Source organism: Pontibacter akesuensis (assembly GCF_001611675.1).
Classification (GTDB): Bacteria; Bacteroidota; Bacteroidia; order Cytophagales; family Hymenobacteraceae; genus Pontibacter; species Pontibacter akesuensis.
Genome location: NZ_CP014766.1, coordinates 4,206,063 through 4,263,733 on the forward strand (window position 1 = coordinate 4,206,063; position 57,671 = coordinate 4,263,733).

Sequence of the window (57,671 nt, forward strand, 5' to 3'; positions counted from 1 at the left end):
GCTTTCAGGCCACTGATAAGTCCGGGAGCACGCTTCGCAGTGAGAAAATAGACAAAAACACGTGGCGCGTGTACAGCAACAGGGCTGATGTGGTGCGCGTGAAGTATGATGTATATGCCTATGAATTAAGTGTGCGCACCAGTTTCCTGGATGCCTCCCATGGCTACGTAAACGGCACCAGCATCTTTATGTATCCAGAAGGATACCAGGATCTGAACGGCACCCTGGTGGTAAAGCCGTATACTGGCTGGACCACCGTTTCCACTGGCTTGAAAAGCACGGGCAAGTTTACGTATACTTTCCCCAATTACGATATACTCGCCGACTCCCCTTTGGAAATTGGTACTCACAAAGTGCTAACCTTTACCGCGGCGGGTGTTCCCCACGAAGTGGCCATGTATGGCGAAGGCAATTACGAGGAGCAGCGCCTGTTAGCCGATATGAAAAAGGTGGTTGAGGAGGCTGTTGAAGTTTTTGGAGAGCTACCCGTAGAGCGTTATGTGTTTATAGTGCATAACCTGGAGCGTGGAGGAGGCGGTCTGGAGCACCTGAACTCCACTACTTTACAGACATCTCGCCTGAATTACGGCACCGAATCAGGCTATACTGGTTTTTTAAGCTTAGTTGCCCATGAGTACTTCCACCTGTGGAATGTTAAGCGCCTGCGCCCTCTGGCGTTAGGCCCGTTCGACTATAACAAAGAAAATTACACGACCCTGCTTTGGGTATCAGAGGGCATTACCAGTTACTACGATGACCTGATTGTGCATCGCGCTGATTTCACCTCCGTAGACCGTTACCTGGCTGTTGTAGCCGGCAGCATCAACTCTGTTGAAAACACACCTGGAAACAAAGTACAATCTGTGGCAGAAGCCAGTTTCGATGCCTGGATCAAATACTACCGCCGCAACGAGAACTCCAACAATGCTGAAGTTTCTTACTATACGAAAGGCGGTGTGCTGGGCCACTTGCTGAACATGGAGGTGATGGAAGCCACAAAAGGGGAAAAGAGCCTGGACGACGTGATGCGTTACATGTACCAGCGCTACTACAAAGACCTAAAGCGCGGCTATACAGAAGAGGAGTTTAAGCAAGGGCTTCAGAAAGTAGCCGGCCGTAATTTCGATGCATTCTTCCGCGACTTTGTGAACGGTACTAAAACACCTGATTACAATGCGTATTTCGATGCCGCTGGGCTGCAGTTGGTAAACACCAACGAGGGCAGCAACGCGATCAACTTGGGCGCATCAACCGCCATGTCGGGAGGCAAGCTGCTGGTGCGTGGGGTTAACCGTGGGAGCAGTGCCTGGGAAGGCGGACTAAATGTAAACGATGAGATCGTCTCTGTGAATGGTGCACGTGCAGGCGATGATTTGGAGCGCCGTCTGGCAAGTATGAACGTGGGAGATACGGTAAAAGTAGTTGTGTCACGCGACGGCATACTGCAGACCCTGGATGTAAAGCTGTTGAAGGACCAGAGCGTTCGCTACCAGTTTATGCGTGTCAACAACCCTACTGAAACACAGCAGAAGATATTTAACAAGTGGCTGGAAATTAGCAACGGTTAATTCAATCTTTACCAAACTAAACAGAGAGAGCCAGCGTAAGTACGCTGGCTCTCTCTGTTTTTATAACATATAGGAATAAATAGATTCTTTTAATAAATCAAAAGCCTGCAAGCTTGAAATTGGGAAATTTAAATAAAAAAGCCGAAGCAAGTTCCGCTTCTAAACGAGAGCGTTTTTGTATTAAATTTACATAGCACTAAGTATAAGTACTTAAATATCAATTTGCTTTGCAGTTATCATCTGGTGGTATGTGGCTATAATATAGATTTTCTATATGTTTGCTGCTTCTGAATAAATTGTGTAATTTTCGATTGTGTTAATTAATAGAGATGGATGAAATGGTGATACGAGAGACACCATGCGTGAAGGTAACTTTCTTCGAGGAGCACAAAACCCTGCTCATCAGCTGGCTCAGGGGCCCTTCAACTAAGGAACTGCATGCCACTTACCTGCACGCACTGCAGTTTATAGAAGCTCATCCTGACGTGGTGCTTTTTTGCACCGATCAAACCCTCATAGGTTCTTTAACCCGGGAGCAGGAGACGTGGCTAATGCAGGAGTATTACCCCAAGGTGTACCACATACTTCAGGATGATGTTTATGCTGCTGTGGTTTTCTCTGAATCCCACTTCAATGCCATCGTTATGAACTATCAGGCAAACGCCATTGCTCCCGGACAGCACTTTATTCAGTTCAATTACTTCACAGTTTTAAGTGAGGCCATGCATTGGCTAAAGGGCATAAACAAAGGCCAGAGCGCTGAGCTGTTGTAGCACCTGCCCCGGCCTTTGCATTATTATAATGGCTGTTGTGTATTATCAAATCAAGGGAAGATTCCCAGCGACTCATAACTCACACCTATCTTTTCTATCGCCGTTAGAAAGGCAGCCGTCCTTAAATCAGGAATGTTTTTCTGCACCATCACGTCTCTTATTTCGTGATAGGCATTGATCATCGTATCTTCCAAACCAGAGCGTACCAAACTTATTTCATCCGATCCTTGTGTCAGCAGGGCTCTTTCCTGCGCCGTTATGCTTTTGCCGGAGCTCGTTTCAATGGCGTTTACCAGGCGGCGGTAGCTTGCTTCCTCTGCGCGCTTGCCCATACGTCCAAAACGAACATTAGAAAGATTCTTTAGCCACTCGAAGTAAGACACTGTCACACCTCCCGCGTTCAGGTATAGGTCAGGGATAATCACGATGCCATTCTTTAGCAACACCTCTTCTGCCTCCCGCGTAACTGGTCCGTTGGCACCTTCGGCTACAATCTTGGCCTTTATGTTTGCGGCATTATCAATGTGAATTACATTTTCCAGTGCTGCAGGTATAAGTATGTCACACTCCAACTCCAGCATTTCATTGGAGTTGTCAAAGTTTTTGCAGTCTTTAAAGTTAAGTATAGAGCCGTTTTCGCTGCGGTGCTTGAAGGCTTCTTTTACATCGATGCCATTTTCGTTGTAGATGCCGCCCTCGCGTTCGGCGATACCGGTGATGATGGCGCCGTCCTGCTGGCAGAAGAAAGCCGCATGGTAGCCCACGTTGCCAAGCCCCTGCACTATAATGCGTTTTCCTTCCATGGTATTCCCCTCCAGGCCTTTGCCTTGCAGTAGCTCAGCATCAGCCAGGGTTTCACGCAAACCGAAGTAGATGCCCAGACCCGTTGCCTCTGCACGTCCTCTGATACCGCCCTGGCCTACCGGCTTCCCGGTCACGCAGCCCAAAGCATTCGTTTCGCCATACTTCAGGGCCTGGTACGTATCTGCTATCCAGGCCATTTCGCGGCTACCCGTGCCGTAATCCGGTGCCGGCACATCCATTCCCGGGCCTATAAGATTTTTCTTGATCAACTCGGCCGCATAGCGTCTGGTCACTTTTTCAAGCGTCTTCACAGAGCTGGTACGGGGGTTGATCTTAACGCCGCCTTTTGCGCCTCCGAAAGGTACATCAACCACAGCGCACTTAAAGGTCATCAACATCGCCAGTGCTTTAACTTCATCTTCATCCACCTGCATGCTAAAGCGGATACCGCCCTTAGACGGAAGTTTGTGATGGCTGTGCTGCACCCGTATGCCCTCGAAAACCTCTACTTTGCCTTCTATCTCTACCGGAAAGGATACTTTGTACACACTGTTCGGCGCTTTTATCTGGGCCAGAATGCCCTGGTCCAATCTGGAATAGCTGGCTGCATGGTCAAAAAACTGGTAGACACTGTCTAAGAATTTTTTGCCTTCATTGGTATTGTTTCCCATACAAGATTACTTTTTTTGAGATGGTGTTCAGTAGCTGTATGAACGGCTCCCACATGCTTTTGTTTAATATTAGCTCTTTTGAATCCTTACTGGGACTTTTTCCCTTCTGATTTTTACATTATGGCCATGTGGTTGTAAATAATATATCTAATATTAAATATTGAATTTCTAATTTTTAATAAAACATTTATATCTTTGTGGAGTTAGATAAGTTACAAATTATACAAGATTCATACTGTGTTTGCGTTTCTTAGCTGATGATAGCTCTAACCATCACAATTCGAACCAGAGCTTTTTAAATTAGTGAACATGATTGATATAAACTATAGCGTTGATTTTCAACAGACTAGAGATAAAGAGAAAGAGAGGGAATCTTTGGCATCAAATCCAAGTATGTTTTATGATGAGCAGGAGGAGACCTTCGTCATCCGATGGGAAGGCAAAGTTGGTAAGTCTGATATCCATGCCGGTTATGCCCAAGTATTGGAGCATGTAAAAAACTTAAAGCCAAAAAAATGGCTGCTGGATCTAAAAAACCGACACACCATCCGGCGGGAGGACCAGCTGTGGGTTTTTCAGCACGTTTTTCCGGAGGTACTGCGCCTGATAGGGGATGATGTGTTTGTAGCTGTTGTGTTGCCGCTGACGCTTTACCACGGGCTGGTGGAGGATCTGAACGGCGATGAAATGATGGACAAAAACAATTTCCTGATCATGCAGCAGTTTCTGTACGAAGAAGAGGCACAGCGATGGCTTAGCCATATGCAGTTGCTCAAGAAGGGGGAGCGAAGCTTGCAACTGATCCACACCAGGATGTAAGCCTTTAAATTTATAAAAAAAGCCAGCGCTGCAAATTTGGCGCTGGCTTTTTTTATAAATTAAATAAGCAGATTACTTTACTTGAAGCAGCTCCACATCAAAGATCAAGGTGGAATTTGGCCCGATCACATCGCCAGCGCCCTGTGCCCCATATGCCAGGTTAGCCGGAATATAAAGCCTCCATTTAGACCCTTCCTTCATCATTTGCAATGCTTCTGTCCAGCCAGCGATCACGCCGTTTACCGGGAAAGTCGCTGGTTGGCCCCGCTCGTAGGAGGAGTCGAAGGTAGTGCCGTCGATCAGGGTGCCGTGGTAGTGCGTAGTCACTGTGTCGCTGGCAGATGGAGATTTGCCGTTTCCTTCCTGCAGCACTTCGTACTGTAGCCCGCTTGCCAGCGTTTTCACACCTTCTTTATTTTTATTCTGGGCAAGGAACGCTTCTCCGGCCGCTTTGTTTTCGCCTCCCGATGCATCCTGCTTCTGTGCCATTTCCTGCTGCAGTGCCATCATGGCCTCCTGCACTTCCTGCTGCGAAAGAGAGGAGGCAGTGCCTGCTTCTATTTCCTTAAAACCTTTCATGAATGACTCAGGCTCCACTTCCAGGCCTTGCTTTTTTAAGTTGGCAGCCATGTCGCGGCCAATGATGTAACTGATTTTCTCTTTTAAATCCATAGTATGTGTAGGTGCACCCGCAAGTGCGTTTTAGATGAATATTCTTTACTGATGTGAAACAAAGCTACCAATTATTTAAGCGTTAGCCAAAGTGCACTACCGCTGCCTGCGACTAGTGGTGCCCTGCCTATACTTTGTACGGTAAAACCAAAAGCCTTGGATACGTATGCAGGAAAAAGCACCAACTAGTGATTTGACTTTAGGCAAGTAGCTGTATCTAGAGGAGAGCGTTTAGCAAGCCATAAACTTTCCTTATTTTCGTTAAGCTAAAGTTGAAGCAAGGGTTGGTTTTCAACCGCTCATCGCAATAGCTGCAATTCTGTTTTAGGATCGCTGGCTTTTCTCAGAAAGATTCAACTACCTTTGCAGCAGCAACCAGAAATGCTTCCATTGCACGCAAATACAGCCCCTATGGTAACTCCTGCTTCCTGTTTTGGCTTTGTGGACTCTTCCCAGCCTGTACTGCTGTGCAACAAGCTGAACGGGTACTGCCTTCATTTCTATTCCGCCCCTAAGGACTTTAGCTGATTCGCCAGAATTGATCTTGCCGCAGGGCAGGTGTTGATTCTGGAAGAACTCCTCGACACAGTTAAATTTCTAGTACACTTTCTTTGAAGATCATGGCAACAAGTATCAATGTCAGGCGCACACTGTCGTACGTCTTTTTTGCAGGCTATTTACTTATACTTGCAGCATCCATTTTAAATCGCCAGATGCTTTGGCTACTGCTTTTGCTGGCTCCGCTGCACCTCGTGTATTTCTACAACGTGCGGCAGTCGCGGCACTCGCTGTTGCGTAATTATCCGCTGCTGGGCTACCTGCGCTACTTTTTCGAGAGCATCCGCCCTGAGTTCCGGCAGTATTTCTTTGAATCGGATCTGGATGGAAAGCCATTCAGCCGCCGGCAGCGCTCCATTGTATACCAGCGTGCCAAGAACCAGCGACAGACGGTTCCGTTTGGGATGCAGAGCAATAGCCAGGAGGTTGGCTATGAATGGATCGCGCATACGATGTTCCCCTCTCACGTAAAAGCCGAAAGCCTGCGCGTGACCATTGGGAGCAGCCGTTGCAAGCAGCCGTACAGCGCCAGCATTTATAATATTTCGGCCATGAGCTACGGCTCACTTAGCAAGACCGCTATTTCGGCGTTAAGCGCCGGTGCCAAATTGGGCGGCTTTGCCCACAACACAGGTGAGGGCGGCGTGAGCCCGTTCCATCTAGAGGGCGGCGGAGACCTGATCTGGCAGATAGGAACCGGCTATTTTGGGTGTCGCGATAAAAACGGTAATTTCTCAGAAGAACTGTTTAGGCTACAGGTGGTGCACCCGAGCATTAAAATGGTGGAGATAAAACTGTCGCAGGGGGCAAAGCCCGGACACGGCGGTATACTTCCGGCAGCCAAGAACACACCGGAAATTGCCGCTATCCGCAAAGTGGAGCCTTATACCACCGTTGCTTCCCCACCAGCGCATAATGCCTTTCAGGATCAGTTTACGCTGCTGCTTTACATTGAAAAACTGCGCGTACTATCAGATGGCAAACCGATAGGTATAAAGGTATGCATTGGCAATAAGCAGGAGTTTGAGCGCCTGTGCCAGGAAATGATGCACAACCGCATTTTCCCGGATTTCATCACCATAGACGGGGCAGAGGGAGGAACGGGCGCCGCACCACTCGAATTTACCGACAGCTTAGGTATGCCGCTGTACGATGCGCTGGCTTTTGTGCAGAACACGCTGCGCAAGTATGGCTTAAGGGAGGAGATCAAGCTGATTGCCGCCGGCAAAATCATCACGGCCGTAGATATTATAAAAGCCATTTCGTTGGGTGCCGACAGCTGTTACAGTGCCCGGGGCATGATGTTCGCGCTGGGCTGTATTCAGGCGCTGCAGTGCGACTCTGGCCGTTGCCCGGTGGGTATCGCTACGCAAGACAGCAACCTGTATAAAGGACTGGATGTGGCCGACAAGCGGGTGCGCGTGGCGAACTTCCATGGCAATACGCTGAAATCTACTATTGAGGTGATGGAAGCCTGCGGGTTTGCCTCGCTGCAGGATATCAAACCTGATAAGATTTTCAGAAGGGTGGAGCAGGGCAGAACATTAAATTTTGAAGACATCTACTTTTCCCGGAATCTTGCACCGGGCAAATTAGCACAAAACTATGTGCTGAATTAGCGTTTACTGTCCCATTAAAACAGATCGCGCCACAGCTTTTGATAAGTTGTGGCGCGATCTGTTTATACTAGTCTATAAATAAACGCTTTCATCTTCCTCTGACATATCGAAATCAATGTCATCCTCATCCAGTACACTATCGAGGTATACGAAAGCGGCGGCGGCAAGCACAACAAAGGTGGCTGCTGCAAGCCAGTAGGGAAGTTGGTTATTTTCTTTCATGAGATTGCTTCTGAATTGCTCTTGCATACGTCGGCAGCAGGTTTAGGTTGAACGCAAAAAGAGCCGACAATAAGCCGGCTCTTTCTGATTTATACTTGCAGACAAGTATGGGTTACATGTTTCTGCGGTACTGTCCGCCAACCTCAAACAAAGCATTCGTGATTTGGCCGAGAGAGCAGAATTTCACCGTCTCCATTAGCTCGGCAAAAATGTTGTCGTTGTTGATGGCCACCTGCTGCAGGCGCTTCAGCAGCTCCTCGCTCTTGGCAGCGTTGCGCTCCTGCAGGCTGTGCACCATACTGATCTGGTACTTCTTTTCCTCCTCCGTTGCACGGATTACCTCGGTTGGCAGCACCGTAGGTGAACCAGTAGAAGAAAGGAAAGTATTTACCCCGATGATCGGATACTCGCCCGTGTGCTTCAGCGTTTCGTAGTAAAGGCTTTCCTCCTGAATTTTACCGCGCTGATACATGGTTTCCATGGCACCCAGCACGCCGCCACGCTCCGTAATGCGGTCGAACTCTGTTAGTACGGCTTCCTCCACCAGGTCTGTCAGCTCTTCGATGATGAACGAGCCTTGGATTGGGTTTTCATTTTTAGCCAGACCAAGCTCACGGTTGATGATCAGCTGTATCGCCATGGCACGACGAACAGAAGCCTCTGTCGGTGTGGTGATAGCCTCATCATAGGCATTCGTGTGCAGCGAATTACAGTTGTCGTAGATCGCGTACAGCGCCTGCAACGTAGTGCGGATGTCGTTGAAGTCAATCTCCTGCGCGTGCAGCGAACGGCCCGAGGTCTGGATGTGGTACTTCAACATTTGCGAACGGGCATCCGCGCCATACTTGTGCTTCATAGCCTTCGCCCAGATTCGGCGGGCCACACGGCCAATTACCGCATACTCAGGGTCGATGCCGTTAGAGAAGAAGAAACTAAGGTTAGGCGCAAACTTATTAATATCCATGCCGCGGCTCACGTAGTACTCCACAAACGTGAAGCCGTTGGCCAGTGTAAAGGCCAATTGCGAGATTGGATTGGCACCCGCTTCGGCTATGTGATAGCCAGAGATAGACACCGAGTAGAAGTTGCGGACGTTGTTGTTGATGAAATACTGCTGCACATCACCCATCAAACGCAGTGAGAATTCGGTTGAGAAAATACAGGTGTTCTGTGCCTGGTCTTCCTTCAGAATGTCCGCCTGCACCGTGCCGCGTACTGTTGCCAGCGTGCGTGTCTTGATCGGCTCGTATACTTCGGCTGGCAGTACCTGGTCACCTGTTACGCCCAGCAGCATCAGCCCCAGCCCGTCGTTCCCGTTCGGAAGTTCTCCCTGGTAACGCGGGCGCTCGATGCCTTTCTCTTTGTAGATAGCCTCAATTTTCTGATTGATTTCTTCTTCTAGGCCATTCTCCTTTATATAGAGTTCGCACTGCTGGTCAATGGCGGCATTCATGAAGAATCCTGTAAGTATGGCAGCCGGCCCATTGATCGTCATGGAAACTGAAGTCATCGCATCAGCCAGGTTAAAGCCGGAATACAGCTTTTTAGCATCATCCAAACAGCAGATGCTCACGCCGGAGTTACCAATTTTGCCATAGATATCCGGACGGTAATCCGGGTCCTCACCGTACAGCGTTACCGAGTCAAAAGCTGTGGAAAGGCGCTTGGCAGGCAGGCCGAGGCTCACGTAGTGGAAACGACGGTTCGTACGCTCTGGTCCGCCCTCACCAGCAAACATGCGGGTAGGGTCTTCGCCTTCGCGCTTGAACGGAAATACGCCTGCGGTATAAGGGAACTCTCCGGGCACGTTCTCCTGGAGATTCCACTTAAGCAAATCACCCCATGCCTCATACTTTGGTGTGGCTACCTTCGGTATCTGCAAATGCGACAGCGACTCGGTGTGTGTCTTAATCTTGATCTCCTTGTCGCGTACCTTAAAGATGTAGAACTCGTTTTTGTAGGCCTGAACCTTCTCTTTCCAGTTCTCCAGGATTTTCTTGTTCTGGCCGTCCAGGTTCAGCTCCACCTCGGCGTACGCCTGCTCCAGCTGCTTCACCAAACGGTCTTTGTCTTCAATCTCGATGCCCTGCACCGCTTCGACAGACTTTTTGATGCCGTAAAGCTTCTGGGCAACCTCAGCCTGATCTTTTGTCCACTTGTCGTAGCTGCGGATGGTTTCAGATATCTCAGAAAGGTAGCGTGTACGGGCAGGGGGGATGATGAACACCTTCTCCGACATCTCCTTCGAGGTCTTCAGGTTGGAATCAAATTCAACGCCGGTCTTTTCAGACACTTTCGCCATAATGGCACGGTAGAGTTGGTTCATGCCCGGGTCGTTAAACTGCGAGGCGATGGTGCCGAACACCGGAATATCCTCATCGCTTACATCCCAGAGTTGGTGGTTGCGCTTGTACTGCTTCTTCACGTCGCGCAGGGCATCGAGTGCGCCGCGCTTGTCAAACTTGTTCAGGGCAATGACATCGGCAAAATCGAGCATATCTATTTTCTCCAGCTGCGTGGCCGCGCCATACTCCGGCGTCATCACATACAGGCTGGTATCAGAGTGCTCAATAATTTCAGTATCGGACTGCCCGATACCGGAAGTCTCCAGTATGATCAGGTCGAAGTTTGCCGCTTTAATAATGTCCACGGCGTCCTGCACATACTTGCTAAGGGCCAGGTTGCTCTGGCGTGTGGCCAGCGAGCGCATGTACACCCGATCGTTGGAGATGGAGTTCATACGGATTCTATCACCCAGCAAGGCGCCGCCGGTTTTACGCTTCGACGGATCAACAGAGATAATGGCAATCTTCTTCTCCGGGAAGTCCATCAGGAAACGGCGCACCAGTTCATCCACCAAAGAGGATTTACCGGCACCACCTGTACCTGTTATACCAAGTACCGGGGTCTGTATGTCCTTTGCCTGCTCCTTTACTTCCAGAAGTATGGCTTTCGCTTCTTCCGGGAAATTTTCGGCAGCAGAAATAAGGCGCGCGATGTCTTTTGGGTTCTTTTCCTGCAAGTGCTTGAACTCCCCGTTCAGGTTTTTGCCAGTAGGGAAATCGCACTGCTGCAGCATGTCGTTGATCATGCCCTGTAGGCCCATCGCGCGGCCATCGTCGGGCGAGTAGATGCGGGTGATGCCGTAGGCTTGCAGTTCCTCTATCTCGCTGGGCAGGATAACGCCGCCGCCGCCGCCAAAAAGTTTGATATGGCCGCTGCCGCGTTCTTCCAGCAGGTCGTGCATGTATTTGAAGTACTCGATATGTCCGCCTTGGTAAGATGTAATGGCGATGGCCTGGGCATCCTCCTGAATGGCACAATCCACTATTTCCTGCACGGAGCGGTTGTGGCCAAGGTGAATTACCTCGGCACCCGAAGACTGAATGATGCGGCGCATGATGTTGATCGCTGCATCGTGTCCGTCGAACAAAGAGGCTGCTGTAACGATACGAATATGGTTGACAGGCTTATAAGGTTCTACAGTAGTTGCTTGCATGTCTACTTAACAGTTTTTTTCCAGATTAGATGCGAATATAGTCATTTTTGATGAGGTTTTCCTGGATCAGCAGCAGTGCCACGCTTTAGATATGCGGCTCATAGGCCACAGAACCCAATTGCTGTGGCTTACTTTTATACTTCCCCAAAGGGTGCTAAGCAGATTCTACGGATAAATCTTGAAAATTTCTTCGTATCTCCTTAAGTTAAGTTCTTGATCCTGAATTTTCCGAGCCTGTCTATACCTGATTCCTATGCCTGATCCAAAAATACTGCTTCCTGCCGATGAGCAGGTGCGCGAACTAGAGCGGAAACTTGCTGAGTTGGAGGAAAAGTGTGCTTTCCTGGAACGTGTCGTGCATGAACTGCCTGCCAACATTTACATCTCTGACCTGGAGAAAGGCGTGGTTTGGTGCAACCGAACAAATGAGGAGTCGCTGGGCTACACGTTGGAAGAAATCAAGGAAATGGGCGGCCTGGAGTACATGTACAAGATTGTTCATCCCGACGACCACACCATACCGGACAACAGCATCGACCATTACAAGAACTTCAACGGCACCGAATATGGCGGCGTCTTCCGAGCAAAGCACAGAGACGAGCAGGAGTATAAGTGGTTTATCGGTTGGGCGCGCGCCTTCGGCAAGAACAAAGAAGGCGAGGTGAAGGAGCTGCTGTGCGTGGATGTGGACATGAGTCCGCAGATGAATACTGAGGAGCAGTTGGTGCAGGCGTTGCGGGAGAACCTGAAAAACAAAAACAGGCTCCTGCTCCAGAGCCTCAGGAAGCGTGAGGTGGAGGTGCTGCAGCTGATTTGCAAGGGAATGCGCACAAAAGCCATTGCGGAAAAGCTATTCATCAGCGTCAACACCGTCAGCACTCACCGAAAAAACATACAGCACAAGCTGGGAACCGCCAATGTGGCCGAGTTGGTGTCGCTGGCGAACGAGGCGGGGCTGATTTAGTTTTCACGAGGTCGTTGGCAGGGCAGTACCTTATTCTTGTGAGGTGGCATGAATGCTTTTTAGGGCAGGCATGATGTAAATATTGGGCAGAAAGCTGCAAAGAAGGCAATTCTTCTTAACTTTGTTATTCGTATAGATATTTATGAAGAACATCCGTAATTTTTGCATCATCGCCCACATCGACCATGGTAAAAGCACCCTGGCCGACCGCCTGTTGGAGTTTACCCAAACAGTGGCAGAGCGTGAAATGCAACACCAGTTGCTAGACAACATGGACCTGGAGCGTGAGCGCGGCATCACCATCAAGAGCCACGCCATCCAGATGAATTTTCCCTACAAGGGCGAAGACTATGTCCTGAACCTTATCGACACCCCGGGCCACGTGGACTTTTCTTACGAGGTATCCCGTTCCATTGCCGCCTGCGAGGGTGCGCTGCTGATCGTTGACGCCTCACAAGGTATTGAAGCCCAGACGATCTCCAACTTGTACCTGGCTATCGGCAACGACCTCGAAATCATCCCGGTGCTGAACAAAATAGACCTGCCGCACGCGATGCCTGAGGAGGTATCAGACCAGATTATTGAGCTGATCGGCTGCGACAGGGAAGATATCATACTTGCTTCTGGCAAGGCGGGCATTGGCATTGAAGATATCCTGACTGCCATCTGCGATCGTATTCCGGCACCGAAAGGAGATCCTGAGGCACCGCTGCAGGCGCTTATATTTGACTCTGTTTTCAATTCTTACCGCGGCATCGAAGTATACTTCCGCATTTTCAACGGCACCCTGAAAAAAGGGGAGAAGGTGAAGTTCATCAACACCGGTAAAACGTATGAAGCCGACGAAATTGGGGTGCTGAAACTGAACCAGGAGGCCCGCCAGGTGATGGGCGCCGGTAACGTGGGCTACCTGATCTCGGGTATAAAAAATGCTAAAGAAGTAAAAGTAGGCGATACCATCACGCACGTAGACAAGCCTGGTATTGGTATACAGGGTTTTGAGGATGTGAAGCCAATGGTTTTTGCCGGTATTTACCCGGTGGAGACAAGCGAGTACGAAGAACTGCGCAGCTCTATGGAGAAACTGCAGCTGAACGATGCTTCTCTTGTGTGGGAGCCGGAAACTTCTGCTGCCCTTGGTTTCGGTTTCCGTTGCGGCTTCCTGGGTATGCTGCACATGGAGATTGTGCAGGAGCGCCTGGAGCGCGAATTCGACATGACGGTAATCACGACGGTGCCATCTGTTCAGTTCCATGCCTATACTACAAAGGAGAACATGGTGAAAGTGAACGCGCCATCAGAGATGCCGGAGCCGAACTACATCGACCATATCGAAGAACCATTCATCAAGGCGCAGATCATTACAAAATCAGAGTTTGTGGGTCCGATTATCACGCTGTGTATGGACAAGCGCGGTATCCTGAAGAACCAGACTTACCTGACCAGCGACCGTGTGGAGATGACGTTCGAGATGCCCCTGGCCGAGATCGTTTTTGACTTCTTTGATAAACTGAAAACCATTTCCCGTGGCTATGCCTCACTTGACTATGAACTGATCGGTTTCCGCCCGTCTAACATGGTGAAGCTCGATATCATGCTGAACGGTGAGAAAGTGGATGCACTAAGCGCTATTGTGCACCGCGACAAGGCCTATGACTGGGGCAAGCGCCTTTGCGAAAAGCTACGTGAATTGCTGCCACGCCAGATGTTTGAAATCGCTATTCAGGCAGCCATTGGCCAAAAGATCATCTCCCGCGAAACAGTGAAGGCCATGCGCAAAAACGTACTGGCCAAGTGCTACGGCGGTGACATCTCACGTAAGCGAAAGCTCCTGGAGAAACAGAAGAAAGGAAAGAAACGCATGCGCCAGGTGGGTAACGTGGAAATACCGCAGGAAGCCTTCTTAGCTGTGCTAAAACTCGACTAACGAATAAACAAGCCCCGACGTGCCCCAGCGCGTCGGGGCTTGCTGCTTTATACTAGGTAGCATCGACTTGTTTTAGCTTCTAAGCATGTACTAAAATAAAATTTGTCTTTACAATCAATTCATAATTCGTCATTCCTAATACATCATTCAAAAATGACCCTGCTCGACGGTAAAAAAACATCTGAAGCCATTCAGGACGAAATAGCTGCTGAAGTAGCTGCCATAAAAGCCAAAGGAGGCAAGGTGCCGCACTTAGCTGCCATACTTGTTGGCAACGACGGCGGCTCTGTTACCTATGTAAATAACAAAGTACTGGCCTGCGAGCGCATTGGCTTCGGCTCTTCGCTGATCCGTTACGAAGACGATGTAACAGAAGAGGAACTGCTGGACAAGATAACGGAGTTAAATGAAAATCCGGAAGTGGATGGCTTCATCGTGCAGTTGCCGTTGCCAAAGCACATCGACTCAAATAAAGTGCTCGAGGCGATAGATCCCAAAAAGGATGTTGATGGTTTCCACCCGACAAATGTGGGGCGTATGGTGGCCGGTTTGGCTGCCTATCTGCCTGCTACACCGGCTGGCATCCTGCAGTTACTCAAGCGCTACAACATCGAAACCAAAGGAAAACATTGCGTGGTGATCGGCCGCAGTAACATTGTCGGCACCCCAATGAGCATCTTGATGTCCAAATGCACCTACCCGGGTGAGGCAACTGTTACTATCTGCCACCGCAACACAGTGGACCTGCCGCATCATACACGGCAGGCCGATATTCTGATTGTGGCGGTTGGCAAGCCGGGCCTTGTGACGGTTGACATGGTGAAAGAAGGAGCTGTGGTAATTGACGTAGGCACAACCCGTGTGCCGGATGCGAGCCGCAAGTCAGGCTTCCGTTTAAGAGGCGACGTGGATTTTGAGAATGTGGCCGAAAAGTGCAGCTACATCACGCCGGTTCCCGGTGGCGTCGGTCCGTTAACAATTGCCATGCTGATGACTAACACCTTGCGTGCCGCCAAGCAGGAAGTTTACGGCTAAACCCTATAAGCCATACTTATAATAAAACTTCTTGATGCGATTTTAGTTACTAAGCTTTAATCGTAAAGCTTTCCGTTTGCTGCTTCCAGGTGTCTTTTTGTGTGTATCAATCCAAAGGCGGGAGGTATCACAAGCGGGTTAGCTGCATTAATCAATAATAAGAAACAACTATGATTCCAGTAAAAGGATATGCCGTACAGAATGCCACTGCCCCCCTGGATGCGTTCAGCTTTGAGCGCCGTGAGGTAAAGGAGCATGATGTGCTGATTGATATTTTATTCTGTGGCGTGTGCCATTCTGATATTCACCAGGTTCGCGACGAGTGGGGTGGTTCCAAGTATCCGATGGTTCCCGGCCATGAGATTGTGGGGCGTGTGAGCCAGGTGGGCAGCAGTGTCACCAAGTTTAAAGAGGGAGATTTAGCAGGCGTTGGCTGCTTCGTAGATTCCTGCCGCACCTGCCCTAGTTGCCAGGAAGGGCTGGAGCAGTATTGCGAAGTGCACAATGTAGCCACTTATAATGGCTTCGAGCTTGACAAGAAAACCCCCACCTTTGGCGGCTACTCCAACAAAATAGTGGTTGACGAGAAGTATACCCTTAAAGTATCGGAGAAGCTTGACCTGGCGCGTGTGGCACCATTGCTGTGCGCCGGTATCACGACATACTCACCGCTGATGCAGTGGAAAGTAGGCAAGGGACATCGTTTGGCAGTAGTTGGCTTAGGTGGTTTGGGCCATATGGCCGTCAAGATCGGCGCATCCCTCGGCGCTGATGTGACGGTGCTAAGCACCTCTCCGTCCAAAGAGCAGGATGCTATTGACCTGGGCGCGCACAGCTTTGCCGTTACGAAAGATGCTAACCTGATGCGCGAACTGCGTGGCTCGTTTGATTTTATACTTGACACGGTTTCTGCCCCGCACGACCTGAACATGTACCTAAGCCTGTTGAAGCGCGACGGCACGATGATACTGGTGGGCGCGCCGCCCGAGCCTGCAGGTGTAGCCGGCTTCAGCTTGATTGCCGGGCGCAAGCGTCTGGTTGGGTCCATGATCGGCGGTATTCAGGAAACACAGGAAATGCTTGACTACTGTGCCGAGCATAACATTATGTCGGATGTAGAGATTATCCCGATTCAGGAGATCAACGAAGCCTATGAGCGGGTGCTGAAGAGTGACGTGAAGTATCGCTTTGTAATTGACATGGCTTCCTTGTAAGTATAATTCTACTTCAATAATAACGCCTCTGCCTCCAAGCAGGGGCGTTTTTGTTTGCCTAAGCTTCTAAGCCAAATCCTTACATACTTTTTTCGGCCTAATAGCAGCTGAAAAATTGAATCAAAAGCATTCGCTAACAAGGGCTGTAAACCAAACCCTAAGGCAGGAACAGAACACACTGCAATCCTTGTTTCAAATTTAGCTAACTTGCATGCCTGTTGTGTTTATGCAGAACACAGCAACCTATAAATCAGAATTTACCTGTCCTTACCCGCTAACGCGCCGGTATGGGCGAAGATGAAAGTACGTTGGAAGAAGTAAAAACTACAAATACAGCCTCCATACACCAGGTGCCGAAAGACGGATCACGACTGCCGCTGATGGAGGCTTTTTACACCATACAGGGAGAAGGCGGCAACACGGGCGTGGCCTCTTTTTTTATCCGCCTGGGCGGGTGCGATGTGGGCTGCCACTGGTGTGATGTGAAGGAAAGCTGGGATGCTGAGCAGCACCCGCTAACGGAGATTAATGCTATTGTTGCTGCCGCAGAGGCTTACCCGGGTAAAAACATTGTGATTACGGGCGGCGAACCCTTGCTCTACAACCTCGGGCCGCTTACGGCACACTTACAGCAACAGGGCTTCAAAAACTGCATCGAAACATCAGGCGCCTACCCGCTCAGCGGCACGTGGGATTGGATCTGTTTGTCTCCAAAAAAGTTTAAAGCTCCCCATTCTTCCGTGTATCCCTTTGCACATGAACTAAAAGTAGTTATATTTAACAAGAGCGACTTTAAGTGGGCCGAGGAGCACGCCGCGCAGGTGGGGGCACATTGCCAGCTATACCTGCAACCCGAATGGAGCAGAGCCACTGAAATGACGCCGTTGATTGTGGAGTACGTAAAAAATAACCCAAAATGGCGTGTGTCGCTGCAGACGCACAAGTACATGGACATTCCGTAAGGTACCAACCTATATGCTCAAACACTTCCTTTTTGCCTGTCTGCTTACTTTTGGCGCTGCCTCGGGAGCCCAGGCGCAGACACAGAACCTGAACACATCCTCTGCTAAGGCAGCAAAGCTATACGATAAAGCAGATGATTATGTGCGGGCGAGGGATTTTGAGCGTGCCCTGCAAACCTTGGAAGAAGCCAAAGCCAAAGATCCGAATTTTTCCCAGGCGTATATCAGAGCGGCGAACCTGCATAAAATGATGGGCAACAAGGCTGCCTTCTTTGAGAACCTGGAACAGGGGCTGAAGCTGACGCCTTTTTCGAAAGGCTATGCCAACTACTATTATGAGCTGGCCGAGCTATACTTTGAGAGAGGCAACTATGCTAACGCCAAAGAGTGGTACGAAACGTTTCTGAAGACAGGTGCACGCAATGCCAAGCAAGTAGACTGGGCCAGACACCAACTGAAGACAATAGCATTTGCGCAGCAGGCAATGGAAAAGCCTGTGCCGTTCGATCCGGTGCCGATGCCTCAGCACCTGAACAAGTTCGGACTGCAGTACTTTCCGTATACCACCGCCGACCAGCGTTATTTTATTTATACTGCCCGTGCCAGTGCCCGCCCTGACCATGACGAGAACATTTACATCAGTCAGCTGAAAGGCGAGGAGTGGCAGGCACCAGTCTCTATTTCTGAAGGAATAAACACTCCTGCCAACGAAGGAGCAGCCACCATATCAGGTGATGGCAAAACGTTGGTATTTACCTCCTGTAACCGCCCTGATAGCCAGGGAGACTGTGATTTATATATTGCTTTCAGAACCGGCGGGGAATGGAGCAAGCCGCAGAACATGGGCAAGAGTGTGAACTCCAAAGCATGGGATTCGCAACCAAGTTTATCTGCTGATGGACGAACGCTCTACTTTAGCTCCACACGTGGCGGGGGAGTGGGCCGGGAGGATATCTGGGTGGCCTACCGCAACGACGACGGCTCCTGGAAAACACCGGTTAACCTGGGCAAACCCCTTAACTCCGCTGGCCGCGACATGGCCCCCTCTATTCACGTGAGTGGTTCCACATTATACTTCGTGAGCGACGGACACATTGGTTTGGGCGGGCTGGACATTTTTAAAGCCAACCTGAACACAAACAAAAAATGGACTGAGCCGGCAAACCTGGGCTACCCACTGAACACCTTCGCAGATGAAGGGTCCCTTTTCATTACACCGGATAACGAGATTGGCTACTACTCGCGCCAGGTTAACTCCGATTCCGGTGCTCCCAGTATTCAGCTTTTCCAGTTTAAGGTACCGGCCGAATGGCGTAGCCGCGAGACGAGCACTTATGCCCAGGGCCGTGTGTTTGATGCGGTCACAAAGAAGCCGCTGGCCGCTGAGGTGCAGCTGTACAATGTGCAGACAGATTCCCTTGTGCAGCAGGTGCAGTCCGACAAAGTATCAGGCGAATATACGGTGGTATTGACGGACGGAAAACAGTACGCGCTGTATGTTTCTGCCCCGAAGTACCTGCTTAACAGCCGCAGCTTTGATTATACTTCGGCCAAGGCCCTGTCGCCGGTGGCGCTGGATGTTTACCTGGATCCGGTAAAGTCCGGTGCGGCGATGGTGCTGAACAACCTCTTTTTTGATACGGGGAAGTATGAGTTGGAGAAAAAGTCAAAAACAGAGCTGAACAAGATCGTGATGTTCTTGCAGCAAAACCCATCTGTCAAAATCGAAATTTCAGGACACACGGACGATGTGGGGTCAGACAAAGCAAACCAACTGCTTTCTGAGCGCCGCGCCAAAGCCGTAGTAGATTACCTGGCCAGCCATGGCATCAGCAAAGAACGTTTCCGGTTTAAGGGATACGGTGAGGCAAAGCCTGTGAAGCCAAATACATCCGAAGAGAACCGCCAACTGAACCGCCGCATCGAAATGCGGGTCCTTTAGGGAGTTCTGAGTCTCGGGTTCTGAGTCCTGAGTTATAGGATTCTTTTTCAACAAACTCTTACCGTGATCAACTTTAGTTTAAAACAAGAGAGCCTCCACTACCACAAGTATAAATTCCCTCCCTGGAGGGGCTAGGGATGGATTAATCTTATCATAGACAACATCAATTCATATAAAACAGAAAGGGCTGATCCGAAGATCAGCCCTTTCTGTTTTATATATTGCTATACTTAGCGCTTGTCGATTGAAACATAATCACGCTCTGTCTCGCCGGTGTACACCTGACGTGGACGGCCGATAGGCTCTTTGTTTTCGCGCATTTCTTTCCACTGGGCAATCCAACCTGGCAGGCGCCCAAGTGCAAACATCACTGTGAACATGTCTGTTGGAATACCCAAAGCACGGTAGATGATACCTGAGTAGAAGTCTACGTTCGGGTACAGCTTGCGCTCCACAAAGTATGGATCGTTCAGGGCAGCCTCTTCCAGTTCTTTGGCGATGTTCAGGATCGGGTCTTTCACACCCATGGCGTTCAATACATCATCAGCTGTTTTCTTAATGATCTTGGCGCGTGGGTCAAAGTTTTTATACACTCGGTGTCCGAAGCCCATCAAACGGAAAGGATCATCTTTGTCCTTTGCCTTGTTGATGAATTTCTTGGAGTCGCCACCGTCTGCTTTGATCTGCTCCAGCATCTCAATAACCGCCTGGTTGGCACCACCGTGCAGCGGGCCCCACAGGGCGCTGATACCGGCAGATACAGAAGAGTAAAGGCTGGCGTTGGCAGAACCTACCAAGCGCACCGTAGAAGTAGAACAGTTCTGCTCATGGTCGGCGTGCAGGATCAGGAGCTTATTCAGGGCATCCACTACCACTGGGTTCACTTCGTAATCCTCTGTTGGATAAGCGAACATCATGTGCAGGAAGTTCGAGCAGTAATCCAGTTGGTTTTTAGGATAGTTAACCGGATGGCCAATGGAGTTCTTATAAGACCAGGCAGCGATGGTAGATATCTTGGCCATCAGGCGAATAATGGAAAGGTCCATTTCCTCTGTCGTCTGGTTCGGGTTAAGCGACTCAGGGTAAAAAGCTGTAAGTGAGCTAACCAGGGCAGAAAGAATACCCATAGGGTGCGAGGTGGACGGGAATCCATCCAGTATCTTGCGCATGTCTTCGTTCACCAACGTATGGCGACGAATCTTATCGCTGAAATCGGCCAGTTCCTCTGTTGTTGGCAGTGTGCCGTAAATCAGGAGGTAAGCCACCTCCACAAAGTTAGAGCGCTCAGCCAGCTGCTCAATTGGATAGCCTCTGTAGCGCAAAATGCCCAGTTCACCATCCAGGAATGTGATGGCACTTTTGGTGGCACCTGTATTTTTATAACCTGAGTCCAGGGTAATGTAACCTGTTTTACCGCGCAGCGAGGAGATGTCGATGGCTTTTTCGTTCTCCGTGCCTTCCACGATAGGCATCTGGTAAGATTTACCGTCTAATATTATTTCAGCAGATTCTGACATGTTGAATTATCTTTAATGTCCGTTGTTGTGTCTCAATTGGAAGCGAAATTATGGAAAATTGTTCTAAAATGAAACGCTGCAGTGCATAATATCTGCTGTTAACTATGTATAAAAGTTTCACTTTTGATCAACTTATGTATAAACGGTAAATCTGAGAAAAGTTTTAATTAAATCTGTACCCTGGTTTTTAATTTGTTGATTTGATGCGACACCTGGCTCAGAGGTTGGGTGAAGCAGGGTAATAGCAGGTTCCGGCAGCTGGCTTCACCAGCCGAACCTGTGGCTGCACCTTGAAGTATAAAAGTGGCAAAAGCCGATCATTATAGCTATTTTTGCAGCATGTATACCCGCGAACAAGCATCTCAGTTACGGCAGCAATTCTGGACTACCTTTGGCCAGTATCTTACTCCTTTGCTTTCGGCCGAAGGGATGCGGGTGAACTGGATAAATTATAAAACCGGCGCAAAGCACGTGTACTTCCGCATGAATGCCGACAAGAAGCAGGGATCCATAGCCATTGAACTGACGCACCCGGATGTTGAAATGCAGCAGCTGGTTTTCGAGCAGCTTCTGGAGCACAAAACGATGCTGCACGAGGCGCTGGGGGAGGAGTGGGAGTGGGCACTCCACACCACCGACGAAAACGACCGCACCGTCAGTCGCATCTATAAAGAGATTGCGCCAGCCAACGTCTTCAACAAAGACGACTGGCCGAAGCTGATCTCTTTTTTCAAGCCCCGCATTATCGCCCTGGATGCCTTCTGGAGCGATGCCAGGTATTCGTTTGAGGAGTAAAAGCTTACCAGGTGGTATCGTCTTCGGGGTTGGTGAAGCCAAGGCCGGGCTGGTAGCGGGTGCCGTTGCCGTTGAGGTGGTTCCACATGTCTACCTGCATCTTCTGCTTGTCAAGCCGAATAAACTCTTCCCATCGTTCCTGGTCATCCTCTGAGAACTGGTTCACCAGGTCGCTTAACTGCATGTTAGCCTGCTCTTGCAGCCTTGCCTGCAGCTCCGGGTCGGTGCGCAGCATGTGGTCTATCTTTATTCGGAAATAGGTATTCAGCTCCTTGTACCTATCCGCATCCCAGTTCTCCAGATTTTGATTTTCCATCCGTTCGTTATTCTAGTGCTTCCTTATACTTCTAGATATCCATACATCCTACCGCCCTTGTAAGATTGCTACAAACAGCCATACTGGTGCAAAAAAATAGTGGCCCACCAACTAAAACGGACGCAAGCTATTTATTTGTTCAGCCTGCGTGTCATTAATAGCTAATAAAGCGGCGGCTAATTTCACTTACTCGTTGAAATGGTACAGGAAAGTGATGATGCCGGTGTAGGCGGGTTTTTTACTGTCTTTAATTTCAAGCGTTACCTCCAGGCGTGCTTTGGCGATGCCCCGCAGGTTTTTCACCGATAGTAATTTAGCGCGTAGTCTAACTTCACTGTCTACTGTTACGGCCTGGTTAAAGCGCAGGCTTTCGATCTCATAGTTTACCTGCATTTTCAGGTTCTCTATGGTCGTGATCTGCTGCCAGAGGTAGGGCAGGAGCGAGACCGTAAGGTAGCCGTGCGCGATGGTTGCCTTAAAAGGTGTCTCAGTGGCGGCACGTTCAGCATCGGTGTGAATCCACTGGTGGTCCAGGGTAGCGTCGGCAAACTGGTTGATTTGCTGTTGGGTGATGGTGTGGTAATCGGAAATACCCATTTCGGCTCCCTCGTATTGCTCAAGTTCTTCCAGGCTTCTGATGGTTAGTTTACTCATGGAGTTGTGTGGTTAGTGGCTTAAATGTTCTGTGATGTGCTTTTAGTGTTCAGCGGTAGCTTGAAATGGAAAGGTAAAGATAAAAGCAATACGATAGTATAGGTAACATGATTGAAATACCCAATCTGAGCGCTGCTAGCTACCCGTTAACCATTCATACTTTATACTTTTCCTGTTCAATGACTACGCCTGTACTGTACGCGCCGCTACGGGTATGGTAACTTAATTCTCATATGAAGCTATCCTCAACAAACCCGAATGCAAGGTGAATTTATTGTGCTTCTCAGCAACTCAGGTGAGGCTGTAGCTATTTTATTTGAAGGTTTTTACTTGTGATACACGAGCAGAAGTATATAAAGTAATCTGAATGCAGAAGAGGCAACTGCAGCCGCGTAACTCTTGGCAGTTTTACCGGTATGCTTAGAAAGTAATTTAAAACTAGCGCTATGAAGTATAACCTGCTCGGAAAATCAGATCTGTCGGTAAGTGAAGTGAGTTTTGGCTGCATGTCGTTGGGAGACGACGATGCGGAAAATAAACAACTGCTGCACCAGGCGCTCGACAAGGGGATAAACTTTTTCGACACAGCGGATCTTTATGCAAAGGGTGAAAACGAGCGAACAGTGGGCAAAGCCTTCCAAGGCATGCGCGACCAGGTGTACATCGCCACCAAAGTAGGAAACCAGTGGCGCCCCGACGGCAGCGGCTGGGACTGGAACCCACGTAAAGAGTATATTTTGCAGGCAGTGGATAAAAGCCTGCAGCGCCTCCAGACAGCGTACATCGATCTCTACCAGCTGCACGGCGGCACCATTGACGACCCCATGGACGAAACGATTGAAGCCTTTGAACTGCTGCAGCAACAGGGTAAGATCCGGTACTTCGGTATTTCCTCTATCCGCCCCAACGTTGTCCGAGAATTCGTCATCCGGTCCAGTATCGTGAGTGTGATGATGCAATATAGCCTGCTGGATCGACGCCCGGAAGAGGCGGTGCTGCCTTTGCTGCAGCAGCATAACATTGGCGTGCTGGCACGCGGCAGCCTCGCGCAGGGGCTGCTGGCCGGTAAACCTGCTAAACCATACTTAAACTATGTAACCGATGAGGTCCGGAAAGCAGCTGAAGCAGTTAGTGCGTTGGCAGGTGAATCGGGTAATGCCGCTGCAACGGCTGTGCGCTATGTGCTGCAACAGCCAGCCATTACCACCGCCGTGCTCGGCATCCGGACAAACGAGCACTTGAAGGACGCACTCGCCGCTTCGACTACTACTGCACCTCTTGCAGATCAAGCTATACAAAAGTTGCAGGCGGCACTGCCCCTCAACAAATATGAGCAGCACCGGTAGCGTTACAGGCTCCTGATACACACATACCACTGGCGTATGCATCCGCTTTTGCCGATCGACAAGCATTGCTACATACTTTAGTTATAAATAGATGCTGTTGGGGAGCTGCTTTATACTTGCAGAGAATGTTATCCGGCACAAGGCACAAGCATACGTTTGCGCCGGATACCGGATTAACGTATGCCTTTCTCCGCTAAATACTCCTGCAGGCCTTTCTCAAACAGCGCCACTTCCTCCAGTGTGTTATAGGGAGCCAAGCCTATTCTGATCCAGCCGCCCATGGGATTGACGCCAAGTTTCTCTGCCATGGTGGAGGCATAGAAATGGCCGTCGGCGATGTTCATGTTGTATTTCTCGGCAAACCAGGAGGTGGCTTCGCGGGCGTTTACATTTTTGATGGTGAAGGCGAAAGTTGGCGTTTTAGGCGTACCTGCCGGTGCGCGGTAAAGGCGTACCCCCGGTTGCTCCTGTAAAAAACGCTCAATCCGTTCGGCCAGCGTCAGCTCGTGCGCCTCAATGCGCTGCATGCCCGACTGCAGCCGTTCCCGGCGGGTGGTACCTTCGCCCTGTGCTTCTATAAACGAGATAGCCCCGATCAGGCCGGCTATAGCTTCGTGGTTCTGCGTGCCCGTTTCCAGTTTATCCGGAATTTCCTGCGGCGCCGGCTGCAGTTTGTACACGGGCAGCTTCTCAAACAGCGAGGCCGCAATCACGGCCATGCCAATGTGCGGGCCAAAAAACTTGTAAGCCGAGCACAGCAACACATCGCAGCCAAGCGCTTTGAAGTCGATGGATAGGTGCGGCACCGCATGCACGGCATCTACTATCACCAGCGCGTTCACCTCTTTTGCCCGGGCCACAATACGAGCGACATCCGTTACCGTGCCCGTTACATTCGAGGACATTCCCACAGCCACCAGTTTCGTCTTTTCCGTAATTACCTCGTTCAGTCTGTCCAGCTCCAGGGTATAGGTGTTGGGGTTTACCTGCAGGAATTTCACTGCCGCGCCGGTGTCTTTCGCCAGTGTCACCCACGGGTCCACGTTGGCCCGGTGGTCCAGCTCAGTCACCACAATTTCATCTTCCCCAGAGATAGAAGAAGCAAGGCTACGGGCGATGGAAAAAGCCAGTGAGGTCATGTTCTGGCCGAAAGCCACTTCATGCGGGTCGCAGTGCAGCAAATCAGCCACGGTCTTGCGGCCTTCCTCCAGCAGGATATCGGTCTTCACGCTTGTCTGGAAGGGGCCGTGCAAATTGGCCATGCCACTGGTGATATATCCTACCAAGGCATCTATACTTTGCCGCGCCATCTGGGTGCCGCCGGGTCCATCAAAATAAATAAAGGGCTTTTGTTGACCGCCTTCTCGCAAGGCCGGGAAATCAGCACGCAGCTGCTCTATTGAAATCTGACTCATTGTTCTACGTTTTGTTCTCGCTCAATTTAGCTAAAAGAACGAGATGGAAACAGTTTAGTTAATAAGGAGGGCGCATCATAGTCTATGCGCACCCTGCAACACAGGGAAGGAGTTATGGCGCTACTGCAGACTTGCCGCTACAGCCAACTGAAAATATAAAAAATATATTTCAAGCAACAGTTATATGCCTTTGCCCAGCCTGTAGCCAATGCCGAGGCTGAAGAAAAGGCTGCTAAAACGGGTATCAGAAAAATTGATTCTCTTGGATAGACTGTTACCCGCCTGGTCAGTTCCCTCCAACGTGTAGGTGCCGAGATCGCCTTTCCCTACATAAAAGTACTGCAGCTGTAAATCAGCAGAAAAGCGTTTGCCTATGGCACTATTATAGCCTCCCTCTACCACGACTCCGGGTTTAAGGTAGGCCTTGTCTGCTAACTTTGTCTCTCCGTAAGAAGGAGCAGCCTGAAGGCGGTGGAAAGCAGGGCCCAGCCCCAGGCGGAGTGCAGGATAAGTGAGGGGGGCATACCCGATCGCTGCCAGGGTTAGGCAGGAGGTCTCGGTGGACAATGGGGCATAATCGCTGGAGAAACCATGCACATCCGTCTCCCTAAAGTTCACCAGCCCTTTTGCCTTGTACTTCTGCCTGAAGGTAAACGCTACGCCTACTTGTACCGCGGCTTCCTGCCGGTAATCCATGTTATCGAAAATTGCTTTCAAACCGCCACGATTATTCTTGACAGCAAAGCCGGCATCTTTTAACAGTTCCAGCATGCTGTGTCCCGATCCGGCAAAAATTACCCCGGAATGAAACGTGATAACAGGCCCGGCCGGAGAGGCAGACTGGCCCGCAGCAGACTGCCAAAGCACCAGTAAAAAGAGCAGAAGGAGAATATTTTTCATCAGCCCGGTTTATTAAGGCAATCGATCTTTATACTATTAGCGGAAAAAGTAGAGAGCCAACAGAGGCAGAAACAAGCCCGTAACAGCAAGCGCAGCAAACAATACCGTTTGCTGCGCTTGCTTTGCTGTAGTTTGGCTACTGGCCATACTTCCAACAGAGAGTCGGAAGTATGGCTTAGTCGTATTTGTTCTTTTTCTTTTCAAGTTTAGCAGCCGCCTTTTCCTTTGGTGTTTTGGCTGGCTTTTTCTTAACGTCCTTTTTTGCGTCTTGTGACTTTGCCATGGGAGTAGGTTTATAGTTTACCTAAAGATACGGGTTTTTTAATTCGGAGGTAAAGCTTTTGGGCAGGATAATGTTTTCTGGCTATATGCAGCAGGCAGTAATGTATACTTCCATCAAAGAAGGTCGCGGTAGCCGCCTTTAAACACCTCGTTTACATGCCAGATGGTGAATTATGGATCAGGGTAGAAGGCTTTCTTCTGTGGCGGTTTAATGGATTCGCCGTGGTGTTGCAGGAGCCATTCGTTTGCCCATATCCATTAACCTCATCCGAAACCAGCATACGCAGGTCTTCATGCAGGTACTAATGTTGTGAACATATTAATTTCATTGGACACTGTAAATGTCGTAACATATGTAAGGTTGGTTAAAGCTCGACTCACCTAAAGGTCAGCATATAAAAAGCCGCCCATGCACAAACACAGGCGGCTTTATACTTGAAGTTATCCCCCAACAACGGGCGCTAATCCTTTTTAAGATATATTCAGTCTTTGTTCTCCTCCTCTTCGTCCACCGTCACGGTTCTGGTCTGCTCGGTGGTGTCGTACTGCACCACGGTTTCCGTTACCTCGTATTCTGTCGCAACAGAATCCCGGTCCACTACTACGCCTTCCTCGGCGGTACTTCCTTTATCGGTTCGCTCACAGGCCATCATGCTTAGAGATCCCAGCACAAGTGCACCTGCAAAAAATATCTTTTTCATAATTGTATGTTTAAGTTATGTATGATCATAATACAATATCATGACATCTATGTGTCAGATGCTATATTTGGTGTATTTACGAGTATAACTATATAAAAGGTTTTTTTCGTCGACTTGTAGCTAGGTGAAACATGTAAAATGTACAAAAGTATCTGATGTACTGGTTTTACATAAACATAAACTTCTTCAACGCCTCCTCATGCCTTCTTTGGCCGAAGCAGGAGCAAAGCAAACGAATCTTCTAAAGTCAGCAAATTTAGAAGTATAGCTGCCACAGCTATACTTGAAGAAAAGCAAAAGCCCCAGCAGTGTATTTGGATGCTGCTGGGGCTTTTGCTCCCGAACGAGCTGTACCACATTTATTCTGCGGCAGCGCTTTTTCGGTGTTGGATGATTCTAAAGTCCTCCACCAGCTTTACCGCTTCGGGAATGTCTTCCGAGAAAAGGGCGATAAAGGCTCCCGTTGGGGCATATTCCAGGGCATGCGCCAAGGCACGTGTCTCCTGGTTTATCTCAAGGGGCTCCAGCTCAGGTTTCACTTTAAAGATGCCCTTCTTCAGCAGGTTGTTAATTTCCTTCCCGTCCCGCCCGCGCAAATCCTTGTCCTGCCGGATGATGATCTCGTCGAATACTTCGGCGGCGATGCGGCCCACTTCAATCATGTCCTCGTCGCGGCGATCACCTACACCGGCTATGATACCTATTTTTCTGGTGGCCGGCGTCTGCTCCACAAAATCACCGATGGCCTGCATGGCCGCAATGTTGTGGGCATAGTCGATGAGTACCTCCGCCTTGGGCAGGTTAAACAGGTTCATGCGGCCTGGCGTGGTTTCGGCAGAGGGGATAAAAGTGCGCAACGCCGTTTTGATCTCATTAATCTCCATGTGGGAGATATAGGCTGCCAGTGTAGCCGCCAGCACATTGTAAATATTAAACCGCGCTTTGCCACCAAAGGTAAGTGGTACATCTGCCACACGATCTATCCTGATCTTGTAGGAGTTCTTGAAAATGGAGATGTAGTTGTCTTCCAGCACAGCCGCCAGTCCCCCTTTCGAAATATGTTCTATGATGCGCGGGTTCTGCTCGTCCAGGCTGAAGAAAGCAACTTTGCAGCGGAGGCCATTGGCCATGTCGTACACCAGGTCATCATCCGCATTCAGGACTGCATAGCCGTTGGAGCAGACTGTTTTGGGAATTACGCCTTTCACGCGGGCCATGTCTTCCACGGTATTGATATCGCCAAGGCCCAGGTGGTCCTCCGACACGTTCATCACAATGCCAATGTCGCACTGCCGGAAGGCCAGGCCAGAACGCAGTAACCCGCCCCGGGCGCATTCCAGCACAGCATAGTTCACCGTCGGGTCTTTCAGCACAAACTCACTGCTGTAGGAGCCAGTGGTATCGCCTTTAATAATCTTACGGCCCTGAATATAGATGCCGTCGGTGGTGGTATAGCCGGTTTTATACCCTTTAAAGTTTAGAATATGCGAGATAAGGCGGGTAGTGGTGGTTTTGCCATTGGTACCGGTTACAGCCACAATCGGGATGCGCGAGGGGCTGCCATGCGGAAACAGCATGTTGATGATCGGCTCGGCCACGTTGCGGGGCAGGCCTTCGGTAGGGGAGATGTGCATTCGGAGGCCCGGTGCGGCATTCACCTCTATCACAGCACCCCTAGTTTCAGGCAGCGGTATGGCGATGTCGCTTGTCATCACGTCAACGCCGCAAATGTCAAGTCCAATAATGCCCGCAATGCGCTCGGCCATCAGCACGTTGTACGGGTGCACAATGTCGGTCACATCCTTGGCAGTACCGCCGGTGCTTAGGTTGGCGGTCTTCTTTAGGTACAGTTCTTCGCCTACTGGTAATACCGACTGCAGCGTGAGCCCTTTCTCCCGTAGGATGCTCCGGCTTATTTTGTCTATCTTGATGTGAGTGAGCGCCTTTTCGTGTCCCACGCCCCGGCGGGGGTCCTTGTTTACCTGGTTCACCAGTTGCCGCAACGTCGATTTGCCATCACCCACCACCATGGCAGGGGTGCGTTTGGCAGCGGCAATAAACTTGCCGTTGATGACCAGCAGGCGGTAGTCGTAGCCCTGAATAAACTGCTCTACCATCACCGCATTGGAATAGCGCTGAGCCTCTGCAAAACCCTTCAGGGCATCTTTCCAGTTTTCGATGTTGATGCTGGCCCCCTTGCCTTGGTTGCCATCCAGCGGCTTCGTTACGAGAGGATACCCCAGTTCCTCCACTGCCTCCTCCAGTTCGCGCGTGCAGTATACCGTCAGGCCCTGTGGTACAGGTACGCCCGCTTCCTCCAGTATGGCCTTAGTGATATTTTTGTTACCCGCGTTTTCGACAGCAAAGCAGGAAGTGTTGCTGCTCATAGCCGCCTGTATGCGTTTTTGGTACATGCCGTACCCGAGCTGGATGTGCCCGCTTTGCTTGTTCTGGATGTACGGGATGTTGCGGTTCACGGCCTCCTGCACAATGGCTTCGGTTGTCGGCCCAAAATACTCGTCTTCCCGGATCTGGTGCAGTTTGGCCACATCCTGAATCACGTTCACCCGTTCGCCTTGTGCCAGGGCCTCCGTAATGCGCACGGCCGCTTCAGCCGCATACTCGCCTGCCCGTTCCTGCTGGTACGAGAACACAACAAAGTCTACACCGGGCTGGCTCGATGCATAGCACCTGCCGTAGCCGCTGCTCATGCCCGCCATGGTTTGCAGCTCCAGGGCAATGTGCTGCACAAGTTTACTGAAGGTGGTGCCCTCGTTCACCAAACGTATAAAGCCGCCCTCTGTGCCAGCCGAGGAGCGGTGCTTGATGATGTCGGGGAAAAGTTTCTGTAGCTTCTGAGCCAGGTTTGGCACATCGCTGGTGAGGGTGTCCTGCTTCTCCTGTAGGTCCAGTTTGAGCACAATAATTTTAGGATGCTTGATGGACCAGTAATTAGGTCCACGCATTATTTTTATTTCCAGGATTTTCATGTGTTTAAGAAAACAGTGCTTATAGGCAATCTTCGTATGGCATGTAATTGTAATGGTACTGAAAGTGTTCTATCACGCTGGATGGTAAACTCCCTATACGTATCCCTCGCGCTGTCGACAGCGGTGCGAATAGGAAATATGTTGTATAAATAAAAATTAAGTGGTTTACGCTCTTATTTATGATACTTATACGTAGCTGCATGCTGGCTATAAAGGGAAAAGATGGTAAATTCAACCGGAAATGCTGTTTCTTGTGCCACACTGTTCCCGTGCGGCTTAGCCAAGCCCCCGGAGAAGGCCGGCTTTTTCCGCCTGTACAGAAGCTGGCAAGCAGTGCTAAACCATGCGCAGGAATAGAAATACAGTGATTCTGACACTTTTAGCCGGGCTTAAATGCGCGCTATATTGCCATGAGGGCACGTGAAAAATGAAAGCACTAAGTAGAATATCTTTCAGATTTTTAAAACGCTTCTTCCTTTTAGTGATGATGGGTATGGGCGTGCCTTCTGCCATGGCCGAAACTTATTACATTAGCCCGCAGGGCAACGATGGCGCCAACTCAGGTACTAGTCTGGAGCAGCCCTGGCAAACAATAACTAAGGTAAACGCCACCCGCTTTGCCCCCGGTGATACTATACTTTTTAAGGGCGGCGCCACCTTCCAGGGAAGTATTCAGTTTCTACCCGGTGCGGGGGGCACCGCCGACAAACCCATTGTTTTGAGCTCCTACGGCACGGGTAAAGCAATTATCAGTAGCGGCACGCTTCCCGGACTCAAAGTATACAATGCCGCTGGCTTTAAGGTGGTGAACCTGATTTTCGAGGGCTCCGGGCAGTGGAAAGATGCGCAAAGCCATGGCATTGATTTTTACATGGACCTGCCCAACAACACGCGCCTTGATTTTATAGCAATAGACAGTGTGGAGGTATCCGGCTACCGCTTAACGGGCATCTCCGTGGGCAGCTGGAAAGGAGCGAGTGGGTACGACAACATCTCTATCACCAACAGCAGCGTGCACGATAACGGCGATGCAGGAATCGCCACCTATGCCGAAGCCACCCTTGGCCACCGCAATCTGTATGTGGGCTACAACAAAGTATACAACAACTCCGGGCTGCCGGAGAAAACCGACTTGCACAGTGGCAACGGCATCCTGGTGGGCGGTGTTGATGGTGCCGTGGTGGAATTCTGCGAAGCCTACAACAACGGCTGGCTTAACGCCTGGACCACCGGTGGCCCTGTCGGCATCTGGGGCTACCACTGCAACAACCTGGTCATCCAGTACAATGAGTCGCACCACAACAAGACGGGCACCACCAAAGACGGGGGCGGCTTTGATATTGACGGCGGCTGCACCGACTGCACCATGCAGTACAACTACTCCCACGATAACGAAGGAGCGGGCTACCTGGTGGCGCAGTATGTAAACGCTCCTCCCATGAAAGGCGTTACCATCCGCTACAACATCAGCGAAAACGACGGTCGCAGCAACGGCTATGGCGCCATTCACCTCTGGTCGTCAGGGGCGAACGGGGGCATCCAGGACCTGCACATCTACAACAACACCGTATACCTTAGCCCGGCAGAAAGTGGCGATCCCAAAGCCCTTTATGTGCAGGAGGGTGGCAAAACAGTCGCGTATATCCGCAACAACATATTCCAGACAACTGGAGGGCTGGAGGTGGTGCAGGCACAGCAAACATCAGACTTGCGGCTGGAGGGAAATAACTACTGGGCAGGCGAGGGCAACCTGAAAATTAACTGGAACGGCTCCACCTACACGTCCCTTACGGATTGGCGGGCGGCGACAGGGCAGGAAATGCTGCCCGACTCAGCGGTAGGCCTGACGGTTGCGCCCCTTCTGAAAAAGCCGGGGCAGGGAATTATACTTGCCGATCCCCGCAAACTGCACACCCTGACTGGATATGAGCTTCAGGATACCTCGTGGTTGATCGGCAAAGGACTGGACCTGCAGAAGCTTTACAGCATAGCGGTTGGTCCTGTTGATTTCTTTGGAAATGACCTCACCAGCCGGAAAGCCTTCAGCATAGGCGCACACCAGCCTGAGGTAGTTCCGCTGCCGGTTACCTTTGTCTCTTTCCGGGTGTACAGGAAGGGCAATCGGGTGGAGCTGGCATGGGAAACGGCGACGGAGCAAAACAATAAGGGCTTTGAAGTTGAGGTGTCGGAGGATGGACAGCAGTTCCGCCCGATTGGCTTTGTTCCGAGTAAAAGTCCCGATTCGCAGGTCAGGCAGGCGTATAACTTCACACATGCCAACCCAGGTAAAAAAGGCACCCGCTATTACCGCCTGAAACAGCTTGACTTAGACGACACCACTGCCTATTCCACCGTCTGCGTCGTGGAAGTAAGAGCCGAAGGCAATGGTATGATCATCTATCCTAATCCTTTCGAGCAAGATTTTTTACTCCAAATATATTCCGACGAAAATCAAAAGCTGCACCTGGCGCTATCTGGCATGAAGGGCAGGAAATTGCTTGAGCAAACCCTGCAGCTGCAGGAGGGTAACAATTTTATCCGCATCGCCCCCGCAAATCTGAAGGAGGGAACCCTATTCCTGCTGTCAGCCACCTTTGGCGGCGAAACACACCAGGTAAAAATGTTTAAGCGCTGAGGGTGAAAGTAATTTACAAGAGGCAAGGCCTTTTATACTTGACACTCCATACTTCCCATAGTCGGACTAAGTATCTCGACTTCACAAATTTGTTCTTCCGCCAGTATACCGCACTTTAAGGCCACACCATCCTGATGCAGGTAAGCCTTAGCAAAGCTCTTAGGAATAATCGCGTGTGCGAAAAGAGCCGATGAAGTGAAAGCAAATTTATACTTCTGAAGCGAGCGTATTTCCCAGCCCGCTGGCATTGCTTACGAAGCTACCATATCCGAAGTATGCGGTAGCTCCTGCTTCACCGGATTTAAAGTTTTAATCACACGTGCCGGATTGCCAACGGCAATGGAGTTGTCGGGAATGTCTTTTACCACTACTGATCCGGCGCCTATGCGCACGTTGTTACCGATATGAATACCACCGATGATGCATACATTGGAGCCCACTTCCACGTTGTTGCCGATGATGGGAGAATCAGAGTAGGAACCATCTTCCTTGCGAATGTTACCCACAGTGGTGGAGTGCCTGAAAAAACAGTTATCGCCAATCACCGCACAACCGTTTACCACCAGCGCATGGCCGTGGCCGAGGTAGAAATTTTTCCCGACCGTAGTCCAGTGAGGCAGCTCAATGCACATAAACCACTCCACCACGATCTTGTAGAACACGAGGTAAGGAAGCCACAGAATACGAAAGAACTTATTTTTGGAGGCGGGATGGCCCAAGCGGAAAAGCAGCAGCACGAGCTGGCCTTTGATATTTCCTTTGTTGGCGTTCCAATCCTGAAAAAGGTATGACAGCATGTAAATTCTAAAATTAAGGGTGTTAGTCGTAAGAATATGCTTTACGATATATAATTGATATAGATCAGCTGTTTTTTCTAAAATATTTGTTCCGTTTATCTGCTTTTTCAAGAATCGCACGAAGTTAACAAGCAGCGCCCTTACGACTTTACCTCCCCACCTGTTTTTATACCTTGTAGCAACCGGTAAGTAAAACGCGCAGCCGTAGGAGCGTAAAAATTGGCTGTCACCGTAGTTGCCACCTCAAGCTTATCCTTTTACCCGCTTCTTCCCGTACATGGGTTTATGAAAGAAAAAATAGGCGAACTCAGCATCCTATCCATCGACATCGGGGGCTCCAGCATCAAGGGAACCGTACTCAGCCAGACCGGCGATTTATTAACTGGCTATATCAAAACTCCCACACCCACACCGGCCTCACCAGAGAAAGTGCAGGCTGCCATTGTGCACCTGGTAAAGGATTTCCCCCCTTTTGATCGGGTTTCCGTGGGCTTTCCGGGCTATGTGCGGGAGGGCACCGTGACGACAGCGCCAAACCTGGGAACAGCATCGTGGCACGGTGTTAACCTTAGCCAGGAACTTGGGGAAAAGCTGCAAAGTCCGGTTAGGGTAGTAAACGACGCGGACCTGCAGGGCCTGGGTGTGGTGCAGGGAAAGGGCTTTGAAATAGTCATTACACTGGGTACAGGTTTCGGCACGGCCTTGCTGCACAACGGGTTTCTGCTGCCGCACCTCGAACTGGCGCACCACCCGGTTACCAAGAACAAAGACTACGACCAGTATATCGGCGACAAGGCACTGGATAAGATAGGCGTGGAGAGGTGGAACGAACGAATGAAGCGGGTGCTGCACATTCTGCTAACCGTCTTCAACTACGACCATCTCTACATCAGCGGGGGCAATGCGCGACTGCTCAATTTCCCGCTGGACGACAACATCACGATTGTTTCGAACAAAGAAGGAATTGAGGGAGGCGCCATGCTTTGGAAAGATGAGTTTATAGTTGCCAGCACCTGATCTATACCAATTCTCCTTACAACACATCATTCTCACCCTCCTCGCGTACCACTTAGAAGGGCTCCGCTAAGGCGCTGCATGTATAAAGCTAAGCAGGAAAGAATTATGCGTACAGAAAATCAGACGCTGGAACAGGAAGGAATTAACACGGTACGGGTTTTAACGGCAGATGCGGTGCAAAAAGCCAACTCGGGTCATCCCGGTATGCCTATGGGGGCAGCCCCGATGGCGCATGTGCTCTGGACGGAGGCCATGCACTACAACCCGCAAAATCCCGATTGGGCGAACCGCGACCGGTTCATTCTTTCTGCCGGCCATGGCAGTTTGCTGCAGTATTGTTTTCTATACTTAACCGGTTACAACCTGTCGCTGGACGATTTAAAAGATTTCCGGCAGTTGCACAGCAAAACCCCCGGGCACCCGGAGTCGGGCATCACGCCTGGCATCGAAATTACCACAGGCCCGCTCGGGCAGGGCTTTGCCAACGGCGTGGGCTTTGCCATTGCGCAACGGCACCTGGCTGCCCGCTACAACAAGCCTGATTTTACGCTGTTCGATTATAAAATCTATGCCATCTGCAGCGACGGCGACCTGATGGAAGGCGTTACGGCGGAAGCAGCCTCGCTGGCCGGACACCTGCAGCTCGGCAACCTCATTTACCTCTACGACGACAACAACATCTCCATTGAGGGAAGCACGGGGCTTGCCTTCAGCGAAGACGTTGGCAAACGCTTTGAAGCTTACCAATGGCATGTGCAGGTGGTGGAGGACGGTAACAACCTGGAGGCACTAGCGCAGGCAATACAGCAGGCACAGGAAGAAACACAGCGCCCGTCGCTCATTAAAGTGCGGACGCAGATTGGGTTTGGCAGCCCCAACAAAGTAGACAAAGCCAGCGCACACGGCTCTCCCTTGGGTGAGGACGAAGTGAAACTGGTGAAAGAGAACCTGGGGTTTGATCCAAGTAAATCCTTTGAGGTGTCGGAGGAGGTACTGCAGTACTATCGGGAGATTGGGGCAAAAGGCACCGCTAAAGAGCAGGAGTGGAATGAGCTGTACCAGGCATACAAACAACAGTACCCGGAGCTTGCCGCAGAATATGAGTTGCTGCGCAGCGGGAAACTGCCGACAGGCTGGAAAGACAACCTGCCGGTTTTTAAACCCAGCGACGGTGAGATGGCCACGCGCAAAGCCTCCGGCAAACTGCTGAACGCCATCGCCGCGAAACTGCCTAACCTGCTGGGTGGCTCGGCTGATCTCTCGCCTTCCACCGGCACCGAACTAAAGGGCTACGATTCCTTTTCGGCGGAAAACCCAGGCGGCAGAAATTTCCACTTCGGCATTCGTGAGCACGCCATGGGTGCCGTGCTGAACGGCATGGCCATCACCAAAGGCCTGTTTGCCTACGGTGCCACCTTTCTCATTTTCTCAGAGTACATGCGGCCCCCGATACGGATGGCCGCCATCATGAAAATTAAGCCGATCTTCATTTACACCCACGACAGCATTGGCCTGGGAGAAGACGGTACCACGCACCAGCCCGTGGAGCAGCTGATATCGTTGCGCTCCATCCCGAACCTGATCGTGCTGCGGCCGGCCGATGCGAACGAGACGGTGCAGGCATGGCGCGTGGCGCTGGAGCATGCCGACGGTCCGGTAGCCCTGGTGCTCACCCGGCAGGAGTTGCCCGTGCTGGACCAGGAGAAGTACACGCCAGCCACCGAACTGGAGCGCGGAGCCTACATTCTCTCAGATGCCGCTGAACCGCAATTGCTCCTGATCGCCACCGGTTCGGAAGTGAGCCTGGTGCTGCAGGCACAGGAAAAGCTGCAGCAGGAAGGCATTGCCGCCCGCGTTATCAGCATGCCCTCGTGGGAGCTGTTTGAGAAGCAGGACGCTGCCTACAAAGAAAAAGTATTTCCTGAAAACCTGCGCAAGCGGCTGGCCGTGGAAGCGGGATCCACCTTGGGCTGGCACAAGTATGTCACAGACGAAGGCAGCATTATCGGCATGACCACCTTCGGCGAATCGGCACCGGCTGAGGAACTTTTTGAGCTCTACGGCTTCACAGTAGACAATGTGGTGAAACAGGCGAAGGCACTGCTTTCCTAACTTCAGGGCAGAAATTGTTCAGGTGAAACGGGAACAGGCAAGTATAAGAGCACAAAGAATTAAAAATGAAAATAGGCATTGCAGCAGATCACGGCGGGTACGCATTAAAGGAAGCAGTACGTCCCTTACTTGAGGAAGCAGGGCACGAGGTGACAGACTATGGCGCCAGAAGTCTTGACGATAAAGATGACTATCCAGATTATGTGATACCGCTGGCAGAAGCAGTTGCCGGAAAGCGGGTTGATCGGGGAATAGCCATCTGCGGAAGCGGCGTGGGGGCATCCATCGCCGCGAATAAAGTGCCCGGTTTGCGGGCTGCGCTGGTGCACGATCATTTCTCGGCACACCAGGGGGTAGAGGATGACGACATGAACATGCTGTGCCTCGGTGGCCGCGTGGTCGGAAACAGCGTGGCTGAAGAACTGATCTTTACCTATTTAGAAGCGAAGTTTACCGGCGAAGAGCGCCATGAGCGAAGGCTAAACAAAGTAAAACACCTAGAAGACAAGTATAAAGGATAAACTATGGAAAAGAACAATGTAAAGCGCATCCACGATTTTGACCAGAGCATCTGGCTCGATTTTATCGACCGCAAGATTATGGATACCGGTGAACTGCAAAAGCTGATAGATGAGGACGGCGTGCGGGGCGTAACTTCCAACCCGGCCATTTTCGAAAAAGCCATCAGCAGCAGCTCTGATTACGATGCCGACATAAAGGAACTAAGCCAGCAGGATCTGAGCAACGAGGATCTGTTCTATAAACTGGCGGTGCGGGACATTAAACGTGCGGCAGATCTTTTTAAGCCGGTGTATGAAGAGGAGGTAAAGGGAGCGGACGGCTACATCAGTCTCGAAGTATCGCCCTACCTTGCCCGTGATACCGAAGGAACCATCCGGCAGGCGCGCGAACTGTGGGAGGCGGTGGACCGCGAAAATGTTATGATTAAGATACCCGGCACGGCAGAAGGCCTGCCCGCCATCCGGACCTGCATCAGCGAAGGCATCAACATCAATGTTACCTTACTTTTCAGCCTCGACCGCTACGAAACAGTGGCCAACGCTTATATTTCGGGCCTGGAGGATCGCCTCGAGAAAAATCAACCCATAGACCACATTGCCTCTGTTGCCAGCTTTTTCCTGAGTCGCATTGATGTGATGGTGGATCCGGTGCTGAAGGAGAATGGCTTGAACGAGCTTTACGGCGAAGTGGCGATTGCCTCGGCAAAAAAAGCCTACGAGATCTACAAGCGTGTATTCAGCAGCGAGCGCTTTAAAAAGCTGGAAGCCAAGGGAGCCAGGCCACAGCGCCTGCTGTGGGCCAGTACCAGCAGCAAGAACCCTGATTTCTCCGACACCAAGTATGTGGAGGCGCTGATCGGGCCAAACACGGTAAACACTATTCCGATGGACACGCTGGAGGCGTTCCGGGATCATGGCCAGGCATCGAACACCCTTGAAAATGATCTGGACAAAGCCACGCGTACCCTGGAGCAGTTAAAGGAAGCTGGCATCGATCTGGAGGATATAACGCAGCGATTGGAAGAAGAAGGAATTGAGAAGTTTAACCAGCCGTATGGGAAACTGCTGGATGCCATCGCGGAGCAAAAGAAGAAAGCGCTCGCCTCCAACAATTCGTGATGGCGTTAAGTACCGCGCCCCTTTATATTCCCGAAGTATGGAGACAGCTTCTGCTGTAGCCATACTTGTATCTTTCCATCGTACCAAAAAAGTATAAGATGAACCCCGAACAAAGCAGCAACACAGGTAACGTTTTCGGCATGATTGGCCTTGGCACCATGGGCCGCAGTTTATTGCTCAACATAGCAGACAGCGGCTTTCCCGTGGCGGGCTACGACAGAAATGCAGAGCAGGTAGATTTTCTGGCGCGGGAAGGTGAGGCTTTCCCCGTTCAGGCCTTTGCCTCGCTTCCTGAATTCGTTTCCAGCCTCAAAACGCCCCGCGCCATTATGATGCTGGTGCCGGCAGGCCCGATTGTGGACAATGTGATCGCCGAAATTCTGCCCTTGCTCGAGAAGGGAGATATTCTGATAGACGGAGGTAATTCACACTTCTCGGATACCACACGTCGAGATGCCGCCCTGAAAGAAGAGGGGTTGCACTTCTTCGGGATGGGTATTTCCGGTGGGGAGGAAGGTGCGCGAAGAGGCCCGAGCATGATGCCTGGCGGTGACACGGAGGCATACCAGGTTATGAAACCTATACTGGAAGCGGTGGCGGCTAAAGTGAATGGAGAGCCCTGTGTAACCTACATCGGACCGGGAGCGGCCGGCCATTTTGTGAAGATGGTGCACAACGGCATTGAGTATGGCATGATGCAGTTGATTGCCGAATCCTACGAAATCATGCGCAAAGGCCTGCAGCTCAAAAATGAAGAGATACACCAGGTGTTTGCGCGCTGGAACAATGGGCGACTGCAATCCTACTTGCTGGAGATAACGCGGGATATATTCACTTACAAAGCCCCCGGCACAGAGCATTTCCACATCGATGATCTGCTTGATATTGCCCGCTCGAAAGGCACCGGCAAATGGACCGCACAGGTGGCCATGGAACTGGAAATACCCGTGCCGACCATAGACATAGCCGTGGCCATGCGCGACCTCTCCAAGTATAAAAAAGTGCGGGTGGAGGCGGATGAACGGTATGCAGCCGATCACCCTAACGCAATTAAAACGGGCAACCGCGAGGAACTGCTGACGCAGCTGGAGCAGGCCTTTTACTTCAGCATGATTGCCACCTACGCCCAAGGCATGCACCTGCTGGCCAAAGCCTCTGTCGATTATGGCTATGAGCTGCAACTGGACCAGATTGCGAAGATTTGGCGGGGCGGGTGTATTATTCGCGCTGCCTTTCTGGAGGATATTTACACGGCGTACCAGCAAAACCCCAAGTTGGCGCACTTGCTGCTCGACCCTCAGGTATTAGCGCTGATGAATGAGACTGCTCCCGGCATGCGGGCGGTGGTGGCGACGGCTGCTTTGTCTGGTGTTGCCACGCCTGCTTTCGCCACCACGCTGGGCTATTTCGACAACTTCCGCAACGGCACCATGCCTTCAAACCTCATTCAGGCGCAGCGCGATTTCTTTGGGGCCCACACCTACGAGGTAATCGGCAAGGAGGGGATCTTTGTGCACACCGACTGGCTGCCAGACGCCCTGGATTAAAGTATACATAGCGCACCGGCAGTACCTGTGCGCTATATATACTTGTTCACTCATACTTCTACTCAAGGCTGAGCTACTTTATCTGCTCCTTCAGCCGTATTCCCATAAAGAAAGATGCATTCAACTAAAACAAAGCAAAAGGCGCAACCAACCATATTTGTCATCTTCGGCGGCACCGGCGATTTGAACAGCCGTAAGCTTGCTCCGGCTATTTATAACCTGTTCCTGGAGAAGTCACTGCCGGCGGATTTTGCCGTTATTGGCACGGGCCGCACCAAACTGTCTGACGAGGAATTCAGAAAAAGTCTGTACGAAGGAATAAACGAGTTTTCGCGCAGGGGAAAGACAGACAAAAAGGATTGGGAGCAGTTTTGCGGGCACATCCATTACCAGATTGCCGACCTGCTGAAGGAAAGCAGCTATGCGGAGCTGAAGAAAAACATTGAGCAGCTTCAAGCGGAGTGGGCCCAGGAAGCGCAGGTGATTTACTACCTGGCGGTTGCGCCGAACTTTTTCCCCGTTATTGCCAGGAACATTGCGCAGCACCAACTGGCCGAAAACTCTGACAATTCCCGCATCGTCATCGAAAAACCTTTCGGGCATGATCTGGAGTCGGCGAGGGAGCTGAATGCCTTGCTTGGGGAGCTGTTCGAGGAGAAGCAGATTTACCGCATCGACCACTACCTCGGCAAAGAGACGGTGCAGAACATCATGGCTTTCCGCTTTGCCAACTCTATGTTTGAGCCGCTCTGGAACCGCAATTACATTGAGCACGTGCAGATATCCGTGACTGAGCGCCTGGGGGTAGGCGACCGCGGCGGGTATTACGAAGGCTCTGGTGCCTTGCGCGATATGGTACAGAACCACCTGCTGCAGTTGCTTTGCCTGGTGGCCATGGAAACCCCAACCAACTTTGGGGCCGAAGAAATCCGCAACCGGAAAGTGGATGTACTGCATGCCATGCGCCGTTTTTCGGCAGAGGAAGTACGCATGAACACTGTGCGCGGGCAGTACGGGCAGGGCTGGATAGAGGGAAAGGAAGTGCCCGGCTACCGGGATGAAACCGGGGTGGACCCGGAGTCAAATACCGAAACCTTTGCCGCGGTAAAATTCTTTATAGACAACTGGCGCTGGCAGGGTATTCCGTTTTACGTGCGCACCGGCAAGCGCCTGCACCAGACGGCTTCCACCATCACCATCCAGTTTAAGGATGTGCCTCACTTTATTTTTCCGCCCGAAACTACGGAGACCTGGCAGCAGAACCGACTCATCATCAGCATTCAACCAGAGATGAGCATCCGGATGCAGTTGCAGGCAAAACGGCCGGGGCTGGAGATGGTGCTGAACACGGTAGATATGGTGTTTGATTACAAAGGCACTTACACGGTGGAAGCACCGGAGGCCTACGAAACGCTGCTGCTCGATACAATGGACGGTGACCAAACACTCTTTATGCGGGCCGACCAGGTGGAGGCTGCGTGGGATTTACTTATGCCCATCCTGCACGCCTGGGAGTCGAAACGCAGCCTAAGCTTTCCGAATTATTCCGCAGATTCCTGGGGGCCTGAAGTAGCCGAGGCGCTGATTGCCCGCGACGGTTTCCATTGGTTTACGCTTCCGGTTAACAACAAGAAATAGAGTCACAAGTATGGTACATGTAGTTGAGGAACCCACAGCATTACTACGGGAGTTGGCTTCTTTCTTTGTTACAAAAGCTAACGAAGCCATCGCAGCGCATGGTGATTTTAATGTAGCCTTATCGGGGGGCAACTCGCCGAAAAAGCTCTATGAATTGCTGGCCTCTGCTGAGCTCAGCAGTCAGGTAGCGTGGGACAAGGTAAACTTTTTCTTCGGCGATGAGCGGCTTTTGCCAGCCGATAGTCCGGATAGCAATGCACTGATGGTACGCAAAGCCTTGTTCGAGCCGCTGCAGATTCCAGAAAATCAAATATTCCAGGTGAACACCACCTTGCCACCGGCGCAGGCCGCCCAAGACTACGCGGAACGTATACAGGCGCAGTTCAGCAGTGCCGATGCAGTTTTTGACCTGGTGCTGTTAGGCTTGGGAGATGATGCGCACACCGCCTCGCTTTTTCCCGGTACTTCTGTGCTGGAGGAGCAGGCGGCAGGTGTAAAGGAAGTATACCTGGAGCAAAAACAAGTGTACCGCATCACCCTCACGGCCCCGCTGATAAACAAAGCAAAAGCCATTGCCTTTCTGGTGTACGGTGCTTCCAAAGCCACTGCTGTGCAGCAGGTGCTGGAAGGGGAGAAGGACACCCATACTTACCCGGCACAACTGATAAAGGGAAACGTACATTGGTTTCTGGACAAGGAGGCTGCCTCATTGTTAAAGAAGTAGTACAAGCAGAAAGATCGGTTTTATACTTGTACAAGTTAACTGGCGCGGATCTTTAGATGCATGACCTGAAATGAACGGGAAGTCTCTGCCTTCACTAGCTTTAAGGAACCAGATGACTAAACAGGCAAAGTATCTTAAGGTATACATTTGCCTAAGCAGCCTTGCTACATACACCAATAGACGCCACCGCTAGGTAAGTATAAATAAATGATTCAACCCAATATTTATATGATTGAACGCCAGGTGTTCCGCATGCCCAAAGCCGGCTCCATTAATGATCTGACACAAGAACGAGAGGATCTTGAGGCGCCCGGACCTGATGAAGTATGCGTGCAGGTGCAGGCTATCGGACTGAACTTTGCAGATATCTTTGCTATGCAGGGGTTGTACAGCGCCACTCCAAAAGGCGCCTTTATACCAGGCCTTGAATTTTCAGGAGTTATAATCGCCGTAGGAGATGCGGTGGCAGAAGTGAAGGTGGGCGACAGGGTGATGGGCGTCACGAAGTTCGGAGGCTATGTATCGCACCTCAACATCAACCACCGCTACGTTATTCCGCTGCCGGACCGCTGGAGCTTTGAGGAAGGGGCCGGGTTCCTGGTACAGGGGCTCACCGCCTATTATGCCCTCACCACCTTAGGCAATTTGCAGCAAGGCATGACGGTGCTGATCCACAGTGCGGCAGGAGGCGTCGGGCTGCTGGCCAACCGTATCTGCAAAAAGTATAATGCCTATACCATCGGCACCGTTGGCAGACCGGAAAAAGTAGCGTTTCTGCACCAGGAAGAGGCGTACGACGCGGTAATTCTCCGCGACAGCGGATTTGCTGATAAGCTGCAAGCGGCACTGGCAGATCGGCCGCTTCACCTGATCATGGAATGCATTGGTGGCAGGGTGCTGGCGCAAGGGTGGAAAGCCCTGGCACCGATGGGCCGGATGGTGGTATATGGCAATGCCAGTTTTGCCAGCCACGGGGCAAGGCCAAACTACCCGCGGCTCCTCTGGCAGTTCCTCCGGCGTCCTAAAATTGATCCGCTGCGCCTGCCCACCGAGAACAAGTCTTTGATGGGCTTTAACCTGATCTACCTATACGAACAGACGGATATGATGCACCAGTTGCTCGGCGAGCTACAGGCACTGCAGCTTAGGCCGCAGCATGTGGGGCAGGTTTTCCCTTTCGAGGCCATGCCTGAAGCCATACGGCTTTTCCAACGTGGCAAAACAGTAGGCAAGGTGGTGGTGCAGACACGTACTTCTGAATAAGAAGGGAATACAAGGTGGAACGAGCTAGCATATCAATAGTATGCCCTATTTCAAAAAGCGCTATTCATCTACTGGAAATTTTGTGTAATATCGCATTGCTGAAGCAGCAGAAAGTATAAAGTCAGCTGTTACCTGGCTTCCTACAACAGGTACAACTTACTCTTTCTACTACCTGTATCTATAGAAGCCACAAGTATAAATTTGCGAAAGCGTTAAGCATCACGTTGCAGGAAATTGATTTGCTGCACTGATAAGTATAAACCTATTAATTCTAAAACTTCAACTATATAATGGCTACCGGACTTCTTGCTCTTTTAGATGATATTTCTGCCCTTGTAAAAGTTAGTGCAGCAACCCTAGATGATGTGCCTACTCAGGTTGCAAAAACAACGGGCAAAGTTTCCGGGATCGTGATAGATGATACGGCGGTGACACCAAAGTACGTGGTGGGCCTGGACCCTTCGCGGGAGCTTTCCATTATTTTTCAGATAGCAAAGAAGTCGCTCATCAACAAAATTTTACTTTTAAGCCCGGCGGCACTTATACTTGGTTTTTTTGCGCCATGGGCGATCGTACCTATTCTGATGCTGGGAGGTGCGTATCTGTGTTACGAAGGGTATGAGAAAGTGCACTCCATGTTCAGTTCACATGTTTCAGAAACTGTCCAGAACGTAGCCGCTGGTTTGGAAGTCATCACACCCGAAGAACTGGAAAAGGAACGGGTGAAAGGAGCTGTGCGTACCGATTTAATTCTTTCCGCTGAAATTGTGGCCATTACGTACGCCACAGTGGCTGACAGCCCTCTGGTTACTCAAATTGCAGTGTTGCTGGCTGTGGCCATACTTATAACCGTGGCTGTTTACGGCTTTGTTGGTTTAATCGTGAAAGCGGATGATTTAGGTGTGCACATGGCCAAAGAGAACAACAGCGCGCAGGTTCGCAGTGTCGGCCGTGGCATTGTCACCTTTATGCCCCATTTCCTGAAGATCCTGGGCTTTGTCGGAACGGCAGCTATGCTGTGGGTAGGCGCAGAGATCATAGCGCACGGTATTCCGTTTACCAGCCACGCCCTGGATAACCTGGAACATGCCCTTGCCAACATCCCTGCTCTTGCCTGGTTTACGAAAGCAGTGGCCTGCGGGATTGGCGGCCTGATCTTAGGTTTTATCATAGATAGGATTTTGGTGCTGGGGCGCAAGATCTTTAAAAAGTAGAAGTGATTGGGAAGTACAGACCCTACTAAAGCCTGGTCGCTTTTAAGTGGTGAACGCCTACTGCTTCTTCAAACGTGATGCTTGTTGTACCACAAAGTATAACCATCAAAATCAAGAGGCATCAAAAAGCCATCTGTCACGACATGGTAGCAGGTGGCTTTTTTGTTGCTGCTAAGTTTCCTCCAAAATTATCTTCTCGCTACTAAGATGCCTTCACTTGATTTATTCAGCTGAAACTACACCCATCCAGCAGCAGAGCTTTCTCTGGGAGTCTTATCAAGTTTCAAAATCTATCAAAGCAGGTGTTTTAACAACATCCCCCTCCGTCGTAAAACCAGGTAGATCCGGTGATGAAGATGTCCTGGCGGCCCAGGTTTTCCAGTGCCTTTGCTGTTTTGTCGCACACAGCCAGTGGCTGGTTGTGCAGCAGGGTATGTCCTTTTCCGTCGTCAAAGAAGCTCTCCCCGCCAAAGTAAATGGCATGCTTGCCTGTAAAAACACAAGGGCCATCAGCCGGCATAGGGTCTTTGATGGCGCAGATCTCCACGCTTTCGATAAAGATGGTCTGTTCGGTGTCGTACTGGCCGGGAGCCAATACGCGGTAGGGGCGTCTTGCCCGTACCTCCACGGTACCAAAGCCAATGCCCGTCAGCACGTCGAGGTACTCCTGCAGCGGCATGGCGCCGCTAAGGCAGAGCGCGCGGAGGCGGTCGTCGTTGCGCAGGCTTTCAGGCATGGCATCCTCACTCGTTGGGTCAGAAAGCACGAGCCTGCCGTGCGGCTTCAGCACCCGGTACATTTCCCTAAGAGCCACTTCCAGTTCTTCTTTCTTGAAAATATTGAACAGGCAGTTCTGGGCGGCCACATCCACCGATTCGTCTTCCACGGGCAGTTGCAGGGCATCGCCATAGCGCAATTCCACAAAGTCCCGGTCAAACCAACTGTTCTTCCCGGCGGCAAGCTGCAGGTTCTCGTCACAGACTTCGAGCATTCGGTCCACCGGGTCTACGCCGATCACGGCACCTGGCCGGCGGGTAAAGTAGGAGAACTGCAGCAGCTCCATTCCGCCGCCAACGCCCACATAAAGCACGGTGGGAGCATGGCTCAGGTCGCGCGGGTTTACAGTTGAGCCGCAGCCGTAGTTCATCTCCAGCATTTTGGAGGGAACAGTCAGGTCTGGCAGTTGCCATACCGGTGTTGTGGTGCAGCATAGTCCCTTTTGTGGCGTATTGGCCGCATCTTCGTACACAAGTTTTGCCGCCTCTAAATAGTCGCTCATCTATAGTTGGGTTAGTTGAAATAATGGGTACAGTAAATTATTGCAGAAAATAAGTTGTCAAAAGCCAGTAGCTAAGGCCGGCGCAGACCACAGCCACGTGCAGCGTCAGTAGCCAGGAAAGCAGTATGCCCGAGAATGTTTTGTAGTTGGCTTTTCCTGTTACGGTGCCGCTCCCAAAAAGCATGGCCTCTCCTTTGAAGTTGTCGTTGGTGCCATTGCTGAACGCCAGAAAGCAAGCTGCCAGGAATAAAAGTATAACCATATCAGAACCTTTATTAAATCCGTAACGCGCGTTCCGGTTACTTCACCGTTTCGCCCCCGCAGCTCGACCCGGCTCCGGCAGTGCAACCGTAACAATGCTGGTTCAGCACAATAGAGCGTGCATCCAAAGCGGCGGCGTCAAAATCGCGGATGTGCCGTGGCGACCCCAGGGCGACTTCCAGTTCCAGCATCTGGTTGAAATCGCAGTCGTAGAGGGAACCATCCCACCCCACGGAGACCGTGTTGCGGCACATCACGCCCGCTGCAGCCACCGGGTTAAAGGCATTCACCAGTTTCTCCATGTAGGCGTCGTAGTTGCCGCTTTGCACAAGGTAATCCAGAAAGCGGCTGATGGGCAGGTTAGTAATGCAGAACAGGTTGTGAAATGAAATATTGTAGCCGCTGCGCAGCCTGCGCTTAAACTCGGCCTCCAGCGAAGCCTGAGCGCTTGGCAGGAAAGCACCCGATGGGTTGTACACCAGGTCCAGTTGCAGATGGCTTCCTTCCAGCCCGTAGCCTTCGGCATTGAGCAGCTGCAGCGCCTTGATGGACTTCTCGAACACCCCATCACCCCGTTGGGCATCGGTGCGGGACGCCTGGAAATAAGGAAGCGAGGATACCACGTGTACCCCATGCTGCCTGAAGAAAGCGGGCAGGTCGTGGTATTTTTTGTTGGCAAGTATAATGGTGAGGTTGCAGCGCACGATCACCTGCCGGCCCAGCCTGGAGAGTTCCTCCACAAACCACCGGAAGTCAGGGTTCATTTCGGGAGCGCCACCTGTCAGATCCACGGTTGTGATGTCAGGGGAGTGCTGCAGGGCATCCAGGCACAGTTGCATGGTATCGCGTGTCATGATCTCCTTACGGTCAGGGCCAGCATCCACGTGGCAGTGCTTGCAGGTTTGGTTGCACATCTTGCCCATGTTCACCTGCAGAATGGTGGTTCCGGTGGGTTTTAACGGGAAAAGATCGTGTTCCTGCAGGCGTCTGGCAAAAGCCGGAAACTGTGTTCCGTGCTGCGTTGGCGCCTGTAGTACTGTTAATTGAAATGAGGAATTGGCCAGTTCATGCTGCTGCCCTTTAAGTGATTTTACCGTAGATCCCATAGGCTACATCGTGAGCTCTTTTATCTTATTCATCATCTGCACCCCATGCACCAGCGCAGCCCCCCCTTTAATAGCGGCGGCTACGTGCACGGCTTCCATCATCTGGTTCTCGTCGGCACCTTTCTCCAGGCAGTCGGTGCTGTAGGCATCAATACAATAGGGGCACTGTACCGCATGCGACACAGCCAGCGCGATAAGCGCCTTCTCCCGTGCTGTCAGGGCGCCCTCCTTGAACACCTCTCCGTAATAATCGAAGAATTTGCGGCCCATTTCTGGCTGCAGTTCGGATATATTTCCAAATTTTGAGAGATCAGCTGGGTTATAGTAGGTCTTTTCCATACGTATAGTAGGTTTGATGTTATAAGAGATAAGTTTTTTGGAAGTGAAAGGTTTAATATTTCTGCGACAGCTTCACATTAGAAGCTTTATTTATCAGTCCGAAACTTTGCGTACAGCTGTCCTCATTTCAGTTGAATGCTTGAAGTTAGCCTGTAATAACACACGGTGCAGCATGCAAAAGTAGTTTTAAGTAACCGGCTCCAACAATTAAAACAGCGCTGCCAGCAACTTTAACGTATCCGAACTTCTTCAGTGCTTCCTGACCGACAGCTTCAACAATAAATTCAGGTGCTATCTCTTTTAATAATACTCCAGAAACTCATCGGAAGCAAGCAAAAGAAGGCATAGCTAACACAGCTGCACACCGGTACCGGCCTTTGGGGCTAAATCCTGCACATCCAACTGAAGCCGCCTGCCGTTATACTGTTCGGATGTAGGAATGCATCACAGTGAAACAGTGAAAAACCAGCAAGTGCAGGAGCAAGCACTTCATTAAAACATCACTATATGAAATGGCGAGGCAGAAGAAAAAGCAGCAATGTAGAAGACCGTAGAGGGCAATCAGCAGGCGGTTTTGGAGGTGGCAGAGGCATCAGCCCGATGCTGCTCATCCCTTTGTTCCGGTTCCTCTTCTCGAAAGTGGGGCTCGTAGTACTGGCAGTGCTGGCGCTGCTGTTCATTATAACAGGAACGAGCCCCCTGACGCTCCTGCAGCAGTTTGTGGGAGGGGAACCGCAGTATGCCCAGTCAACTGAGTACCAGCCAGGCCCGGTAGAGCAGGAGTTGGCCGAACAGACGAAAGTGGTGCTTGCTGATACCGAAGACGTCTGGAACAGGATGATAGACGGGTACAGAGAACCGACCCTGGTGCTGTTTTCGGGGCAGGTCAACTCAGCCTGCGGAACAGCTTCTTCTGCCTCAGGTCCTTTTTACTGCCCCGGCGATGAAAAACTGTACATCGATCTTTCCTTTTTTAGCGAGATGGAGCGCAAGCTTGGTGCTGGAGGGGACTTTGCGCAGGCTTATGTGGTGGGCCATGAGGTGGGGCACCACATACAGAAGCTTACGGGTACTCTGGAGCAGGTAAATGCCATGCGGGGCCAACTATCCGAAGTGGAATTTAACAAGCTGATGGTACGGGTAGAGCTGCAGGCTGATTTCTACGCTGGTGTCTGGGCGCACCATACGCAAAAAACGAAAGGGTTTATGGAGACCGGCGACCTGGAAGAAGCTCTGAATGCAGCCAGTGCCATCGGCGATGACCGCCTTCAAAAGCAATCCACGGGAAGGGTGGTGCCCGACTCCTTCACACACGGCACCTCAGCCCAAAGAGTCCGCTGGTTCAGAAAAGGCTTCGAGACCGGCGATGTGTCGCAGGGGGATACTTTTAACGCCGCGGAGCTGTAGTTAAGTTGATTTACACATGTAGTAAATAAATAAAGCCTCTCCATTTTCGGAGGGGCTCTATGTTTTAGTTATACTGCTTGTACTAGCGAAGGAGCCATTATGTAAGAATAGGAATGCACTTGAAAATTACTGGAACAAGCTACTGTTGTTAGCACCAAACGTTCCCGGGACCTTCGGACACCGCGAGGTCTTAAGATCAGGCGGTATCGGTAAGACCTCGCAGCGTACGCAGCTCCTGCGAGCGTCTGGCTTGAAAGCGAAAAAGTGAAACTGCCCTTCCCAATTTTCTTCTTCTTCACATATTGAATAAAAGCCTGAGAATACGAATGGCTGCAAATTCTATCGTGCACAAACGGGCCAAAACAGAACCCTTCAACCAACGCACCTGATTTTAGGTAAACAGCTTATTAGGCTTTTATTTATTTTAGCATTGACTCTATTCAAAGTAATATGAACTACAGAAAACTAGGAAAAACAGGATTCAACATATCAGAAGTTTCATTAGGTACCTGGCAGGTAGGAGGCCGCTGGGGAGAACCTTTCAACGAGGCGAACGCTGCGCGCATCATCAACAAAGCCATAGACCAGGGTGTCAATTTTATTGATACCGCTGATGTTTACAGCGACAGGGAAAGTGAGGCAGCTGTAGCGAAGGCGGTGAAAAGTAGAAGCGAAGAAGTTTACATCGCCACCAAGTGCGGAAGGCAAATTCAGCCGCACACCAATGAGGGCTATACACCCGAAAAGCTCATCAGCTATGTAGAAGCCAGCCTCAAGAATATGAAACTTGAAACGCTGGACCTGATTCAACTGCATTGTCCGCCGACGGAAGTTTACAAAAGACCAGAAATTTTTGGAACCTTCGAGCGGCTGAAGGAGCAGGGGAAAATACGTCATCTAGGTGTAAGTGTGGAGATGGTGGACGAAGCGCTGCTGGCCATGCAGTACCCCAACGTGACGACGGTGCAGATCATTTACAATATGTTCCGCCTGAAGCCAAGTGAGAAGTTTTTTGCCGCTGCGAAAGAAAACAACTGCGGCATTATTGTGCGTGTGCCACTGGCCAGCGGCTTGCTCACAGGCAAAATGAGCAAAGGCACACAGTTTGGCGTAGACGATCACCGCCACTTTAACCGCAACGGCGAAGCCTTTGATAAGGGAGAGACTTTCTCCGGAGTAGATTTTGATTTAGGCCTGGAAGCGGTAGGGAAACTGAAGCAGCTGTTTCCGGGACAGGAGCCTTTGGCGGCATGGGCGCTACGGTGGGTGCTGATGTTCCCGGAAGTAAGTACCGTTATTCCAGGTGCCTCTAAGCCGGAGCAGGTTGATGCTAATATAAAGGCTTCCGGACTACCTGCACTTTCAGAGGAACAGATGCAGGGGGTGCGTCAGGTATATGAAAAGTATATCAAACCCTCGGTGCACCAGCTTTGGTAGAAAAGGTACGTTTATAAATTGTCAAAGCCGCTCCCCTGTGCTTTTATTAAAGGGGAGCGGCTTTTTCTTTGTTTCCTTTGTAAGGGAGTAGCGGGCTTTATTTTGAACAACAACCCTATACTAAGGAAATTATCAGTGAAAAGGGAATTAGAGAAGCCGCACTAATCATGTCCACAGCACCTTCCCCTAGTTTTATTTGCCGATGCAGAACTTTGTGAAAATGTTCTCCAGCAGATCGTCTGTGGTGATCTCACCGGTAATCTCACCTAATGAATAAAGCGCACGGCGGATGTCGGCAGCTACCAGGTCGTTGCTGATGCCGAGGGCAAGGCCCTGGAGCACGTCGTCGAGCGCAGCGTAGGTTTTGTTCAGGCTATCGACGTGGCGCAGGTTGGTGACAATGGTCTGGCTTTGGGTGTTGAGCTTGCCGAGGTTCACTTTCTCTACCAGCGCCTGCTTCAGCTCGTCGAGATTGGCACCTTCGGCCGCAGAGATGGTCACGAGGCCGTCTATACTTGCAAAGGCAGCCAGCTTCTCTTCCGATGCCTGGTCGATCTTGTTTGCAACGGCAACGATAGGCAGCTTCTTCGGGTTCAGCCTGTCCAGTTCGGCCTGCACCTCTTCTGCTGTCACTTCCATCATATCAAACAGGTAAATGATCAGCGACGACTGGCTCAGCTTCTGCATGGTGCGCTCCACGCCCATGGCCTCTACTTTGTCTGTGGTTTCGCGCAGACCAGCGGTATCAATAAAACGGAAGGTGATGCCGCTGATGCTGATCTCATCCTCAATAAAATCGCGCGTGGTACCCGGCACATCCGATACAATAGCTTTCTCCTCATTCAGCAGCTTGTTCAGCAGGGTCGACTTTCCCGCATTCGGGTTGCCTACAATCACAGTCGGCACGCCATTCTTGATCACGTTGCCCAACTCAAATGACTTCAGCAGTTCCCGGATAATTGCCTGAATATTGCTGATCAGCGTACGCAACTGGTCGCGGTCAGCAAACTCCACGTCTTCTTCCCCAAAGTCCAACTCCAGTTCTATCATCGAGGCGAAATGCACTAACTCGGCCCTCAGGCGCTTGATCTCCTGTGAAAACCCGCCGCGCATCTGCTTCATCGCCACCTCATGAGAAAGGGCTGAGTCAGACGAGATAAGATCAGCTACGGCCTCGGCCTGCGCCAGATCGAATTGCCCGTTCAGGAAAGCACGCTTCGTAAACTCCCCAGCATTGGCGAGGCGCGCTCCGCGCTTCAGGAGCAGTTGCACAATCTGCTGCACAATATAATCAGAGCCGTGGCAGGAGATTTCCACCACGTTTTCCTTGGTGTAGGAGTAAGGCGCCACAAACAGCGACACCAGCACTTCGTCCAGCACCTTCTCCCCGTCGCGAATGGTGCCGAAGTGGATGGTATGGCTGGCTTGCTTTGCCAGGTCTTTGCCTTTAAACACAGATTTGCTGATGGATATAGCTTCCTGTCCAGATAGACGGATGACGGCGATGGCACCCATGCCGGAGGCAGTGGCCACAGCTACAATGGTATCGTTGGTGCGCGTGGAGTGAATCAAAACAAGTATAAATGTTGCGTGTGCAAAATTACGAAAAATTTAGTGGCTGCTGGCTTGTCTGTTTGAAGCGGCGCGTTTTACCCCTCCCCAGCCTTCCCCTAAAACAGGGGAGAGAGTTCTGCGGTATCGTATCCAACCACCCCCAGCCCCTCCTTGTCTAAGGAGGGGAGTTTCCTTTTAGCTTTTGGCTGAAGTATGAATCGCGAGCAGTTATATAGCTTAATCGTACTTAAAAACTCCCCTCTTGGGAGGGGCGGGGGGGGGTTACCCTACGAGGGGCGATTAGTAATTCATAATTTGTAATTACTCCGAGTATTCCTTCCAGGATTGGGTTTTGTAGTGGTTTTCGCCGAAGTAGCTTAGCACCTGGGCGAAGTTTTTGGCGTCGAGGTAACCGGGAACCGGGGTGATCATGTTGAACTGCTCGTCGAGGTATACGGTGGTGGGGTAGCTCATTTGTCCCTGCAGCAGGGCCACTGCCAGCTCGTGCGATTTATACTCCGGTTTGAATGTATAGGTATAGCCGTTGAGGGTAATAGGTTCCTTGCCTTCGGCATCGAGTTTTACGGCATAAAAATGCTTGTTGATGAGGGCTGCCACCTTCGGATCGGTGAAGGTGTCCTTATCCATCTTTTTACACCAGCCGCACCAGTCGGTATACACATCAATAAACACTTTGCGTGGTTCAGTTTTGATGCGCTCGGCCGCTTGCTCCATCGTTAACCACTGAATCTTCTCCGCTGCTTTATCGGCTGTGGCTACTTGCGGTTTGGCGGCCGGCGTCGTTTCGGCGGTCAGCACTTCCGTAGCAGGCGCGTTGGCCGAAGTGGAGGGAGGTGTGCTTTTGTTGCAGGCACCCAACACAAATGGTAAGCTCAATATAGTCAAAAGGACAGATGCTTTTATTTTCATTTGAAGTATAATTATCTACTTACGAACAGCCATTTAACGGCTTTAAGTTCAGCCTGTAGCTGCTACACGATCAGCAGCGGAATCTTTACGGCATGGCGTACGGCATCAATGGTGGTTCCGAGGATAAGGTCCTTCACCATTTTATGTCCGTGTGAGCCCATCACCAGTAAGTCGGCATCGAATGCCTTCACCAGTTTCGGGATGCGTTGTTTCGGACTTCCAAAACCAAGCTGCACCCGCACGTCATAGCCTCGGCTACGCAGGTCGTCGGCATAGCGTTTCAGGTTGTCCCCATCGGCGCTGGTTTCCATATCCCGGATTTCCTGCCCCAGTACCAGCGCCCCGGCCGTCTCCACTATGTGAATGAGCAGGTATTCCGCCCCCACGCCGCCAATGGCCATGGCACTGTCGAGCACGTTTTTATCGACTTCCGAAAAATCAAGCGTAATGGCGATGCGCTGGTAGCGCGGTTTTACCTCGGGCTCATACTTAACCGGCTGATGATGGCGGACGGCTTTTGGTTCTTTTATACTTTTAACGAATAGCGGCTGAAAGGTGATGTAGAGGAGCAGGGCAGCGCAGGCCAGCGTAAGCGGCACGACAAAAATCCAGAGCCACACGGGGTTCTCCGCCTCCTGAAACCACCCGATGATCTGGTCCACCACCAGCTTTGCATTCAGCGTGACGATGGTGGCTGCAATGAGCCAGGCCCCCAGCTTCAGCCAGGTGCCAATCACGAACTCGCCCATCCGATTTTTGTTGCTCACAAAGTGGATGAGCGGAATTACGGCAAAGCCCAGCTGCAAACTAAGTATCACCTGGCTTAGCACCAGCAACTCACCTGTCTGGTCTTCGCCAAAGTATAGGATTACGAAAAGGGCCGGGCCAACGGCCAGCAGGCGCGTAAGCATGCGCCGCAGCCAGGGCTGTATGCGCAGGTTCAGGTAGCCCTCCATCACGATCTGACCTGCCAGGGTGCCGGTGAGGGTGGAGCTTTGGCCAGCCGCAATCAGGGCTACCGCAAAAAGGATAGGAGCCCACTTGTTCCCAAGTATAGGAGCCAGAAACTGATGCGCATCCTGAATCTCGGTGACGGTATGAATGCCATTTTTATAGAATGCGGCTGCGGCAAGTATAAGTATGGCCGCGTTCACGAAAAACGCCAGGTTCAGGGCAACTGCCGAATCAATAAAATTATACTTGATGGCCTGCCAAATTCCTTTCGGGGTACGCTCTATCTTGCGTGACTGCACAAGCGAGGAGTGGAGGTAGAGGTTATGCGGCATCACCGTGGCACCAATAATGCCGATGGCAATGTAGAGGGCGTCGTTGTTTGGTATGGAGGGGATCAGGCCTGTCAGCAGCTCGCCGGCATCGGGTTTGGCAAAGAACATTTCCATCACAAAAGCGCCGCCAATTATGATAACGAGTGCCAGCACAAAGGCTTCCATTTTGCGCATGCCTTTGTTGATGAGGAACAGCAGCAGGAACGTGTCCAGCACGGTTATGCTGACGCCCCACACTAAAGGTATACCAAAGAGTAGCTGCAAGCCGATGGCCATGCCCAGTACTTCGGCCAGGTCGCAGGCCGCAATAGCGATTTCAGCCAGAAAATACAGCGGCACATTAATGAACGGCGGATAGGTCTCGCGCGATGCCTGCGCCAGGTCCAGCCCCCGTACCACGCCCAATCGTGCACTAAGGCTTTGCAGCAGGATCGCCATCAGGTTCGACATCAGCAGCACCCATAGCAGCTTATAGCCAAACTGGCTTCCCCCGGCTATGTCGGTTGCCCAGTTGCCCGGGTCCATGTACCCCACACTTACTAAGTAAGCTGGCCCCAGAAAAGCGAAAAGCCTGCGCCAAACGGTGGTTTGTTGGGTGGTATCGACAGAAGCATTTACTTCTTCAAGCGATTTACTTCGCTTGATCTCCTGCTGTAGCATGTGCGGTCATGTATAAGTATGGCTATAGGTTTTTTTCGTTTTGCTTGAACTGTCCTTTAAAATAATCCTCCTTAACACCACTTCGGTTTGTTTTTACTTCTTACTGGCGCAAGCGTCCGCTTGTGCCCAAGCGTACTTACCGCTCGTTGTTGCATGCCCCAACACTAAATGAGGGAAGGGAGCACTGCTTTTTCGTGTCAAACCACCCCTAGCTCCTCTTTATCAAAGGAGGGGAACCTGCTGCTACATAATTGAAGTATAAGTAGGGTAGCAGCGGCTTAACCAGCCATCCTCCAAGATCTTTTCAGGATGACAAGTGGAGGCTCACGCTGAATTCATGTGCAGGTTTTGTTTACTTGCCTGAAGTATAAATTAGCCCTGTATGTGCTAAAGTAGCTTGTGCTAAGTTTGTAGTTTCAGTTAAGCCGATAAGAAAATATTACGTGTTGCTTCGCTGGAGAGAAGCAACTGCTTTTGTCCGTTCAGAAGTATCTCAAGCGAATTATCATAAGGTATTTTGTCCAGGATGGTGATGTGGGAGCCAAGGCCAATGCCCATCTTATCGAGGTACTGCAGGAACAGCGGCTGCGAATCGTTCACGCCCACTACCTTTCCTTCAGTACCGATGCTCAGTTCGGCCAACAACTCCTGTTTTTTCTGATTTATTTCCCCGGTTTCAGAAGGGATCGGGTCTCCGTGCGGGTCAAACTTTGGGTGACCCAGAAACTCGTCGAGCCGCCGGGTTAGCAGGGGGGAGGTTATATGCTCCAGCTCTTCCGCCATCTCGTGCACCTCGTCCCAGTTAAACTTTAGCTTCTCCACCAGAAAAGTCTCCCACAGCCGGTGCTTCCGCACGATCTGCAGCGCCACACGCTCGCCTGCCTCTGTCAGCGTAACGCCTTTATACTTCACGTAGTGCACCACGCCTTTGGCGCTTAGCTTGCGCAGCATATCGGTTACAGAGGCCGCCTTGGTTTCCAGTGCTTCCGCAATAGCGTTGGTGTTTACCTCCTGCGTGCCGTTAGCCGACAGTTTATAGATTGCCTTGATGTAATTCTCCTCGGTGTAGCTATGGTGCATGGCGTTTAATTATGAATTATGAATTATAAATTAGAAATGGTTGTCCATCTTCAATTCATAATTCATAATTCGTCATTCATAATTCCTTCAAACTACCAGCGTATCAGCGCTGATGCCCAGGTGAAGCCTGAGCCAAAAGCAGCTAGGCATACCAGATCACCTTCTTTAATGCGCCCTTCCTGATAGGCTTCGCTTAAGGCAATCGGTACAGAGGCAGCCGTGGTGTTGCCATACTTGTGGATGTTGCTCATCACTTTCTCGGCAGGTAAGCCCATCTTCTGCTGTATGTAAGATGTGATGCGCAGGTTTGCCTGGTGCGGCACAAGCAGATCCACATCCGATGGCTGGTAACCGTTTTTCTCCAGGGCCTCGTTTATCACTTCCGGAAAGCGGGTGACGGCATGCTTAAATACCAGGTTTCCGTTCATGTAAGGGTAAACCGAGCCATCGTCGAGCATCTCATGCGTCAGGCGCTCCTTTTTATTGCTGTTCGGGGCTGTTACCGCCAGTTCCTCGGCAAACTCCCCATCGGCGTGCAGGTGCGTGGAAAGTATTCCTTTGTCATTGCTCTCGGATGGGCTAAGCACTACAGCACCGGCGCCATCCCCGAAAATAACGGACACGCCCCGGCCACGGTCAGAGAACTCCAAACCTGTAGAGTGAATCTCGGCGCCTACCACCAGCACGTTGTTGTACATGCCTGTTTTGATGAACTGGTCGCCTACCGACAAGGCGTATATAAAGCCAGAGCACTGGTTGCGCACATCCAGCGCCGGAATTTCCTTGAGCCCCAGTTCGCGCTGCATGATCACGCCGGAACCCGGGAATACATAGTCGGGGCTAAGCGTGGCGAAAATAATCATGTCCACGTCTTTTGCCTCCAGGTTGGCCATTTGCAGGGCACGGCGCGAAGCCTCAGCGCCCATGTTGGCGGTGGTGTCTACACCTTCTGTAAAATAACGCCGCTCCACAATTCCGGTCCGCTCCCTGATCCACTCATCCGAGGTATCCATCAGTTTCTCCAGGTCTTTGTTCGTTACCACGTTATCAGGCACATAGTGACCAATGCCCGCAATTTTTGAATTCCGCATACGATAGGTTGCTTAAGATGACAAATGTAAAGATTAGTTTTTAATTTAGAGTAATCTAAAATATAAATTCTATATGTATGTAATTAATTTAAGAGTTCTTTAATTAAGCTGTTGAGCATTGCCTCTTCGCTTTTCCAGTAAACTGTGTCCGGAACACCCGAAGTATAAAAAGTTTGCTGTCGTATACGCTGCAGCAGTTCCTGTGGCTGTATCGCTGCAAAGTCTACCGAAAGACCAGCCTTATTTGCTGCCACTATACTTGCCCATAACGGATTTTGCTGCACCAGCACGGGCAGGGCATAGGCTATGTACTCGAACAGCTTGGTGGGAATGCAACGGGAAGTGCTGGGGTGCGGCCAGTAGGGGAGCAGCCCCACACTGCTTTCGCCTATCGCCTCCAGAATTTTTTGGTGCGGCACCAATCCATCACCGCCCACCAGCGTGATATAAGGTTTCTCCTTTATCCGCTGCTTTAGCCGCTGCAGCGTG

General features: G+C 50.9%; 46 protein-coding genes and 1 pseudogene (2 of these 47 cut by a window edge). 24 read left to right on the forward strand and 23 right to left on the reverse strand.

Translation table 11 applies throughout. The annotated features are described in order from the left end of the window. Positions 1-1,568: the 3' portion of a M61 family metallopeptidase gene (locus tag A0W33_RS17795; RefSeq protein WP_068839449.1), read on the forward strand. It extends 241 nt beyond the left edge of the window; 1,568 of the gene's 1,809 nt are visible here — the last part of the coding sequence; its start codon lies off the left edge, out of view; it ends in the stop codon at positions 1,566-1,568. 329 nt (positions 1,569-1,897) lie between these two features. Next, positions 1,898-2,341 carry a hypothetical protein gene (locus A0W33_RS17800; protein ID WP_068839450.1) on the forward strand — a complete coding sequence of 148 codons (444 nt, stop codon included), beginning with the start codon at positions 1,898-1,900 and terminating at the stop codon, positions 2,339-2,341. A gap of 50 nt (positions 2,342-2,391) precedes the next feature. Here A0W33_RS17800 and A0W33_RS17805 read toward each other — a convergent pair whose 3' ends face one another. Beyond that, positions 2,392-3,816, reverse strand: a complete 1,425-nt coding sequence (locus A0W33_RS17805) for a Glu/Leu/Phe/Val family dehydrogenase (RefSeq protein ID WP_068839451.1) — start codon at positions 3,814-3,816, stop codon at positions 2,392-2,394. A gap of 309 nt (positions 3,817-4,125) precedes the next feature. On the opposite strand from A0W33_RS17805, the gene A0W33_RS17810 reads away from it, so the two are divergent. Further along, positions 4,126-4,635 carry a hypothetical protein gene (locus tag A0W33_RS17810; RefSeq protein WP_139237077.1) on the forward strand — a complete coding sequence of 170 codons (510 nt, stop codon included), beginning with the start codon at positions 4,126-4,128 and terminating at the stop codon, positions 4,633-4,635. Positions 4,636-4,707: 72 nt separating this feature from the next. Here A0W33_RS17810 and A0W33_RS17815 read toward each other — a convergent pair whose 3' ends face one another. Further along, positions 4,708-5,307, reverse strand: coding sequence for an FKBP-type peptidyl-prolyl cis-trans isomerase (locus A0W33_RS17815; protein ID WP_068839453.1), 600 nt, complete (start codon positions 5,305-5,307; stop codon positions 4,708-4,710). A 620-nt stretch (positions 5,308-5,927) separates the two neighbouring features. On the opposite strand from A0W33_RS17815, the gene A0W33_RS17820 reads away from it, so the two are divergent. Continuing rightward, positions 5,928-7,484 carry an FMN-binding glutamate synthase family protein gene (locus tag A0W33_RS17820; RefSeq protein WP_068839454.1) on the forward strand — a complete coding sequence of 519 codons (1,557 nt, stop codon included), beginning with the start codon at positions 5,928-5,930 and terminating at the stop codon, positions 7,482-7,484. A gap of 72 nt (positions 7,485-7,556) precedes the next feature. Here A0W33_RS17820 and A0W33_RS20995 read toward each other — a convergent pair whose 3' ends face one another. Together A0W33_RS20995 and A0W33_RS17825 are read right to left on the reverse strand one after the other, a co-directional pair. Continuing rightward, the gene (locus A0W33_RS20995) at positions 7,557-7,706 is read right to left on the reverse strand and encodes a hypothetical protein (RefSeq protein ID WP_157578084.1); all 150 of its coding nucleotides are present in this window, start codon (positions 7,704-7,706) and stop codon (positions 7,557-7,559) included. Positions 7,707-7,818: 112 nt separating this feature from the next. After that, a complete protein-coding gene (locus A0W33_RS17825) occupies positions 7,819-11,205 on the reverse strand; it encodes a methylmalonyl-CoA mutase family protein (protein ID WP_068839455.1) in 3,387 nt (1,128 codons plus the stop codon). Between the two features lie 253 nt (positions 11,206-11,458). On the opposite strand from A0W33_RS17825, the gene A0W33_RS21275 reads away from it, so the two are divergent. From A0W33_RS21275 to A0W33_RS17855, 6 genes are all read left to right on the forward strand, one after another. Next, entirely contained in the window at positions 11,459-12,169 is a 711-nt protein-coding gene (locus A0W33_RS21275; RefSeq protein WP_068839456.1) for a LuxR C-terminal-related transcriptional regulator, read from the forward strand. A 142-nt stretch (positions 12,170-12,311) separates the two neighbouring features. Continuing rightward, positions 12,312-14,096 (forward strand): translation elongation factor 4, encoded by a 1,785-nt coding sequence (lepA, locus tag A0W33_RS17835; RefSeq protein WP_068839457.1) that lies wholly within the window; start codon positions 12,312-12,314, stop codon positions 14,094-14,096. 153 nt (positions 14,097-14,249) lie between these two features. Continuing rightward, positions 14,250-15,131, forward strand: a complete 882-nt coding sequence (locus tag A0W33_RS17840) for a bifunctional 5,10-methylenetetrahydrofolate dehydrogenase/5,10-methenyltetrahydrofolate cyclohydrolase (protein WP_068839458.1) — start codon at positions 14,250-14,252, stop codon at positions 15,129-15,131. A 170-nt stretch (positions 15,132-15,301) separates the two neighbouring features. Then, positions 15,302-16,345 (forward strand): NAD(P)-dependent alcohol dehydrogenase, encoded by a 1,044-nt coding sequence (locus A0W33_RS17845; protein ID WP_068839459.1) that lies wholly within the window; start codon positions 15,302-15,304, stop codon positions 16,343-16,345. Between the two features lie 380 nt (positions 16,346-16,725). After that, positions 16,726-17,307: a 7-carboxy-7-deazaguanine synthase QueE gene (locus A0W33_RS17850; protein ID WP_216637195.1), complete on the forward strand. Its 582-nt coding sequence runs from the start codon at positions 16,726-16,728 to the stop codon at positions 17,305-17,307. Between the two features lie 13 nt (positions 17,308-17,320). Beyond that, positions 17,321-19,249 carry an OmpA family protein gene (locus A0W33_RS17855; protein ID WP_068839461.1) on the forward strand — a complete coding sequence of 643 codons (1,929 nt, stop codon included), beginning with the start codon at positions 17,321-17,323 and terminating at the stop codon, positions 19,247-19,249. 230 nt (positions 19,250-19,479) lie between these two features. Here the strand turns inward: A0W33_RS17855 and A0W33_RS17860 are convergent, their stop codons facing one another. Further along, a complete protein-coding gene (locus A0W33_RS17860; RefSeq protein ID WP_068839462.1) occupies positions 19,480-20,766 on the reverse strand; it encodes a citrate synthase in 1,287 nt (428 codons plus the stop codon). 339 nt (positions 20,767-21,105) lie between these two features. Here A0W33_RS17860 and A0W33_RS17865 point away from each other — a divergent pair, with 339 nt between their 5' ends. Continuing rightward, positions 21,106-21,561: a DUF4268 domain-containing protein gene (locus tag A0W33_RS17865; RefSeq protein ID WP_068839463.1), complete on the forward strand. Its 456-nt coding sequence runs from the start codon at positions 21,106-21,108 to the stop codon at positions 21,559-21,561. A 4-nt stretch (positions 21,562-21,565) separates the two neighbouring features. Here A0W33_RS17865 and A0W33_RS17870 read toward each other — a convergent pair whose 3' ends face one another. Beyond that, complete coding sequence (locus A0W33_RS17870; RefSeq protein ID WP_068839464.1) at positions 21,566-21,877, reverse strand: hypothetical protein; 312 nt, start codon at positions 21,875-21,877, stop codon at positions 21,566-21,568. A 186-nt stretch (positions 21,878-22,063) separates the two neighbouring features. Beyond that, the gene (locus tag A0W33_RS17875) at positions 22,064-22,531 is read right to left on the reverse strand and encodes a MaoC family dehydratase (RefSeq protein WP_068839465.1); all 468 of its coding nucleotides are present in this window, start codon (positions 22,529-22,531) and stop codon (positions 22,064-22,066) included. Between the two features lie 446 nt (positions 22,532-22,977). Here A0W33_RS17875 and A0W33_RS17880 point away from each other — a divergent pair, with 446 nt between their 5' ends. Continuing rightward, a complete protein-coding gene (locus tag A0W33_RS17880; RefSeq protein WP_068839466.1) occupies positions 22,978-23,877 on the forward strand; it encodes an aldo/keto reductase in 900 nt (299 codons plus the stop codon). A 173-nt stretch (positions 23,878-24,050) separates the two neighbouring features. On the opposite strand, the gene A0W33_RS17885 is transcribed toward A0W33_RS17880, so the two are convergent. The 5 genes and pseudogenes from A0W33_RS17885 to cphA form a co-directional block, all read right to left on the reverse strand. Beyond that, the gene (locus A0W33_RS17885) at positions 24,051-25,292 is read right to left on the reverse strand and encodes a cysteine desulfurase-like protein (protein WP_068839467.1); all 1,242 of its coding nucleotides are present in this window, start codon (positions 25,290-25,292) and stop codon (positions 24,051-24,053) included. A gap of 180 nt (positions 25,293-25,472) precedes the next feature. Continuing rightward, a complete protein-coding gene (locus A0W33_RS17890) occupies positions 25,473-26,192 on the reverse strand; it encodes a hypothetical protein (protein ID WP_068839468.1) in 720 nt (239 codons plus the stop codon). A 453-nt stretch (positions 26,193-26,645) separates the two neighbouring features. Continuing rightward, positions 26,646-26,767, reverse strand: a pseudogene (locus tag A0W33_RS21345) (phosphorothioated DNA-binding restriction endonuclease); the annotation flags it as partial. Positions 26,768-26,956: 189 nt separating this feature from the next. Next, complete coding sequence (locus A0W33_RS17895) at positions 26,957-27,175, reverse strand: hypothetical protein (RefSeq protein ID WP_068839469.1); 219 nt, start codon at positions 27,173-27,175, stop codon at positions 26,957-26,959. Positions 27,176-27,534: 359 nt separating this feature from the next. Further along, a complete protein-coding gene (gene cphA / locus A0W33_RS17900) occupies positions 27,535-30,165 on the reverse strand; it encodes a cyanophycin synthetase (protein ID WP_068839470.1) in 2,631 nt (876 codons plus the stop codon). Positions 30,166-30,592: 427 nt separating this feature from the next. Between cphA and A0W33_RS17905 the strand changes: the two genes are divergently transcribed. Beyond that, positions 30,593-32,800 carry a right-handed parallel beta-helix repeat-containing protein gene (locus tag A0W33_RS17905; protein WP_139237078.1) on the forward strand — a complete coding sequence of 736 codons (2,208 nt, stop codon included), beginning with the start codon at positions 30,593-30,595 and terminating at the stop codon, positions 32,798-32,800. 251 nt (positions 32,801-33,051) lie between these two features. Here the strand turns inward: A0W33_RS17905 and A0W33_RS17915 are convergent, their stop codons facing one another. After that, positions 33,052-33,597, reverse strand: a complete 546-nt coding sequence (locus A0W33_RS17915) for a serine acetyltransferase (RefSeq protein ID WP_068839473.1) — start codon at positions 33,595-33,597, stop codon at positions 33,052-33,054. Positions 33,598-33,882: 285 nt separating this feature from the next. Here A0W33_RS17915 and A0W33_RS17920 point away from each other — a divergent pair, with 285 nt between their 5' ends. The 9 genes from A0W33_RS17920 to A0W33_RS17960 all read left to right on the forward strand — a co-directional run bounded on the left by A0W33_RS17920 (position 33,883) and on the right by A0W33_RS17960 (position 44,752). Then, on the forward strand, positions 33,883-34,614 hold the full coding sequence (locus A0W33_RS17920; RefSeq protein ID WP_068839474.1) for an ROK family protein: 732 nt from the start codon (positions 33,883-33,885) through the stop codon (positions 34,612-34,614). 105 nt (positions 34,615-34,719) lie between these two features. Beyond that, positions 34,720-36,726, forward strand: coding sequence for a transketolase (gene tkt, locus A0W33_RS17925; RefSeq protein ID WP_068840219.1), 2,007 nt, complete (start codon positions 34,720-34,722; stop codon positions 36,724-36,726). Positions 36,727-36,791: 65 nt separating this feature from the next. After that, on the forward strand, positions 36,792-37,247 hold the full coding sequence (locus tag A0W33_RS17930) for an RpiB/LacA/LacB family sugar-phosphate isomerase (RefSeq protein WP_068839475.1): 456 nt from the start codon (positions 36,792-36,794) through the stop codon (positions 37,245-37,247). 3 nt (positions 37,248-37,250) lie between these two features. Further along, positions 37,251-38,366 (forward strand): transaldolase, encoded by a 1,116-nt coding sequence (gene tal, locus A0W33_RS17935; RefSeq protein WP_068839476.1) that lies wholly within the window; start codon positions 37,251-37,253, stop codon positions 38,364-38,366. Between the two features lie 98 nt (positions 38,367-38,464). Then, entirely contained in the window at positions 38,465-39,913 is a 1,449-nt protein-coding gene (gene gndA / locus A0W33_RS17940) for an NADP-dependent phosphogluconate dehydrogenase (RefSeq protein WP_068840220.1), read from the forward strand. Positions 39,914-40,027: 114 nt separating this feature from the next. Then, entirely contained in the window at positions 40,028-41,551 is a 1,524-nt protein-coding gene (zwf, locus tag A0W33_RS17945; RefSeq protein WP_068839477.1) for a glucose-6-phosphate dehydrogenase, read from the forward strand. 10 nt (positions 41,552-41,561) lie between these two features. Further along, positions 41,562-42,275, forward strand: coding sequence for a 6-phosphogluconolactonase (pgl, locus tag A0W33_RS17950; RefSeq protein WP_068839478.1), 714 nt, complete (start codon positions 41,562-41,564; stop codon positions 42,273-42,275). Between the two features lie 228 nt (positions 42,276-42,503). Next, positions 42,504-43,538 carry a synaptic vesicle VAT-1 family membrane protein gene (locus tag A0W33_RS17955; RefSeq protein ID WP_082815297.1) on the forward strand — a complete coding sequence of 345 codons (1,035 nt, stop codon included), beginning with the start codon at positions 42,504-42,506 and terminating at the stop codon, positions 43,536-43,538. A 290-nt stretch (positions 43,539-43,828) separates the two neighbouring features. Beyond that, positions 43,829-44,752 carry a DUF808 domain-containing protein gene (locus tag A0W33_RS17960; protein WP_068839480.1) on the forward strand — a complete coding sequence of 308 codons (924 nt, stop codon included), beginning with the start codon at positions 43,829-43,831 and terminating at the stop codon, positions 44,750-44,752. Positions 44,753-45,059: 307 nt separating this feature from the next. On the opposite strand, the gene arsM is transcribed toward A0W33_RS17960, so the two are convergent. From arsM to A0W33_RS17980, 4 genes are read right to left on the reverse strand one after another with little or no spacing between them, the layout of a single operon-like run. Next, positions 45,060-46,031 carry an arsenosugar biosynthesis arsenite methyltransferase ArsM gene (gene arsM / locus A0W33_RS17965; RefSeq protein ID WP_172798137.1) on the reverse strand — a complete coding sequence of 324 codons (972 nt, stop codon included), beginning with the start codon at positions 46,029-46,031 and terminating at the stop codon, positions 45,060-45,062. A gap of 37 nt (positions 46,032-46,068) precedes the next feature. Beyond that, positions 46,069-46,293 (reverse strand): hypothetical protein, encoded by a 225-nt coding sequence (locus tag A0W33_RS21165; RefSeq protein ID WP_068839481.1) that lies wholly within the window; start codon positions 46,291-46,293, stop codon positions 46,069-46,071. A gap of 37 nt (positions 46,294-46,330) precedes the next feature. Continuing rightward, entirely contained in the window at positions 46,331-47,398 is a 1,068-nt protein-coding gene (gene arsS / locus A0W33_RS17975) for an arsenosugar biosynthesis radical SAM (seleno)protein ArsS (RefSeq protein ID WP_068839482.1), read from the reverse strand. 3 nt (positions 47,399-47,401) lie between these two features. After that, the gene (locus A0W33_RS17980; RefSeq protein ID WP_025604788.1) at positions 47,402-47,737 is read right to left on the reverse strand and encodes an arsenosugar biosynthesis-associated peroxidase-like protein; all 336 of its coding nucleotides are present in this window, start codon (positions 47,735-47,737) and stop codon (positions 47,402-47,404) included. 507 nt (positions 47,738-48,244) lie between these two features. Between A0W33_RS17980 and ypfJ the strand changes: the two genes are divergently transcribed. Both ypfJ and A0W33_RS17990 read left to right on the forward strand, forming a co-directional pair. Then, on the forward strand, positions 48,245-49,144 hold the full coding sequence (gene ypfJ, locus A0W33_RS17985) for a KPN_02809 family neutral zinc metallopeptidase (protein WP_068839483.1): 900 nt from the start codon (positions 48,245-48,247) through the stop codon (positions 49,142-49,144). A 450-nt stretch (positions 49,145-49,594) separates the two neighbouring features. Further along, positions 49,595-50,581, forward strand: a complete 987-nt coding sequence (locus A0W33_RS17990; protein WP_068839484.1) for an aldo/keto reductase — start codon at positions 49,595-49,597, stop codon at positions 50,579-50,581. A gap of 192 nt (positions 50,582-50,773) precedes the next feature. On the opposite strand, the gene mnmE is transcribed toward A0W33_RS17990, so the two are convergent. The 6 genes from mnmE to A0W33_RS18020 form a co-directional block, all read right to left on the reverse strand. Beyond that, positions 50,774-52,153, reverse strand: coding sequence for a tRNA uridine-5-carboxymethylaminomethyl(34) synthesis GTPase MnmE (gene mnmE, locus A0W33_RS17995; protein WP_071890933.1), 1,380 nt, complete (start codon positions 52,151-52,153; stop codon positions 50,774-50,776). A 303-nt stretch (positions 52,154-52,456) separates the two neighbouring features. After that, positions 52,457-53,032: a thioredoxin family protein gene (locus A0W33_RS18000; protein WP_244888608.1), complete on the reverse strand. Its 576-nt coding sequence runs from the start codon at positions 53,030-53,032 to the stop codon at positions 52,457-52,459. 95 nt (positions 53,033-53,127) lie between these two features. Then, positions 53,128-55,011: an Nramp family divalent metal transporter gene (locus tag A0W33_RS18005; protein WP_068839485.1), complete on the reverse strand. Its 1,884-nt coding sequence runs from the start codon at positions 55,009-55,011 to the stop codon at positions 53,128-53,130. 420 nt (positions 55,012-55,431) lie between these two features. After that, positions 55,432-56,091: a metal-dependent transcriptional regulator gene (locus tag A0W33_RS18010; protein WP_068839486.1), complete on the reverse strand. Its 660-nt coding sequence runs from the start codon at positions 56,089-56,091 to the stop codon at positions 55,432-55,434. A gap of 92 nt (positions 56,092-56,183) precedes the next feature. Beyond that, positions 56,184-57,182: a 3-oxoacyl-ACP synthase III family protein gene (locus tag A0W33_RS18015; protein ID WP_068839487.1), complete on the reverse strand. Its 999-nt coding sequence runs from the start codon at positions 57,180-57,182 to the stop codon at positions 56,184-56,186. Between the two features lie 83 nt (positions 57,183-57,265). After that, positions 57,266-57,671, reverse strand: partial view of a glycosyltransferase gene (locus A0W33_RS18020; protein ID WP_068839488.1) — the end only. Its footprint extends 725 nt past the window's final position; 406 of the gene's 1,131 nt are visible here — the last part of the coding sequence; the start codon falls outside the window, past its right edge; its stop codon occupies positions 57,266-57,268.

Bases quoted from the DNA above. Each gene is read 5' to 3' on its own strand.
- A0W33_RS17800 (WP_068839450.1), top strand. From the start codon at position 1,898: ATGGATGAAATGGTGATACGAGAGACACCATGCGTGAAGGTAACTTTC.
- A0W33_RS17805 (WP_068839451.1), bottom strand. From the start codon at position 3,816: ATGGGAAACAATACCAATGAAGGCAAAAAATTCTTAGACAGTGTCTAC.
- A0W33_RS17810 (WP_139237077.1), top strand. From the start codon at position 4,126: ATGATTGATATAAACTATAGCGTTGATTTTCAACAGACTAGAGATAAA.
- A0W33_RS17815 (WP_068839453.1), bottom strand. From the start codon at position 5,307: ATGGATTTAAAAGAGAAAATCAGTTACATCATTGGCCGCGACATGGCT.
- A0W33_RS17820 (WP_068839454.1), top strand. From the start codon at position 5,928: ATGGCAACAAGTATCAATGTCAGGCGCACACTGTCGTACGTCTTTTTT.
- A0W33_RS20995 (WP_157578084.1), bottom strand. From the start codon at position 7,706: ATGAAAGAAAATAACCAACTTCCCTACTGGCTTGCAGCAGCCACCTTT.
- A0W33_RS17825 (WP_068839455.1), bottom strand. From the start codon at position 11,205: ATGCAAGCAACTACTGTAGAACCTTATAAGCCTGTCAACCATATTCGT.
- A0W33_RS21275 (WP_068839456.1), top strand. From the start codon at position 11,459: ATGCCTGATCCAAAAATACTGCTTCCTGCCGATGAGCAGGTGCGCGAA.
- lepA (WP_068839457.1), top strand. From the start codon at position 12,312: ATGAAGAACATCCGTAATTTTTGCATCATCGCCCACATCGACCATGGT.
- A0W33_RS17840 (WP_068839458.1), top strand. From the start codon at position 14,250: ATGACCCTGCTCGACGGTAAAAAAACATCTGAAGCCATTCAGGACGAA.
- A0W33_RS17845 (WP_068839459.1), top strand. From the start codon at position 15,302: ATGATTCCAGTAAAAGGATATGCCGTACAGAATGCCACTGCCCCCCTG.
- A0W33_RS17850 (WP_216637195.1), top strand. From the start codon at position 16,726: ATGGAGGCTTTTTACACCATACAGGGAGAAGGCGGCAACACGGGCGTG.
- A0W33_RS17855 (WP_068839461.1), top strand. From the start codon at position 17,321: ATGCTCAAACACTTCCTTTTTGCCTGTCTGCTTACTTTTGGCGCTGCC.
- A0W33_RS17860 (WP_068839462.1), bottom strand. From the start codon at position 20,766: ATGTCAGAATCTGCTGAAATAATATTAGACGGTAAATCTTACCAGATG.
- A0W33_RS17865 (WP_068839463.1), top strand. From the start codon at position 21,106: ATGTATACCCGCGAACAAGCATCTCAGTTACGGCAGCAATTCTGGACT.
- A0W33_RS17870 (WP_068839464.1), bottom strand. From the start codon at position 21,877: ATGGAAAATCAAAATCTGGAGAACTGGGATGCGGATAGGTACAAGGAG.
- A0W33_RS17875 (WP_068839465.1), bottom strand. From the start codon at position 22,531: ATGAGTAAACTAACCATCAGAAGCCTGGAAGAACTTGAGCAATACGAG.
- A0W33_RS17880 (WP_068839466.1), top strand. From the start codon at position 22,978: ATGAAGTATAACCTGCTCGGAAAATCAGATCTGTCGGTAAGTGAAGTG.
- A0W33_RS17885 (WP_068839467.1), bottom strand. From the start codon at position 25,292: ATGAGTCAGATTTCAATAGAGCAGCTGCGTGCTGATTTCCCGGCCTTG.
- A0W33_RS17890 (WP_068839468.1), bottom strand. From the start codon at position 26,192: ATGAAAAATATTCTCCTTCTGCTCTTTTTACTGGTGCTTTGGCAGTCT.
- A0W33_RS17895 (WP_068839469.1), bottom strand. From the start codon at position 27,175: ATGAAAAAGATATTTTTTGCAGGTGCACTTGTGCTGGGATCTCTAAGC.
- cphA (WP_068839470.1), bottom strand. From the start codon at position 30,165: ATGAAAATCCTGGAAATAAAAATAATGCGTGGACCTAATTACTGGTCC.
- A0W33_RS17905 (WP_139237078.1), top strand. From the start codon at position 30,593: ATGAAAGCACTAAGTAGAATATCTTTCAGATTTTTAAAACGCTTCTTC.
- A0W33_RS17915 (WP_068839473.1), bottom strand. From the start codon at position 33,597: ATGCTGTCATACCTTTTTCAGGATTGGAACGCCAACAAAGGAAATATC.
- A0W33_RS17920 (WP_068839474.1), top strand. From the start codon at position 33,883: ATGAAAGAAAAAATAGGCGAACTCAGCATCCTATCCATCGACATCGGG.
- tkt (WP_068840219.1), top strand. From the start codon at position 34,720: ATGCGTACAGAAAATCAGACGCTGGAACAGGAAGGAATTAACACGGTA.
- A0W33_RS17930 (WP_068839475.1), top strand. From the start codon at position 36,792: ATGAAAATAGGCATTGCAGCAGATCACGGCGGGTACGCATTAAAGGAA.
- tal (WP_068839476.1), top strand. From the start codon at position 37,251: ATGGAAAAGAACAATGTAAAGCGCATCCACGATTTTGACCAGAGCATC.
- gndA (WP_068840220.1), top strand. From the start codon at position 38,465: ATGAACCCCGAACAAAGCAGCAACACAGGTAACGTTTTCGGCATGATT.
- zwf (WP_068839477.1), top strand. From the start codon at position 40,028: ATGCATTCAACTAAAACAAAGCAAAAGGCGCAACCAACCATATTTGTC.
- pgl (WP_068839478.1), top strand. From the start codon at position 41,562: ATGGTACATGTAGTTGAGGAACCCACAGCATTACTACGGGAGTTGGCT.
- A0W33_RS17955 (WP_082815297.1), top strand. From the start codon at position 42,504: ATGATTGAACGCCAGGTGTTCCGCATGCCCAAAGCCGGCTCCATTAAT.
- A0W33_RS17960 (WP_068839480.1), top strand. From the start codon at position 43,829: ATGGCTACCGGACTTCTTGCTCTTTTAGATGATATTTCTGCCCTTGTA.
- arsM (WP_172798137.1), bottom strand. From the start codon at position 46,031: ATGAGCGACTATTTAGAGGCGGCAAAACTTGTGTACGAAGATGCGGCC.
- A0W33_RS21165 (WP_068839481.1), bottom strand. From the start codon at position 46,293: ATGGTTATACTTTTATTCCTGGCAGCTTGCTTTCTGGCGTTCAGCAAT.
- arsS (WP_068839482.1), bottom strand. From the start codon at position 47,398: ATGGGATCTACGGTAAAATCACTTAAAGGGCAGCAGCATGAACTGGCC.
- A0W33_RS17980 (WP_025604788.1), bottom strand. From the start codon at position 47,737: ATGGAAAAGACCTACTATAACCCAGCTGATCTCTCAAAATTTGGAAAT.
- ypfJ (WP_068839483.1), top strand. From the start codon at position 48,245: ATGAAATGGCGAGGCAGAAGAAAAAGCAGCAATGTAGAAGACCGTAGA.
- A0W33_RS17990 (WP_068839484.1), top strand. From the start codon at position 49,595: ATGAACTACAGAAAACTAGGAAAAACAGGATTCAACATATCAGAAGTT.
- A0W33_RS18005 (WP_068839485.1), bottom strand. From the start codon at position 55,011: ATGCTACAGCAGGAGATCAAGCGAAGTAAATCGCTTGAAGAAGTAAAT.
- A0W33_RS18010 (WP_068839486.1), bottom strand. From the start codon at position 56,091: ATGCACCATAGCTACACCGAGGAGAATTACATCAAGGCAATCTATAAA.
- A0W33_RS18015 (WP_068839487.1), bottom strand. From the start codon at position 57,182: ATGCGGAATTCAAAAATTGCGGGCATTGGTCACTATGTGCCTGATAAC.